51 protein-coding genes and 3 pseudogenes (1 of these 54 running past the window's edge) are annotated in these 56,486 nt (G+C 70.1%); 35 read left to right on the top strand and 19 right to left on the bottom strand.

The features are described from left to right. The 3 genes and pseudogenes from hemC to FN821_RS10330 form a co-directional block, all read left to right on the top strand. Positions 1 to 901, top strand: a pseudogene (hemC, locus tag FN821_RS14735) (hydroxymethylbilane synthase); its annotated part reaches 20 nt to the left of the window's first position; the annotation flags it as partial. Further along, complete coding sequence (locus tag FN821_RS14730) at positions 878 to 1,657, top strand: uroporphyrinogen-III synthase (protein WP_244944437.1); 780 nt, start codon at positions 878 to 880, stop codon at positions 1,655 to 1,657. The pseudogene hemC and the gene FN821_RS14730, both read left to right, overlap by 24 nt. A 6-nt stretch (positions 1,658 to 1,663) precedes the next feature. After that, positions 1,664 to 2,212, top strand: a complete 549-nt coding sequence (locus tag FN821_RS10330) for an AAA family ATPase (RefSeq protein WP_131172521.1) — start codon at positions 1,664 to 1,666, stop codon at positions 2,210 to 2,212. A gap of 70 nt (positions 2,213 to 2,282) precedes the next feature. Here FN821_RS10330 and FN821_RS10325 read toward each other — a convergent pair whose 3' ends face one another. Further along, a complete protein-coding gene (locus FN821_RS10325; RefSeq protein WP_131172522.1) occupies positions 2,283 to 3,101 on the bottom strand; it encodes a VldE C-terminal domain-containing protein in 819 nt (272 codons plus the stop codon). A gap of 267 nt (positions 3,102 to 3,368) precedes the next feature. Here FN821_RS10325 and hemB point away from each other — a divergent pair, with 267 nt between their 5' ends. The 3 genes from hemB (at position 3,369) to hemL (ending at position 7,377) form a co-directional block, all read left to right on the top strand. Next, entirely contained in the window at positions 3,369 to 4,349 is a 981-nt protein-coding gene (gene hemB, locus FN821_RS10320) for a porphobilinogen synthase (RefSeq protein ID WP_131172523.1), read from the top strand. A gap of 136 nt (positions 4,350 to 4,485) precedes the next feature. Then, the gene (locus FN821_RS10315) at positions 4,486 to 5,895 is read left to right on the top strand and encodes a trypsin-like peptidase domain-containing protein (protein WP_131172524.1); all 1,410 of its coding nucleotides are present in this window, start codon (positions 4,486 to 4,488) and stop codon (positions 5,893 to 5,895) included. Positions 5,896 to 6,042: 147 nt separating this feature from the next. Then, complete coding sequence (gene hemL, locus FN821_RS10310) at positions 6,043 to 7,377, top strand: glutamate-1-semialdehyde 2,1-aminomutase (RefSeq protein ID WP_131172525.1); 1,335 nt, start codon at positions 6,043 to 6,045, stop codon at positions 7,375 to 7,377. A 34-nt stretch (positions 7,378 to 7,411) separates the two neighbouring features. Here hemL and FN821_RS10305 read toward each other — a convergent pair whose 3' ends face one another. The 3 genes from FN821_RS10305 to FN821_RS10295 form a co-directional block, all read right to left on the bottom strand. Continuing rightward, positions 7,412 to 8,434, bottom strand: a complete 1,023-nt coding sequence (locus FN821_RS10305; RefSeq protein ID WP_131172526.1) for a hypothetical protein — start codon at positions 8,432 to 8,434, stop codon at positions 7,412 to 7,414. Between the two features lie 131 nt (positions 8,435 to 8,565). After that, entirely contained in the window at positions 8,566 to 9,969 is a 1,404-nt protein-coding gene (locus FN821_RS10300; RefSeq protein WP_241660210.1) for an MFS transporter, read from the bottom strand. A gap of 228 nt (positions 9,970 to 10,197) precedes the next feature. Further along, positions 10,198 to 11,133, bottom strand: coding sequence for a 4-hydroxy-3-methylbut-2-enyl diphosphate reductase (locus tag FN821_RS10295; protein ID WP_131172527.1), 936 nt, complete (start codon positions 11,131 to 11,133; stop codon positions 10,198 to 10,200). Positions 11,134 to 11,190: 57 nt separating this feature from the next. On the opposite strand from FN821_RS10295, the gene xseA reads away from it, so the two are divergent. Together xseA and FN821_RS10285 are read left to right on the top strand one after the other, a co-directional pair. Continuing rightward, on the top strand, positions 11,191 to 12,438 hold the full coding sequence (gene xseA / locus FN821_RS10290; RefSeq protein WP_131172528.1) for an exodeoxyribonuclease VII large subunit: 1,248 nt from the start codon (positions 11,191 to 11,193) through the stop codon (positions 12,436 to 12,438). Then, on the top strand, positions 12,435 to 12,647 hold the full coding sequence (locus FN821_RS10285; RefSeq protein WP_131172529.1) for an exodeoxyribonuclease VII small subunit: 213 nt from the start codon (positions 12,435 to 12,437) through the stop codon (positions 12,645 to 12,647). The genes xseA and FN821_RS10285 overlap by 4 nt, the downstream gene beginning before the upstream one ends. Positions 12,648 to 12,834: 187 nt before the next feature. Here FN821_RS10285 and FN821_RS10280 read toward each other — a convergent pair whose 3' ends face one another. Next, entirely contained in the window at positions 12,835 to 14,160 is a 1,326-nt protein-coding gene (locus FN821_RS10280) for an FAD-dependent oxidoreductase (RefSeq protein ID WP_131172530.1), read from the bottom strand. A gap of 28 nt (positions 14,161 to 14,188) precedes the next feature. Beyond that, complete coding sequence (locus tag FN821_RS10275) at positions 14,189 to 14,743, bottom strand: DUF4245 domain-containing protein (RefSeq protein WP_165489332.1); 555 nt, start codon at positions 14,741 to 14,743, stop codon at positions 14,189 to 14,191. 23 nt (positions 14,744 to 14,766) lie between these two features. On the opposite strand from FN821_RS10275, the gene FN821_RS10270 reads away from it, so the two are divergent. Beyond that, positions 14,767 to 15,405, top strand: a complete 639-nt coding sequence (locus FN821_RS10270; protein ID WP_131172532.1) for a polyamine aminopropyltransferase — start codon at positions 14,767 to 14,769, stop codon at positions 15,403 to 15,405. Here FN821_RS10270 and phoH2 read toward each other — a convergent pair. Beyond that, positions 15,402 to 16,721, bottom strand: a complete 1,320-nt coding sequence (gene phoH2 / locus FN821_RS10265; protein WP_241660215.1) for an RNA 5'-3' helicase PhoH2 — start codon at positions 16,719 to 16,721, stop codon at positions 15,402 to 15,404. The two genes, FN821_RS10270 and phoH2, sit on opposite strands and share 4 nt — an antisense overlap. A 349-nt stretch (positions 16,722 to 17,070) precedes the next feature. On the opposite strand from phoH2, the gene FN821_RS10260 reads away from it, so the two are divergent. Beyond that, positions 17,071 to 19,449 (top strand): glycoside hydrolase family 31 protein, encoded by a 2,379-nt coding sequence (locus FN821_RS10260; protein ID WP_131172534.1) that lies wholly within the window; start codon positions 17,071 to 17,073, stop codon positions 19,447 to 19,449. 443 nt (positions 19,450 to 19,892) lie between these two features. Next, on the top strand, positions 19,893 to 20,429 hold the full coding sequence (locus FN821_RS10255) for a hypothetical protein (RefSeq protein WP_131172535.1): 537 nt from the start codon (positions 19,893 to 19,895) through the stop codon (positions 20,427 to 20,429). A 16-nt stretch (positions 20,430 to 20,445) separates the two neighbouring features. Here the strand turns inward: FN821_RS10255 and FN821_RS10250 are convergent, their stop codons facing one another. From FN821_RS10250 to mca, 5 genes are all read right to left on the bottom strand, one after another. Continuing rightward, on the bottom strand, positions 20,446 to 21,252 hold the full coding sequence (locus FN821_RS10250; RefSeq protein ID WP_131172536.1) for an isoprenyl transferase: 807 nt from the start codon (positions 21,250 to 21,252) through the stop codon (positions 20,446 to 20,448). 106 nt (positions 21,253 to 21,358) lie between these two features. Then, a complete protein-coding gene (locus FN821_RS10245; protein WP_131172537.1) occupies positions 21,359 to 22,297 on the bottom strand; it encodes an NAD(P)-dependent oxidoreductase in 939 nt (312 codons plus the stop codon). 74 nt (positions 22,298 to 22,371) lie between these two features. Next, positions 22,372 to 24,474 carry a thioredoxin domain-containing protein gene (locus tag FN821_RS10240; protein ID WP_131172538.1) on the bottom strand — a complete coding sequence of 701 codons (2,103 nt, stop codon included), beginning with the start codon at positions 24,472 to 24,474 and terminating at the stop codon, positions 22,372 to 22,374. Between the two features lie 51 nt (positions 24,475 to 24,525). After that, positions 24,526 to 24,708: a hypothetical protein gene (locus FN821_RS10235; RefSeq protein ID WP_131172539.1), complete on the bottom strand. Its 183-nt coding sequence runs from the start codon at positions 24,706 to 24,708 to the stop codon at positions 24,526 to 24,528. Continuing rightward, on the bottom strand, positions 24,690 to 25,631 hold the full coding sequence (gene mca, locus FN821_RS10230) for a mycothiol conjugate amidase Mca (protein WP_421958052.1): 942 nt from the start codon (positions 25,629 to 25,631) through the stop codon (positions 24,690 to 24,692). Before mca ends, FN821_RS10235 begins: the two co-directional genes overlap by 19 nt. Before the next feature lie 68 nt (positions 25,632 to 25,699). Here mca and FN821_RS10225 point away from each other — a divergent pair, with 68 nt between their 5' ends. Both FN821_RS10225 and greA read left to right on the top strand, forming a co-directional pair. Continuing rightward, positions 25,700 to 26,116 (top strand): DUF4307 domain-containing protein, encoded by a 417-nt coding sequence (locus FN821_RS10225; protein ID WP_165489333.1) that lies wholly within the window; start codon positions 25,700 to 25,702, stop codon positions 26,114 to 26,116. A 9-nt stretch (positions 26,117 to 26,125) separates the two neighbouring features. Then, on the top strand, positions 26,126 to 26,635 hold the full coding sequence (gene greA / locus FN821_RS10220; protein ID WP_131172541.1) for a transcription elongation factor GreA: 510 nt from the start codon (positions 26,126 to 26,128) through the stop codon (positions 26,633 to 26,635). 206 nt (positions 26,636 to 26,841) lie between these two features. Here greA and FN821_RS10215 read toward each other — a convergent pair whose 3' ends face one another. Continuing rightward, complete coding sequence (locus FN821_RS10215) at positions 26,842 to 27,828, bottom strand: zinc ribbon domain-containing protein (RefSeq protein ID WP_131172542.1); 987 nt, start codon at positions 27,826 to 27,828, stop codon at positions 26,842 to 26,844. A gap of 350 nt (positions 27,829 to 28,178) precedes the next feature. On the opposite strand from FN821_RS10215, the pseudogene FN821_RS10210 reads away from it, so the two are divergent. The 6 genes and pseudogenes from FN821_RS10210 to FN821_RS10185 form a co-directional block, all read left to right on the top strand. After that, positions 28,179 to 28,853, top strand: a pseudogene (locus FN821_RS10210) (uracil-DNA glycosylase); the annotation flags it as partial. Between the two features lie 118 nt (positions 28,854 to 28,971). Beyond that, complete coding sequence (locus tag FN821_RS10205; protein ID WP_131172544.1) at positions 28,972 to 30,483, top strand: carboxyl transferase domain-containing protein; 1,512 nt, start codon at positions 28,972 to 28,974, stop codon at positions 30,481 to 30,483. 27 nt (positions 30,484 to 30,510) lie between these two features. Beyond that, the gene (locus FN821_RS10200) at positions 30,511 to 31,179 is read left to right on the top strand and encodes an HAD family hydrolase (protein ID WP_131172545.1); all 669 of its coding nucleotides are present in this window, start codon (positions 30,511 to 30,513) and stop codon (positions 31,177 to 31,179) included. A 150-nt stretch (positions 31,180 to 31,329) separates the two neighbouring features. After that, positions 31,330 to 32,604, top strand: a complete 1,275-nt coding sequence (locus FN821_RS10195; RefSeq protein WP_131172546.1) for a TerC family protein — start codon at positions 31,330 to 31,332, stop codon at positions 32,602 to 32,604. 90 nt (positions 32,605 to 32,694) lie between these two features. Beyond that, on the top strand, positions 32,695 to 33,618 hold the full coding sequence (locus FN821_RS10190; protein ID WP_131172547.1) for a proline dehydrogenase family protein: 924 nt from the start codon (positions 32,695 to 32,697) through the stop codon (positions 33,616 to 33,618). 110 nt (positions 33,619 to 33,728) lie between these two features. Beyond that, positions 33,729 to 34,475, top strand: coding sequence for a hypothetical protein (locus FN821_RS10185; protein WP_131172548.1), 747 nt, complete (start codon positions 33,729 to 33,731; stop codon positions 34,473 to 34,475). 84 nt (positions 34,476 to 34,559) lie between these two features. Here the strand turns inward: FN821_RS10185 and metB are convergent, their stop codons facing one another. Further along, positions 34,560 to 35,729 carry a cystathionine gamma-synthase gene (metB, locus tag FN821_RS10180; RefSeq protein ID WP_131172549.1) on the bottom strand — a complete coding sequence of 390 codons (1,170 nt, stop codon included), beginning with the start codon at positions 35,727 to 35,729 and terminating at the stop codon, positions 34,560 to 34,562. 106 nt (positions 35,730 to 35,835) lie between these two features. Between metB and FN821_RS10175 the strand changes: the two genes are divergently transcribed. Both FN821_RS10175 and FN821_RS10170 read left to right on the top strand, forming a co-directional pair. Beyond that, positions 35,836 to 36,267, top strand: a complete 432-nt coding sequence (locus FN821_RS10175) for a CBS domain-containing protein (protein WP_131172550.1) — start codon at positions 35,836 to 35,838, stop codon at positions 36,265 to 36,267. Between the two features lies 1 nt (position 36,268). Next, on the top strand, positions 36,269 to 36,550 hold the full coding sequence (locus FN821_RS10170; RefSeq protein ID WP_131172551.1) for an acylphosphatase: 282 nt from the start codon (positions 36,269 to 36,271) through the stop codon (positions 36,548 to 36,550). Positions 36,551 to 36,558: 8 nt separating this feature from the next. Here the strand turns inward: FN821_RS10170 and FN821_RS10165 are convergent, their stop codons facing one another. After that, positions 36,559 to 37,236: a P-loop NTPase family protein gene (locus tag FN821_RS10165; RefSeq protein WP_131172552.1), complete on the bottom strand. Its 678-nt coding sequence runs from the start codon at positions 37,234 to 37,236 to the stop codon at positions 36,559 to 36,561. A gap of 212 nt (positions 37,237 to 37,448) precedes the next feature. Between FN821_RS10165 and FN821_RS10160 the strand changes: the two genes are divergently transcribed. The 3 genes from FN821_RS10160 to FN821_RS10150 all read left to right on the top strand — a co-directional run bounded on the left by FN821_RS10160 (position 37,449) and on the right by FN821_RS10150 (position 40,924). After that, positions 37,449 to 38,189 (top strand): response regulator transcription factor, encoded by a 741-nt coding sequence (locus tag FN821_RS10160; RefSeq protein ID WP_131172553.1) that lies wholly within the window; start codon positions 37,449 to 37,451, stop codon positions 38,187 to 38,189. Further along, positions 38,186 to 39,808, top strand: coding sequence for a HAMP domain-containing sensor histidine kinase (locus FN821_RS10155; RefSeq protein WP_241660212.1), 1,623 nt, complete (start codon positions 38,186 to 38,188; stop codon positions 39,806 to 39,808). The genes FN821_RS10160 and FN821_RS10155 overlap by 4 nt, the downstream gene beginning before the upstream one ends. A gap of 69 nt (positions 39,809 to 39,877) precedes the next feature. After that, positions 39,878 to 40,924, top strand: coding sequence for an NAD(P)-dependent alcohol dehydrogenase (locus FN821_RS10150; protein ID WP_131172554.1), 1,047 nt, complete (start codon positions 39,878 to 39,880; stop codon positions 40,922 to 40,924). 154 nt (positions 40,925 to 41,078) lie between these two features. Here FN821_RS10150 and FN821_RS10145 read toward each other — a convergent pair whose 3' ends face one another. Then, a complete protein-coding gene (locus FN821_RS10145) occupies positions 41,079 to 41,567 on the bottom strand; it encodes a hypothetical protein (protein ID WP_131172555.1) in 489 nt (162 codons plus the stop codon). Positions 41,568 to 41,700: 133 nt separating this feature from the next. Here FN821_RS10145 and FN821_RS10140 point away from each other — a divergent pair, with 133 nt between their 5' ends. The 3 genes from FN821_RS10140 to deoC are packed head-to-tail and all read left to right on the top strand — an operon-like array spanning position 41,701 to position 44,984. Continuing rightward, positions 41,701 to 43,836 carry an ArnT family glycosyltransferase gene (locus FN821_RS10140; protein WP_131172556.1) on the top strand — a complete coding sequence of 712 codons (2,136 nt, stop codon included), beginning with the start codon at positions 41,701 to 41,703 and terminating at the stop codon, positions 43,834 to 43,836. 5 nt (positions 43,837 to 43,841) lie between these two features. Beyond that, entirely contained in the window at positions 43,842 to 44,264 is a 423-nt protein-coding gene (locus FN821_RS10135) for a GtrA family protein (RefSeq protein WP_131172557.1), read from the top strand. Positions 44,265 to 44,309: 45 nt separating this feature from the next. Continuing rightward, entirely contained in the window at positions 44,310 to 44,984 is a 675-nt protein-coding gene (gene deoC / locus FN821_RS10130; protein ID WP_131172558.1) for a deoxyribose-phosphate aldolase, read from the top strand. Positions 44,985 to 45,166: 182 nt separating this feature from the next. On the opposite strand, the gene ppdK is transcribed toward deoC, so the two are convergent. Beyond that, the gene (gene ppdK, locus FN821_RS10125; protein WP_131172559.1) at positions 45,167 to 47,812 is read right to left on the bottom strand and encodes a pyruvate, phosphate dikinase; all 2,646 of its coding nucleotides are present in this window, start codon (positions 47,810 to 47,812) and stop codon (positions 45,167 to 45,169) included. A 100-nt stretch (positions 47,813 to 47,912) separates the two neighbouring features. Here ppdK and FN821_RS10120 point away from each other — a divergent pair, with 100 nt between their 5' ends. From FN821_RS10120 to FN821_RS10105, 4 genes are read left to right on the top strand one after another with little or no spacing between them, the layout of a single operon-like run. Then, positions 47,913 to 48,941 (top strand): class I SAM-dependent methyltransferase, encoded by a 1,029-nt coding sequence (locus FN821_RS10120; protein WP_131172560.1) that lies wholly within the window; start codon positions 47,913 to 47,915, stop codon positions 48,939 to 48,941. 8 nt (positions 48,942 to 48,949) lie between these two features. Continuing rightward, positions 48,950 to 49,735 (top strand): YwiC-like family protein, encoded by a 786-nt coding sequence (locus FN821_RS10115; protein WP_131172561.1) that lies wholly within the window; start codon positions 48,950 to 48,952, stop codon positions 49,733 to 49,735. A 9-nt stretch (positions 49,736 to 49,744) separates the two neighbouring features. Beyond that, positions 49,745 to 51,028: a glycoside hydrolase family 1 protein gene (locus FN821_RS10110; RefSeq protein WP_131172562.1), complete on the top strand. Its 1,284-nt coding sequence runs from the start codon at positions 49,745 to 49,747 to the stop codon at positions 51,026 to 51,028. Positions 51,029 to 51,074: 46 nt separating this feature from the next. Continuing rightward, positions 51,075 to 52,442, top strand: a complete 1,368-nt coding sequence (locus FN821_RS10105; protein WP_131172563.1) for a glycoside-pentoside-hexuronide (GPH):cation symporter — start codon at positions 51,075 to 51,077, stop codon at positions 52,440 to 52,442. Here the strand turns inward: FN821_RS10105 and FN821_RS10100 are convergent. Both FN821_RS10100 and FN821_RS10095 read right to left on the bottom strand, forming a co-directional pair. Beyond that, entirely contained in the window at positions 52,439 to 53,512 is a 1,074-nt protein-coding gene (locus FN821_RS10100) for an IS630 family transposase (RefSeq protein WP_131172564.1), read from the bottom strand. The two genes, FN821_RS10105 and FN821_RS10100, sit on opposite strands and share 4 nt — an antisense overlap. A gap of 49 nt (positions 53,513 to 53,561) precedes the next feature. Next, a complete protein-coding gene (locus FN821_RS10095; RefSeq protein ID WP_131172565.1) occupies positions 53,562 to 54,023 on the bottom strand; it encodes a hypothetical protein in 462 nt (153 codons plus the stop codon). Here FN821_RS10095 and FN821_RS14725 point away from each other — a divergent pair. From FN821_RS14725 to FN821_RS10080, 4 genes and pseudogenes are all read left to right on the top strand, one after another. Further along, positions 53,934 to 54,224: pseudogene (locus FN821_RS14725) on the top strand (glycosyltransferase family 4 protein); the annotation flags it as partial. The gene FN821_RS10095 and the pseudogene FN821_RS14725 sit on opposite strands and share 90 nt — an antisense overlap. Beyond that, positions 54,225 to 54,812, top strand: coding sequence for a glycosyltransferase family 4 protein (locus tag FN821_RS10090; RefSeq protein WP_241660216.1), 588 nt, complete (start codon positions 54,225 to 54,227; stop codon positions 54,810 to 54,812). Further along, positions 54,803 to 55,549, top strand: coding sequence for a glycosyltransferase (locus FN821_RS10085; RefSeq protein ID WP_131172567.1), 747 nt, complete (start codon positions 54,803 to 54,805; stop codon positions 55,547 to 55,549). The genes FN821_RS10090 and FN821_RS10085 overlap by 10 nt, the downstream gene beginning before the upstream one ends. Before the next feature lie 70 nt (positions 55,550 to 55,619). Further along, positions 55,620 to 56,432, top strand: coding sequence for an IS110 family RNA-guided transposase (locus FN821_RS10080; RefSeq protein WP_241660213.1), 813 nt, complete (start codon positions 55,620 to 55,622; stop codon positions 56,430 to 56,432). Positions 56,433 to 56,486 lie beyond the last annotated feature (54 nt).

Raw genomic sequence — 56,486 nt, 5'->3', positions numbered from 1 at the left:
GCGCGGATCGCAGCTGGCCACCATCCAGTCGGGCACGGTCGCGGGCGCCCTACGCGCGCTCGGCCATGACGTCGAGCTGCGCGTCATCAAGACCGAGGGCGACGTGACGACTGGCTCGCTCGTGACCTCCGGCGGCACCGGGGTGTTCGCCGCGGCCCTGCGCGAGGCACTGCTCGCGGGCACCGTCGACATCGCCGTCCACTCGTTCAAGGACCTGCCGACCGCCCCCGTCACCGGGCTCGTCATCGGCGCGGTGCCGACCCGTGAGGACTGGCACGACGTGCTCTGCGCCCGCGACGGACTCACCCTGGCGCGCCTGCCCCGCGGGGCCCGCGTTGGCACGGGGTCGCCGCGCCGCTCGGCCCAACTCCGAGCCCTGCGGCCCGACCTGGTCCTGGTCGAGATCCGCGGCAACGTCGGCACCCGCCTGGCCCGCGCCCAGGGCCCGGACGCCGACCTGGACGCCGTCGTTCTCGCGGCTGCCGGGCTCGCCCGGCTCGGACTCTCGGACGCCGTGACCGACGTCCTGCACGCCCTGCTGCCCGCCCCGGCGCAAGGGGCGCTCGCCGTCGAGTGCCGGGCCGACGCCGCGGACGTGCTGGCCGCCCTCGCCGCGCTGGACGACCCCGACACCCGCTTCGCGGCCACCGCCGAACGGGCCGTCCTGGCCGAGCTGGGCGCGGGCTGCGCCGCCCCGGTCGGCGCCCTGTGCGAGCGTCGTGGCGGACGCGTCGGCCTCGCGGTCAAGGTGCTCAGCGCCGACGGCACCAAGGTCGCCGGCCGCACCGTCGAGGCCACCCCGGACGACGATCCCGAGGCTCTCGGACGCCGCGCCGCCCGGTCCCTGCTGTCGTCAGGCGCGGCCGAGGTGACCCCGCTGGGTGCGACCCGGGCCAGCCAACTGCCCGACTTCCACGACGATCAGGCCCTGTGGTCGCCGAGTGGGTCGACCGACCTCATCGGACGCCGCGTCCTGCTACCCCGCGCCGACGGCGCACTGGCGGACGCCCTCCGCGCGGCTGGCGCCGACGTCGACTGCGTCCCGCTGACGGAGACCGTGATCGAACGCTTCCCGCGCCTCCCACGGGACGCGAACTGGGTGATCTTCACGTCGCCGACCGCCGTCCAGGTGCTGCTCGACCAGGGCTACGACCCGGCCGCGCTGGGCAGGTCCGGTGTCGCCGCCGTCGGCTCGGCCACGCGTCGCGCCCTCGAGGACGCCGGCGTCCGGGTCGCCCTGAGTCCCACCGGGTCGATGACGGCCGAGTCGCTCGCGGCCATCTTCCCGTCGGGTCCAGGACGCGTCCTGCTGCCGTGCTCCGCGTTGGCCAAGCCGACGCTCGCCAAGGCCCTGCGCGCCAAGGACTGGACGGTCGTCTCCATCCCGACCTACACCACCCAGACGCTGTCGGACGCCCCGGCCGGCCTCCACGAGGCCTGGAGGCGCGGCTTCTACGACGCCGTGGCCCTCACCTCCGGATCGATCGCCCAGGCGGTGAGCACCCTCCTCGGCCCACCGCCCGAGCGGACGCGGATCGTGGCGTTCGGATCGCCGACCGCAGCGGCGGCTTCCGACCTGGGTCTGCGGGTGGACGCCGTCGCGCCCACCCAGGACGCCTCCGGCCTCGTCGCCGCCGTCATCGCGGCGCTGGGCTGAGAAGTCATGGCCAGGCTCATCCACCTCAACGGCCCCCCGGCGATCGGCAAGTCCACGCTCGCGGCCCGGTACGCCGACGAGCACCCGGGGACCCTGAACCTCGACATCGATCGGCTGCTCCCGCTCGTGGGCGGCTGGACGGATCCGGCCAACGACACCCATCTGTTGTTGCGTCCCGCGGCCCGGGCGATGGCGAGGGCGCACCTGGCCGGGGGCCACGACGTGGTGCTGCCGCAGTACCTCGCGCGACTGGACGAGATCGAGGCGTTCGCGGCCTCGGCTCGATCGGCCGGGGCCGACTTTCGCGAGATCGTCCTGCTGGCGGACGCCGACGAGTGCGTCGCGCGCTTCACCGACCGACCGGACGAGACCACGTGGGACCGCCACAACAGGACGATCGTCGACGAGCAGGGCGGCGACGTCTTCCTGCGCGGGATGCTCGCCAGCCTGCTCGCGATCCTGCCTCGGCGTCCGGACGCCGTCGTGCTCACCAGCGTCAGGGCCGATCCGGACGCGACCTACCGAGCTTTGCTCAGCCAACTCGACGGTCGCTGAGCCGTCCCGACGTCCGAGGACGCAAGAAGGGCCGCCTCCGAAGAGGCGGCCCTGCGTTCTTGATGAGCTCTCAGCTGTTCATCGAGATGTGGACGTGGTCCATGTGGTTCGCGGTGGCGCTGCCACGGTTCTCCATCTTGCGCCACGTGGGGTTGCCGGGCGTCCAGATGCGCTGCTCGAAGATGATGTGGTTGATGTTCAACTCGCTGGCGTGAGCGGCGGCGTACTTCGCGATCGTCCAGCCCAGCGCCGACTCGGCACCCTGGGTCAGCATGAAGTCGATGGCGAGGCCCTTTTGGTGGTTCGACAGGCTGTACGGCCGGTAGCCACCCACGGAGTTGATGCCGGGGAAGAGGGACGTGATGACGTAGTACGTCTTCACCGCGCCACCCTTGAGTCCGTACTTCGACGCCGAGCCAAAGGGGCTGCTGCCCGTCGCGACCTCGGCGACCGGGGCTGCGGGAACGGCGACGGCCGACGTCCCGGAGGTCTTGGTGACCGCAGCCTTCGCGGCGGCCGACTTCGCAGCAGCAGCCTTGTCAGCGGCAGCCTTCGCTGCAGCAGCCTTGTCAGCAGCAGCTTTGTCGGCGGCAGCCTTGTCAGCCGTACCGGCCTGGCCCGCAGCGGCAGCCGCGGCGGCCTGGTCGGCGGCGGCTTTCTCGGCGGCGTGCTGGACCGAAGACAGCTGCACGGCCTCGTTCAGGACGAACCGCTTGCCCTGCGTGATGGTGGTGAAAGCCAGCGCCTCGGACGGAACAGAGGTCAGGAGGTTGGCCGACGACGTCGGGCTCACGTCGGCGGCTGCCGCCGGCACCGCGACGGCGGTCGCCGTCGCCACGGCCAGCGCGCACACGGTCGCCGTGGTCGCCATGGCCGAGGTGGAGGGCATCAGCCGCGCGCTGCGGATCGGCTCGATCGCGCGGCGGGGAGGAACCGCATGACGGGGAGTGGTCAACCGAGCAGACGTCGGCGCATGTCCTGCGGCAACGCGGCGGGGCTTGGTCACGTGAAAACTCCAGCTGTCAAGAAGTTGAGAACAGGTAGAACGCTAGCTGAGAGATTCTCAGGACGCAACCTGAGCGGCTCTCAGCAACCGCCCTTCGAGACGGCTCGCGACTCGGCGTCCGACGGTAGGGTGAACTTGCAAAGGAGCCCCATGAAGCCACCCGTGAACCGACCCCGACGGCTGCGCACGACGGCCGCGATGCGGAACCTCGTCCGCGAAACGCGGGTCCATCCTGGCCAGTTGATCCTGCCCGTGTTCGTCGCCGAGGGCATCGACGCTCCGCGGCCGATCTCGTCGCTGCCCGGGGTCGTCCAGCACACGCTCGAGTCCGTCAAGGCCGAGGCCTGCCGCGTCGCCGAGGCGGGATTAGGCGGCATCATGCTGTTCGGCGTCCCCACCGACGACCACAAGGACGCCTCCGGCAGCGGCGGCGTCCGGGTCGACGGCATCTTGAACCGTGCCCTGCGCGCCGTGGCGGACGCCGTTGGCGACGCCACCGTGATCATGGCCGACACCTGCCTCGACGAGTACACCGACCACGGACACTGCGGCGTCCTCGATGCCCGCGGACGGGTCGACAACGACGCGACCCTGTCCCTGTACGCCGAGATGGCCGTCGCGCAGGCACGCGCCGGCGCCCACGTCGTCGGCCCCTCCGGAATGATGGACGGCCAGGTGGCCGTGATCCGCGCCGCCCTGGACGCCTCCGGGCACACCGACACCGCGATCCTCGCCTACGCGGCGAAGTACGCGTCCGCCTTCTTCGGACCCTTCCGCGAGGCCGTCGGCTCGTCCCTGCAGGGCGACCGCAAGACCTACCAGCAGGACCCGGCCAACCGCCGCGAGGGCCTCCGCGAGGCCCTGCTCGACATCGAGGAGGGCGCCGACCTGGTGATGGTCAAGCCCGCGGGCGCCTACCTCGACGTGATCTCGGACGTGGCCGCGGTCTCGCCGGTGCCCGTGGCCGCCTATCAGGTCTCCGGCGAGTACGCGATGGTGGAGGCCGCCGCCCACCGGGGCTGGATCGACCGCGACCGGGCCATCGACGAGACCGTGACGAGCATCGTCCGCGCCGGAGCCGACGTCGTCCTGACCTACTGGGCCTTGGAGTTGGCCGGACGCCTCCGCTGAGCCAGGGTCCCCCGCGGAGTCAGGGGCCGCTCGGGGGCACCCACAGCTACTTCACAGGCGCCGCCCATGGAACAGCCAGCGACGCTCGCTGAACTTGACCCGTTGGCGTCGAGGGACGCCGAGGACGGTGCAGGACATGGCTGAGCAGAACACCCCCGACTACGGCAGACCCGACGCCTTCGCCCGGCCCGGTCAGGCGCCGATCCCCGTGACGCCCCAGGTCCCGGCCCCGGTGGTGTCCTTCCCTGCTCCGGCCGCGGACGCTCGCCCCTACTCCTTCTCAGACTGGACGCCGCAGGCTGCGGTCCCCTCTGGCCCGGGTGACGCGGCGGCGTCCGACCAGGTCTGGCCCCCTAGCCTCGGCGGTGCGACGGCGGTAGGCGGACGCCGCCGGTCGCGGACAGGTCGGCTCGTCCTGGCCGGCCTCGGCGCCCTCACGGCGCTCGCGCTCGTGGCGGGGGCGTCCGGGATGATCACGGCGCGAATGACCTCGGCCGCCCCCCAGCAAACGCGACCCGCGGCGTCCGCCCCGGCCCAGAGCGGGCAGGCGACCCAGCCGGCGTCCGCACCGAAGACGACCGCCCCGGCGGCCGGAACCGGCACCGCCCAGAAGTCGACCCAGTCGACGCCCACCGACGCGCAGAGCAAGGGCGTCGTCCTGATCAACACGACCATGACCAACGGGACCGCAGCCGGCACCGGCATGGTGATCGACGCGTCGGGGCTGGTGCTGACCAACTACCACGTCGTCCAGGGCAGCACGGCGGTCAAGGTCACGATCGCCACGTCCGGACGCACGTACACGGCCACCGTCGTCGGCCATGACGCCACGAACGACGTCGCGCTGTTGCAGCTCGCGGACGCGTCCGGGCTGGACGTCGTGACGTTCGACCAGGACGCCGTCAGCGTCGGCGCCGCCGTCACGGCGGTGGGCAACGCCAACGGCCAGGAGTACCTGACGGCCGCCTCGGGTCAGATCACGGACACGTCCGCCACCGTCACTGTGTCGAACGACAGCGCCTCGGGCACCGAGACCCTCAAGGACGTCTACGAGACCAACGCGGCCGCGCAGCCCGGTGACTCCGGCGGACCCCTGTTCGACGCCCAGGCCGAGGTCACGGCGATGACCACCGCCGGCGAGCAGACGTACCGCGGCCCCCGGACGGCCCAGGCGCCGACCACCACCGCGACGTACGCCATCCCGATCGCACGGGCGCTGTCGATCGTGCAGCAGATTCGCTCGGGTCACGACGCCGGGAGCGTCCGGGTCGGGCCCAACGCCTACCTCGGAGTCATGGTCGCAACGCGCTCCACCGGATCTGCGGTCGTGTCTCAGGTGACCGCGGGCACCCCCGCGGCGAAGGCCGGGCTGACGGCCGGGTCCACCATCACAGCCATCGCTGGCACGAAGGTGGCTTCACAGGCCGACATCGCCGCAGCCCTCAGCGGCCACAAGCCCGGGCAGTCCGTCAAGGTCGCCTGGATGGACGCCGCAGGTGCGGCCCACACCGCCGACGTCACGCTGGCGGCCAGCCCCGTCAACTGACACCCGCGTTACAGCGCGCAGCGGACGAGGGTCGAGGCGAGCTTCCACAGGGCCGGCTGCGACGCGGGGCCCGCCAGGGCGTGGCCGATCGCGACACCGCGAGGTCCAGGCGTGGGACAATCGCTGTCCCCGCGACCAAGGAGTGAGATGCCCGGCCACCTGTCGATGGAAGAGGTCTTCGCTCGCGCCTGCGAGCTGATCCCCGGCGGCGTCTCCTCGCCGGTCCGCGCCTTCGGCTCGGTGGGCGGGACGCCGGTCTTCCTCGCCTCGGCGAAGGGCCCGCACGTCGTGGACATCACGGGGCGTGAGTACGTGGACCTGGTCTGCTCCTGGGGTCCGGCGCTGCTCGGGCACGCGCATCCCGAGGTGGTGCAGGCCGTCCAGGACGCCGCGACGCGCGGCCTCTCCTTCGGGGCTCCAACCACCGCCGAGGTCGAGTTGGCGGCAGCCGTGAAGGCACGCATTCCCTTCGTCGAGAAGGTGCGGTTCGTCTCGACGGGGACCGAGGCGACGATGACGGCGATCCGGCTCGCCCGCGGCGCCACCGGACGCCCGCGCATCGTCAAGTTCGCCGGCTGCTACCACGGCCACTCCGACTCCCTGCTCGCCGCCGCGGGCTCCGGCGTCGCGACCGCCGGGCTGCCAGGCTCGTCCGGCGTCACGGACGGGGCGGCGTCCGACACGATCGTCCTGCCCTACAACGATCCGGACGCGCTCCGCGCGGCCTTCGCCGCCGACGGCGAGCGGATCGCCTGCGTGATCACCGAGGCCTGCCCGGCCAACATGGGGCTGGTGCCGCCGGCGTCCGGCTTCAACGAGACCATCCGCGAGGTGACGCGCGAACACGGGGCGCTGATGATCTTCGACGAGGTGCTGACCGGCTTCCGCGTCGGACCGGCCGGGTACTGGGGACACGACAACAGCCCGGACGCCCCACGCTACGTCCCCGACATCGTGACGTTCGGCAAGGTGCTGGGCGGCGGGATGCCGCTGGCGGCCCTGGCGGCGCGCGCCGAGATCATGGACCTGCTGGCACCGCTGGGGCCGGTCTATCAGGCCGGCACCTTGTCGGGGAACCCGCTGGCCACGGCGGCGGGTATCGCGACGCTGCGCCTGGCGGACGCTTCCGTGTACGCGCGGGTCGACGAGGCGTCCGAGGTGCTGCAGACGGCCATCGGCGAGGCCCTGACAGGGGCGTCCGTGCCGCATGTCGTCCAGCGGGCGGGCAACCTCTTCTCGGTCTTCTTCGGGGAGGACGCCGCCGCCCGCGGCGTCCGGAACTACGCCGAGGCCCAGGCCCAGGACGTCTTCCGGTTCGCGCCGTTCTTCCACGCCATGCTGGACGCCGGCGTCACGCTGCCCCCGAGCGTTTTCGAGGCCTGGTTTCTGTCGTCGGCACACGATGACGCGGCGCTGTCGCGCATCCTGGACGCGTTACCCGCGGCCGCCCGGGCGGCCGCCTCGGCGCGACGCGCGTCCTGAGTCGCCGGTCACTCTCCGTCGAGTCCGTGCGCGCTCACCCCGCGCGCACCTCGACGCGTCCCGCCCGCCGGACGCCGGCGCCGGCGTCCGACCTTTCCCAGACCCACGGCGTCCCCGGATCGCTGACCCGCACTGCCGGGCGGGTGCCGCCCACCTGCAGGCGGAGCACCAGTACCGCCTCCTTGAACTGTCCCGCCAGTTCGACCGTCGTGCTGATGGACTGCGACTGTCCGAGAACCTCCACGACCGCGTTCAGGCGCAGCGGCTGCGAGCCCGACACCGAGATCCCGACCAGCGTGAGGCGGCTCGGGTTCTTCCGCGACCACAGCACCGCCGCCCCCACCTGCACGCCGCCGTCGGCCACGCTGTAGGACTGCTCAGTCACCCGCGCGATGCCGGACGCCCCGACCAAGCGGAAGGCCGACACCTGAGCGGATGCCGGAACCGTGCCGCGGTAGATGGTGGTCACGTCGTCGGCCAGCCACGACTTCAGCCGGTCGCGATAGTCGTCGGCGCAGTCGGCCTTCAGGGCTGACAAGGGGATCGTCGCCGCCAGCGTCATCGTCGACTGGGAGCGAAAGCCCCCGGCGGCCACGTCCGCGGACCCGTCGAGCGTGACCTGCACGGTGCGCGGCACGAATGGGTCGGCGCACTCCCAGAACGCGGTGAACGAGTGCTGCAGACGGTCGACCGACTGGGCGACCCGGTCGACGGCGTTGTCGACCCGTGCTGCGATGATCGCCCACTCCTCGGCCTCGGTGTCGGCGACCGTGTCTTCGACGAGGGCCACGATCTTCGAGACGACCGCGATGCTCTTGCCGACCATCGCGACGATGGCTCCGGGCTCCTTCTCGAGGGACAAGACTTGGCCGACCAACTCGATCACCTCGCCGACGGCACCGGCGATCTCGTACCGCTTCAGCCGCGCGTCCCGCGCCGCCTTCTTGCGGTACAGCTCCAAGGCCCGCTGCTCGACCTTGAGCTCACGCCGGGCCAGCGACAGGTCACGCAGGTGGTCCTTCAACTCGGCGATCAAGCCGTCGCACTGGCATCCCATGGCGTTCACCTCGTGGCAAGTCTGGCACCGCACGCGAGAGCGCGGGGCCGTGCCAATCAACCTCGAGCAGATCCGGACCCGGTGACCACCCGCGCCTACGCAGAGGCGGGCGCTGCGGCGTCCGACGTTGTTCAGATCTTCCGCGGCACCTCGTTGCCGGCCTGGCGGATGCCCTCGCGGAACTTGACCCGCGACAGCAGGACGCCGCCAACCACGAAGAAGATGATGAGGGCGACGATGGCGAACCGGTACGAGTGGGTGAGCTGGTAGACCAGCCCGAACGTCAGGGTGCCGAGCCAGGACGTGCCACGCTCCATCGCCTGGTAGAGCGAGAAGAACTCGGACTCGCGTCCGCGAGGCACGAGCTGGCTGTAGAGCGAGCGCGACAGCGCCTGCGTGCCGCCCATGACGAGACCGATGAGCCCGCCGAGCAGCAGGAACATGCCGAAGTTGCCCTTGGGCACGAAGAAGGCGACCAGCACGACGCCGAGCCAGATGGCGATGCCAACGATGACGGTGCGCGACGCACCCCAGGAGGCGGCCGCGCGGCCGAAGATCAGGGCGCCGAAGAACGCGATGATCTGGACCATCAGGAAGGTCATCATGACCTGGCTCTGCTCCATCATCAGCTCGCTGGTGCCGTAGATCGACGACTGTGAGATGACCGTCTGAATGCCGTCGTTGTAGAACAGGTAGGCCAGCAGGAACAGCATCGTCTGGGGCAGTCCGCGCAGTTCGCGGAAGGTGTCGGCCAGCTGTTTGAAGGCGCCGGTCACCGCGCCCGCTGTGGACGTACCCTCGGCGACCCGCACCTCGAGCGGACGCACGGGGAGTCCGCGCAGTCCGAGCACGGGGATCAGCGTGAACAGTCCCCACCACAGGCCGGCGGTCAGCAGACAGAGGCGGACGGCCATGCCCGTCGAGATGCCCAACTGCCCCTTGAGCGACAGCACCGCGAGGTTGAGCGCGAGCAGGATCGCGCCACCCACGTACCCCCAGGCCCAGCCGCGCGAGCTGATGCGATCGCGGTCGTCCGGCTTCGCGATGCGGCACAGGATGCCGTCGTAGATGACCAGCGAGCAGCCCATGGCCAGCGACGCGATCATCAGCAAGATGACGCCCAGCTGCCACATATCACCTTGCAGGAAGAACATCAGCGTGCCAGCGGCCGCGCCGACCCAGGCGAACAGGCCCATCAGCCACTGCGGACGCGGCGAGCGGTCGGCGATCGCGCCGACGAAGATCAGCAGGAACGCCGAGATCAGCGTCGTCACGGTCGTCACATAGGACGCCAGCGAGCCCGGGTCGATCGGAATGAACCCGAGCACCGGGATGGTCGTGAGGCACTGCTGCCCGTCCGGCAGGTTGGGGCACGCGGCCTCGGTCGCCATCGCGTTGAGGTACGGGCCGATCAGCACGGTCATCGTCGTGGTGATGAAGCCTGAGTTGGCCCAGTCGTACCAGAACCAGGCGCGCTGGTGCGGGGTGATCGGGGTCTTGGCGGACGCAGCGGACGGGCTGGCGGTCTGGGTCACAGGCGAAGGGTAGTAGCCGAAGGTGACGCTGGATAGACGACGCGAGGATCGGCCGACGCCACGTCTCGCCGGAGTTCAAGCCGGGTCGACGAGGCGTCCGTTCCAGGACGCCGACGGCGGACGGAACCGGCCATCCATGCCACGTCGTGACCCCTATCGGGGCGCAAACCCAACCGTGACGGGGTGCCGCGGGCGCGTGACCCGACCCGCCTCAGCGGTGCAACGTGGTCAGTCGCGGATCTCCCGCGGCAGCCCGAAGGAGGTCTTCTCCTCTATCAGCACGTCCTCGACCGCAGGCGGGAAGCCGTGGGCCTCGAGGAACGCGCACACGCCCTGGACCAGCGATTCCGGCACGGACGCCCCGCTCGTGATGCCGACCCGCGAGACGCCCGCCAGCCAGGCCGGATCGATCTCGGACGCGTTGTCGACGCGGCGCGCGTCCTTGGCGCCGGCTTCGCGCGCGACCTCGACGAGCCGCACGGAGTTGGACGAGTTGGCCGACCCGACGACGATCACCAGGTCAGCGCCCTCGGCAATGTGCTTGACGGCCGCCTGCCGGTTCTGGGTGGCGTAGCAGATGTCGTCGCGCGACCGGTCGGTCAGGAGCGGGAACTTCTTGCGGATCTTCGCGATGGTCTCTGCGGTCTCGTCCACGCTCAGGGTGGTTTGCGTCAAGAACGTCACCTTGGACGGATCCTTCACGACGAGCGTGTCGACGTCCTCGGGCTTCTCGACGACGGTGATGGCATCCGGCGCCTCGCCGGTGGTGCCCTCGACCTCTTCGTGACCGGCGTGCCCGATCAGCACGATGTCGACGCCCTGGGCTGCGAACTTCTTGGCCTCGGTGTGGACGCGCGTCACCAGCGGGCAGGTCGCGTCGATGGTGGTCAGCCGGCGGGCCGCGGCGTCCGCGTGGACGCTCGGCGCGACGCCGTGGGCCGAGAAGACCACCGTGGCGCCCTCGGGCACCTCGTCCAGTTCATCGACGAAGATGGCGCCCTTGGCCTCGAAGTCCTCCACGACGTGCTTGTTGTGGACGATCTGCTTGCGCACGTAAACGGGCGTCCCGTACTTCTGCAGCGCCAGTTCGACGGTCGTGACGGCCCGGTCGACGCCCGCGCAGTAGCCCCGGGGTGCCGCCAGCACCACACTCTTCTCGGTCATGCGGGCCAGTCTAGGTCGGCGGACGAACTGCCAGACGGACGCCCTAGGCTGGCGTCCGTGCCCCTGGAGTCCTCGCCCGAGCAGCCGCAGCCCCTGCGGGTGGTCGTCAATGCGCTCAAGGACTACGTGGAACGCACCGGCGCCATCTGGGTCGAAGGCCAGGTGATCCAGCTGACCCGCCGCGCCGGACAAGTCACCCAGTTCCTGACGCTGCGCGACAAACTGGCCGAGGTCAGCGTCAAGATCTCGACCACCACCGCCGTCCTGGACGCCGCCGGTCCGTTGGTCGAGGGCCAGGTCGTGACCGCCTGGGTGCGTCCGACGCTGTGGTCCCGGTCGGGGTCGCTGACGTTCGAGTGCCGCGACATCCGGCCGTCCGGAGAGGGGCGGCTGCTCGCCCACCTCGAACAGACGAAGCGCGCGCTGCAGGCCGAGGGACTGTTCGCATCCGAGCTGAAGAAGCCGCTGCCCTTCCTGCCGCGGCGCATCGGGCTCGTCACCGCCGAGGCGTCCGCGGCCGAGCGCGACGTGATCGAGAACGTGCGCCGCCGCTGGCCGGCCGCCGTGTTCGAGATCCGCTACGCCCTCATGCAGGGCGCCAACTGCGCGCTCGACGTTGCCGACGCCGTCGCCGTCCTCGACAAGCACCCCGAGGTCGACGTCATCGTCATCGCTCGCGGCGGCGGCTCGTTGGAAGACCTGCTGCCCTTCTCGGACGCCGGCCTCGCCCGCGCCGTCTTCGCCGCCCGGACGCCCGTCGTCTCGGCGATCGGCCACGAGACCGACACCCCGATCCTCGACCTGGTCGCGGACGTCCGGGCCTCCACCCCGACGGACGCCGCCAAGCGCGTCGTCCCGGACGCCGCGGCCGAGGCCGAGCGCGTGGCCCAGGCCCGCCTCCGGAGCGAGCAGGCGATCCTCGGACGCCTCGCCTCCGAGCAGCGCCAGCTGGACGCCCTCCGCTCGCGTCCGGTGCTGCGCGATCCGTCCGCGACCATCGACATCGCCGCCCAGCGGCTCCACGACCTGGCCGGACGCCTCGGCCGCGCCATCGGCGTCCGTCTGGACGGCGAAGCCGACACGCTGACCCACACGATCGCGCGCGTGCGGGCGTTGTCCCCCCAGGCGACGCTGCAGCGCGGTTACGCGATCCTGTCCACCGCCGACGGCGTGACGATCACGTCGGTCACCGACGTGATGCCCGACGAGACGATCGTGGCCCGCCTGCTCGACGGCGAGATCGCCGCGGCCGTCATCGATGTCGAGCCCGCCGACCAACCCTCAGATGAGAACGAGGAGCCATGAGCACACCCAAGCAAGCAACCGAGCTGTCCTACGAAGAGGCCCGCGACCAGCTCGTCGGGGTGGTCCGGGAGCTCGAATCGGGAAGCGTCCCGCTGTCCGAGGCGATGCGCCTGTGGGAGCGGGGCGAGGTCCTCGCCGCGATCTGCCAGCGCTGGCTGGACGGTGCGCGCGCGACCATCGAGCGCGCGAAGTCGGTGCAGGCGGGCTGACGTCGAGGTCCGACCCGGTCACCCCAGCCGCCTGGCTGGGATGCACCTCACCCAGGTGACCTGGAACCCCGAAGGCTGAGTGAAGCTGGCCGCACAGCCGGATGACTTTGCAGAACGAGGTGGCTGAACGGGATGGATGCGCTGGAGACGAGCGACGGTGTGCGCTCCCCCTGGTGTCGGTCCCTGGTCACTCCCCGCGAGCGATGGCCAGGAGCTCGGCCGGATCGGACAGCTTGATCCGCTCGCGGCCCTCGGCAGCACCGAGCGCCTGCTCGGCCTGCTCGACCCGACGCCAGCCGTCGATCCCGATGGGCCGGACGCCCCTCGCCTGCAGCACCCCGTCGATCGAGCCCGCGTGGCGGTCGAGGTCGGCGAGGATCCGCTCGGCGACCGCGGCGCCGTCGCGGTTCTGGGTGCCGAATCCGCCGACCCAGCCGTTCGCGATCCAACCGGCGGCGTACTCGCCCGGCTGGACGGTTCCCGTGGAATCGACCACGCGATGGTCGACGGTCGGGATGGTGCCGGTGCGGGCGTCGAAGGGGACGCGGTCCAGCGGCAGCCCGCGTGCTCCGGTCGCCCGCAGCAGCAACTGCGCCGGAATCATGTCCTCGGACCCGGCCGAGACGAGGCGTCCGGCCTTGTCGAGATGGGTCTTCTCGATCCGCAGGCCATCGAGGGCCTCGCGCCCGCGTAGCTCCAGTGCGCGGGTCCAGAAGCGAATCCGCAGCCGCGCCCGCGCCCCGTGGACCTCGCGCTCGGCGGCGGCGCGCCAGATGGGCAGCGCGTCCTGGGCCTTCTGCGAGAGGTGCGCCTCGTCCACGTTCAGCGCGGCCTTGTCGAACCGGACGGCCACGTCCGGCAGGTTCAGCAACTCGGCCAGATCGCGAGACTTGAGCTGGCAGTCTCCGGGACCGCGCCGCACCAGGATCGACACCTCCCGCACCCGATGGCTCGTCAGGTGCTCCAGGACGTCGCGCGGCATGTCGGTGTCTGCGAACTCGGCCGGCTTCTTGAGCAGCAAGCGGGCGAGGTCGATCGCGACGTCACCCAGGCCCACGATCGCGACGCTGGTGACCCCGGTCAGGTCGAAGCCAGGCACCCCCGGGGCGCCCGTGCACCATTCGGCAAAGGATCGCCCCGAGCGGACGCCGGCCAGGCTCTCCCCCGGGATGTCGAGCAGCCGATCCGCTGCGGCCCCGGTCGCGTAGACCACGGCGTCGAACGACGACAGCAGGTCGTCGCGCTGCAGGTCCCGGTTGAAGTCCACCGCCCCCAGGAACCGGACGCCGGGGTCGTCGAAGACCGCCGCGCGCTTCTCGATGAGCTGGCGACCGGCGGCGTGATCAGGGGCGACGCCGTACCGGATCAGCCCGAACGGCACCGGACGCCGGTCGAAGATGTCCATCCTGACGCGCCCCGGGGCGCGCTCCAGCAGTTCGGCCGCCGTTGCCAGGCCCGCCGCACCCCCACCGACGATCGCGATGCGGTAGCTGGGCCTCGACTCCTCACTCATGGTCGTCAAAGGTACCGGTCGGCGACGGTTACGCCTGCCCCGACCACGTCAGGGTCGTGGCGAAGGCCTCGATCGCCGGATAGCCGGTGTCGGCGCTGACGATGGTCACGCGGCCGTCCGAGATCAGCGCGAGCGCGCGCGTCCTGCCGTCGTCGGAGACGTAGCGCGTCCAGGTTCGCTCGCCCAGCGACGACGTTCCGTCCGGACGCCCCCGGCGCGTGACGTCGCTGATCAGGACCTCGGGGGCGGCGTCCGACTGATCGACGGCGACGTAGACGCGATCGGGCGAGAGGTAGCCCAGCCCGGCGGTGTTGCCGGCCGCGTACGCGCCGGACACGCCCGGCTTGCCCAGGGGCGTCCAGCGGGCGCGGGTGCAGACCCAGCCCTCGGGCAGCTTGCTGGGGACCGCGATCGGGAACTGCGCCGCCTGGGCCGCGGCGATGACGGGGGCCGGGTCGACCTTCGCGACCGGGGCGTCCGGGACGCGCTGGAACCAGGCCACCGCCAGCAGGGCGGGGGCCAGGACGACGACGATGGCGACGATCATGTGGATGACCGGCGGGTTGGGTCGGGTTCTGGCCATGGCCGCCATGATTCCATGGAGCCGTGGAGACTCTCGAAACCATCGCCCGTGCCGGTACGCCGCAAGGCGAGGTCGCGCTGCGTCGCCGCGGGGACGCGATCGAGTTGATCGTCAACGGCGTCTTCGCCATGGACTCCCGGGAGGTCACGTCCGAGATCGCCTTGGCGGACGCCGCACCGCTCGGCCGCGTCCTCGTCGGCGGCCTGGGGCTGGGCTACACGGCTGCCCGCCTGCTCGACCGGGGCACGCTCCACCTGGACGTTGTCGAACTGGCTGAGCCGCTGATCGCCTGGGCGCGGGCCGGCGTGACCGAGCAGCTGGGCCGGGTGGCGTCCGATCAGCGAGTGAGGCTCCACGCCGGCGACATCGCCGACTGGATCCGCTCGCAGCCCGGCCCCTGGGACGGCATCCTGCTCGACGTCGACAACGGCCCCAGCTTCCTCATCCACGACCACAACGAGCGCGTCTACTCGGCCGAGTTGCTGGCGACGTTCCTGGCGCGACTCGCGCCGGGAGGCGTCCTGCTGATCTGGTGCGAGGAGCCCTCGCCGGAGCTGCTGGCGACCCTGTCCCGCCTGGTCGCCGAGGCGTCCGAGATCATCGTTCCGATCGAGCGCGAGGGGCGCCGCTTCGACTACGCGCTGTACCGCGCGTCCGTCTAGAAGCCCGATTCCTCGAGCAGGTCCGTGACCAGCGCCGCGATCGGCGACCGCTCCGGACGCGTCAGCGTGACGTGGGCGAACAGGGGGTTGCCCTTGAGCCGCTCGACGACCGCGGCGACGCCGTCGTGGCGTCCGACCCTCAGGTTGTCACGCTGAGCGACGTCGTGGGTCAGCACGACCTTGGAGTTCTGGCCGATGCGCGACAAGACGGTGAGCAGGACGTTGCGCTCCAGCGACTGCGCCTCGTCGACGATCACGTACGCGTTGTGCAGCGAGCGGCCCCGGATATGCGTCAAGGGCAGCACCTCGAGCAGGCCCCGGCCGTCGATCTCGTCCAGGACGTGCTTGTGCACGATCGAGCCCAGCGTGTCGTAGACGGCCTGGCCCCACGGCGACATCTTTTGCTCGGCATCGCCGGGCAGGAAGCCCAACTCTTGGCCGCCGACGGCGTACAACGGGCGGAACACGATGACCCGGTCGTGGGCGCCGCGTTCCATGACGCATTCCAGACCGGACGCCAGCGCCAGGGCCGACTTGCCCGTCCCCGCCCGGCCGCCCAACGACACGATGCCGACCGACGGGTCCAGCAGCAGGTCCAAGGCCACCCGCTGCTCGGCCGAACGGCCGTGCAGTCCGAAGACGTCCCGATCGGACTTGATGAGCCGCAGGACGCCGTCGGGATGGAGCCGCGTGAGCGCGCTCGACCCGCCGCCGCGGACGATGACGCCGGTGTGGCAGGGCAGGTCGTCGGTCAGCTCGGACGCCAGCGAGTGGTCGGCGTAGAGCCCGTCGATCTCGTGCGGTGCCAGGTCGATCTCGGCCATCCCGGACCAGCCGGTGTCGGGCGCCTGCTCGTGCTTGTACTCCTCGGCCGGCAGCCCGACGGACGCCGCCTTGACGCGGAGCGGCAGGTCCTTGCTGACCAGCACGACCTGGCGACCCTCGGCGCGGTAGTTCAGCGCCACCGCCAGGATGCGGGAGTCGTTGTCGCCGAGCCGGAAGCCGGGCGGCAGCACCTCCGGGTCGGTGTGGTTCAGCTCGACCCGCACCGAGCCCTCTAGCTCGTTGACCGGGACGGGCTGGTCGAGGCGTCCGAACCGCACGCGCAGATCGTCCAGGTAGCGCAGCACGACGCGCGCGGCGTGTCCGAGCTCCGCGTGGTGCCGCTTCGCCTCCAACTCGTTGATGACGACCAAGGGCAGGACGACCTCGTGTTCGGCGAAGTGCCGCAACGCGTGCGGATCCGACAGCAGGACGGACGTGTCGATCACGTACACCTTCTGATCGGTCGCCGCGGACGAATCCGCCCTTGACAAGCCGAATTGGTCGACGTCGACCCGCGCGGTCGGCGATGCGGTGTGGTGGGAGGTCTGGTCGGTGTCGAGCACGTCGGTCCTTCGTTGCCAGGGCCGAGGCGAATCGGCCTCACTGTCGAACACTCCTGGACGCCGACGCTTCGGCGTCCCTGTCCTCACGGTAAGCAGCGACGCGGCGTCGACTTCACGCGCCACGCCGGGCGTTTCGCGTCGTTCGCCCATCCGTTACCCGGACGCCGCCGAGCCTGCCGCTGATTGGTTACGTTGCCCGGACCGAGGCCTGCCAGGCAGCCGGACGCCGCCGCGGCGGCCCTGCCGGGCGGCCGAGGTCCGGCCTAGGATCACCTTCATGGCCATCGATCCTCGTCTGACCCTGACCACCAGCCCACTGGCGCCCGCGGCGTCCGTCATCACAGGCGATCGCTACCGGATCACGGTGCTGACCGACCGACTGATCAGGCTGGAGTACTCCGAGACCGGCGCCTTCGAGGACCGCGCGACCCAGGTGGTGGTGAACCGCGACTTCCCCACGCCGGACTTCACCGTGACGGCGAAGGGGGACGGCCTGCTGCTGCGGACCGCCGGGCTGACGCTCGAGTACGACGGCGGCGTGTTCAGCACCGGAGGGCTGAGGGTCACCCCGATCGGCGGCAAGAGCTATCACCAGATCTGGCGGTACAACGAGCCGCCGCACCCCCACTCGAAGGTGCCGCTGAACCTGGGCGGCACCGCCCGCACCTTGGACGAGGTGGACGGGCCATGCGCCCTGGAACCCGGGATCGCCGCCACGGTCGGCGTTGCGCCGCTGGATGACAGCCACTCCCTGGCGCTCACCGACGACGGCTGGGTGGCTCGCCGGACCAACGACATTGACCTCTACCTCTTCGCGTACGGCACCGACTACGCGGGCGCCCTGCGCGACTTCTACCGGCTCACCGGCCCGACGCCCCTGCTGCCCCGCTACGCGCTGGGCAACTGGTGGAGCCGCTATCACGCGTACTCGGCGGAGAGCTACGCGGCCCTGCTCGACCAGTTCGAGGCCGAGAACCTGCCGTTCTCGGTGGCCGTCATCGACATGGACTGGCACCCGGTCGACATCGATCCCAAGTATGGCTCGGGCTGGACGGGCTACACCTGGAACCCCGACCTCTTCCCCAACCCCAACGCGTTCCTGGACGACCTGCACCGGCGCGGCCTGGCGGTCACGTTGAACGTTCATCCGGCCGACGGCGTCCGCGGCCACGAGGACGCCTACCCCGCCATCGCGGCCCGCCGCGGCGTGGACGTGGCGTCCGAGGAGCCCGTGATCTTCGACATCGGCGACCCCGACTTCATCGCCCCGTACCTCGAGGAGGTGCACCACCCCTTGGAGGACGCCGGCGTCGACTTCTGGTGGATCGACTGGCAGCAGGGGCTCGCCTCCCGCGAGCCCGGACTCGACCCGCTGTGGGCGCTCAACCACTTCCACTACCTCGACAACGCGCGCGGCGGGAAGCGTCCGCTGGTGCTGTCGCGCTACGCGGGTCCGGGCTCGCACCGCTACCCCATCGGGTTCTCCGGCGACACGGTTACCAGCTGGGAGTCGCTCGACTTCCAGCCGTACTTCACGTCGACGGCCGCGAACATCGGCTACGGCTGGTGGAGCCACGACATCGGCGGCCACATGTGGGGCGTCCGCGACTCCGAGCTGACGGCGCGCTGGTTCCAGCTGGGCGTGTTCTCGCCGATCAACCGGTTGCACTCGACGTCCAGCACCTTCGCCACCAAGGAGCCGTGGCGCTTCGACAAGGTCAACGGCTCGGTCATGGCCGAGTTCCTCCGGCTGCGCCATCGCCTGCTGCCGTACCTGTACACCATGAACGAGCGCGCACACACGGCCGGCGAGCCGCTGGTGCGGCCGCTCTATTACGTGGACGCCCGCCGCGAGACCTTCTACGAGTCGCGGAACGCCTTCCTGTTCGGCACCGAGTTCCTGGTCGCCGCGATCACCACGGCGGCCGACCCGCGCACGCGGTACGCGTCCGTGGAGACCTGGCTGCCCGAGGGCCGTTGGATCGACTTCTTCAGCGGCCTGGCCTACGAGGGCGGACGCCGCGTCCGGCTGCACCGTCCGATCGAGACCCTGCCGGTGCTCGCCAAGGCGGGGGCCATCGTCCCCTTGAGCGGCCCGGACGCCCTCGGCGTCGAGAACCCCGCGTCCTTCGAGGTCAGCGTCTTCGCCGGCGCCGACGGCGCCTTCGAGCTGTACGAGGACGACGATGCGCTCCAGCCACGGTCCGTCCGGACGCGGCTGTCGTGGTCGGACGCCGACCGCACCTTCACCATCCACCCGGCCGAGGGTGCGCTGGATGTCGTCCCGACCACCCGCTCGTACGCCGTGCGGTTCGTCGGCGCCGGCGTCCGATCAGTCGAGGGCTTCGCGTCGACGTTCGACGAGGCGTCCGGCAGCGTGCTCGTCGAGCTGGGCCCGGTCGCCACGGCGACGGGCGCCGCCGTGCGCCTGGGAGGGAGGCAGGATTCGGGCAACCGGGAACTCGACCGCATCAAGGCCTTCCTCCTCACGGCCGACATCGACGTCGTCGCCAAGGAACGGCTCTGGGACGCCCTGGCGGCCGAGCCGTCCTTCGAGCGTCGCATGATGGTGCTGGAAGGCTTCGACTTGGACGCCCCGGTGCGGGGCGTGGTCGCCGAGATCCTGTTGGCCTCTCCGGAGCCTGTCCGCGCCTGATAACGGCAGCCCGGGGCCGCGAGCCGGTCCCGGGCTGCTCACGTTCAGGGCGATCAGGGGGGTCCCTGCCTCGGGTACCGCAGGGGGGAGATGGCGTGGGCGACGCCGGTGGCTTGTGGCGCGGGCGAAACCCGTTGTCATGCCGTGGGCGCAGCCCATTGCTCTGACCTGAACGAAACCGGTGGTTAAAGCGTTGATCCGCCAGCCGCAGGGGACGGCTGGCGGATCTTGCGCACGGCGCGGGCTATGGAGGAAGCCTCACGCACCAACGTCGGCTCGGGACCAGCGAGCCTGTGGATTCACCGCACTCACAACCTAACAACCCCTCCAGGGGTTTCCTAGTCCGAACTCCCCCATCGGCACTAAGGGCGGATGGGATTGGTACTTAAGTACCGGTTCCCCGCCCCCGCACCTTCGCCGAGAGCATCGGAGATACTAGTCACGTGCGTTTTCGTAATCACCACGCGGGCTGCTGCGGCTTCAACCCGACCCGTCCGGACGGGTCGGAGTGGACGCACGTCCTGACCCTGCACGACGGCAGCACCGTCCACGCGGACACGCCCGAAGAAATCATCGAAGAGCTGGTCCCGGGCTTCACCAGCCTGGACGAGCAAGGACGCCTGCGCGCACGGGTCCGGCTCTCCGAGCGGGTCGCGGCTGCCAGCCAAGAGGTGCGGATCAACGCCGCGATCGCCCAGGGCATCCTCGACCCTGCCGACCCCGACAGCGCCGCCCTGATCGACGTCCTCCGTGCTGATAAGGGGCAAAGCATGCTGCTTGAGACCGAGGACGATCCTGGCGTCCAGGCCGCCTGGCAGCCCGAGCCGACGCTGGTGCTGCTGGCCACCCGCTACGCGCCGCACACCGACTACCCGCCCGTGACGGGCAACGTCAGCTACATCGACCCCTCAACGGACGCCGCGCTGCTGGCGTCGCTGAACCGCGCCCAGATCTTCGACTACTGGACGAGCGCGACGTGAGCGGCGGCGTCCGACCTCAGCGACCGTAGCGGCGCTCGCGGTCGGAGTAGGCGCGCAGGGCGCGCAGAAAGTCCACCCGGCGAAAGTCGGGCCACAGCGCCTCGCAGAAGTAGAACTCGCTGTGCGCCGATTGCCACATCAGGAAGCCAGACACGCGCTGCTCGCCGGAGGTTCTGATCACGAGGTCCGGGTCGGGCTGACCGGCGGTGTAAAGGTGGCCCGCGATGTCGCCCATCTCGAGGGTGTCGGCGACCTCGGCGAGCGTCCGGCCCTTGCGGGCCTCGCCCTGCAACAGCGAACGGACGGCGTCCCGAAGCTCGGTGCGGCCGCCGTAGGCGACCGCGATGTTGACGTGCAGCCCGGTGGCCTCGGCCGAGGACGACTCCGCGCGACGCAGGCTGGCGGCGACGGCGTCCGGCAGCAGGTCAAGGTCGCCGACGATCTGGACGCGCCACCGTCCGGACGCGGCGAGGTCGCCGGCCAGCCGGTCGATGACGTCCAGCAGCGGGGCCACCTCAGCGGTCGCGCGCGACAGGTTGTCGGTGGACAGCACCCACAGGGTGACCACCTTGATGCCCACCTCGTCGCACCAGACGACGAACTGCTTGAGCTTGTCGGCGCCGGCCTGGTAGCCGACCGTGAGCTCGCTGCCCGGCGCGTTGAGCCGCGCCCAGCGGCGGTTGCCGTCGGCCATGACGGCGACGTGCTTGGGGAGCCGCTGGGGGTCGATGTCGCCGAGCAGGCGCGTCTCGTACGTGGAGTACAACAGGCCGGACGGCCGCAGCCGATCCGCCCAGTCCCGGACGTTGTCTCTCCACGCCATAGCGGGAGCCTAGCGACGCTCAAGGCGTCCGTCTGTGCGCTACGGCGAGGAAGATCCCGCTGTCAGCGCGGGGATGGTCCGGGGTCGGACGCCGCGGGCGGCGGCGTCACACCTTGGCCAGTAACTCCAACGGCTCGCCCGCGAGCAGGTGCCCGATGTTCACGCGCACCGCGGTCTCGACACCCAGCGGACGCCCGCCCGCCGCGTGCGGCGTCAGGATCGTGTTCGGAGCGTCCCACAGGGGCGAGTCCGCCGGAAGTGGCTCGGTCTCGAACACGTCGAGGGCGGCGCCGCCGAGGCGTCCAGCGCTGAGAGCGTCGACCAGGGCAGCCTCGTCGATGCAGGTGCCGCGTCCGACGTTGACCACCAGCGATGTCGGCTTGAGCAGCGCCAGCCGCTGGGCGTTCAGCGCGTGCTTGGTGCTGGGCGTGTTCGGCAGGACCATCACGAGGACGTCCGTCTCGGGCAGGAGCCGAGGCAGCTCGTCGGCCGTGAAGCAGTCGTAGCCACCCCGGACGCCGGCGGTGGACGCCACCCCCCGGACCCGGGCGCCCAGGTCGGTCAACACCCGCGCCAGGTTGGTGCCGATGGAGCCGAACCCCCAGATCAACACCTCGGTGTCGATGATCGAACCGAGGCGCTCGGCGGTGTGCAGCGGTCGGAACCCGGGTCCGTCCCAGAGATGCTGGGACTGCTTGGCGAGGTAGTGGGGCAGGTTGGTCGTCAGCGCCAACGTGAGCGCCACGGCATGCTCGGTGACGGTCTGGTCGTGGAAGCCGCGGCCGACCGTGATCTGCACCCGCTCGGGCAGCCCGGCGGCGAGCAGCGCGTCTGGGCCGGCCGTCATCGCCTGGACCCAGCGCAGGTTCGGCATCTCGGTGGCGAACTGGTGCAGGTTCTGCGCCGCAAAGCCCCAGACGACCGCTGCGTCGGCGTCCAGCAGGTCGTCGGGGACCGGCGCGGCGGGGTCGTAGAGCGCAACCTCGACGCCGTCGGGCACCGGATCGAGCGTGAAGGGCGCGTCGGACGGGATCAGCAGCTTCATGCCTTCAACGTAGCCGCATGACGAGCCGCGAGGTCACCCACGGCCGGTTCCGAAAGGGCCAGACTCCGCCTGGATCAGCTGCGCTGCCAGAGCGCCGCGCGGATCTCCTTCACGCTCGACGCCGGCGGCAGGCAGGTCTCGCCGCGGCACACGTACACCGTGCCGCCGGTCGCGACGTCGTCGTGCTCGTCGTACTCCTCGGACGCCGCCCCGAGCGGCTTGGTGAGCGGGTACTCGCCCGGCTGCCGGACGCCGCGGCCCTCGAACCAGTGCGCGAAGCCCTGCTGGCCGGTGCGTCCGCGGACGATGGCGGCCCCGATCGGTGCCATCCGCCACGCCGCCTGGGTGGCCGGGGTGATCGCCGCCTCCGAGTCGTCCACGACGGCCACGACGGCGGGCCGCAGCCCGCGGCGTCCCTCGTCGGCGACGAGCAGATCACCCAGCGCGGACGCCGCGAAGCGCGGGTTGCGCTCGACCGATCCCCACGTGGTGGACGCCGCGGCATCCGCCCGCTCGATGAAATCCTGCCGGTCGGCGAGCAGCCCGACGAGCCGCAGCGCTTCGATCAGCGCCGATGTGCCCGACGGCGTCGGGTTGTCGGCGATCTCGCGGGGCCGCTCGTAGAGGTCGGACGCCGCCGCCGCATCGAAGAAGCCGCCATCGGGGGCCGCGAACAGGGGCAGCGCGGCGTCCAGCAGCGTCACCGCGCGGCCCAGCCAGGCCGGGTCGCCCGTCGCGCCGGCGAGGTGCACGAAGCCGGACGCGACGGCGCCGTAGTCCTCCGCGAAGCCCGCGACCGGTGCCGCCTCGCCTCCCCGAGAGACCCGACGCAGGACGCCGTCCGTCCAGTGGATCGACCACAGCGCCTCGCCCGCGGCCCTGGCCAGCTCGAGCCAGGACTCCTCGCCGAAGACCTCGGCCGCCCACACCAGCGAGGCGATGAGCCAGCCGTTCCAGGACGCGACCACCTTGTCGTCGCGCGCGGGGAAGAAGCGGCGATCGCGGACGGCCAGGAGCCGCTCGGCGATCCGGGTCAGGCGCTCGGCGTCCGGCACGCCGACCAGTTGCAGGGTCGACAGCCCGTGCTCGAACGTGCCCCGCTCGGTGACGTGGAAGACCTTGGCCGCCCAGGCGGCGTCCTCTTCACCCAGCGCCTCGGTGAGCAGCTCGGGCGACCAGCAGTAGAAGATGCCCTCGTGGTGCGCGCCGGACAGGTCCAGGCTGTCGGCGTCCATGCTGGCGGCGAACGCGCCCGACTCGAGCAGCATGTCGGTCGTCAGCCACGTGACGATGCCCCGGACGGCGCGCTCGAACAGCCAGCGCAGGACCGGCGAGTGCGTCGGCGTCCGCCGCCAGCCGCGGGCGTAGGCGCCGAGCAGCAGCGCGTTGTCGTACAGCATCTTCTCGAAGTGCGGCACCACCCAGGACGCGTCCACGGAGTAGCGGTGGAAGCCGCCCCCGATCTGATCGTGGATGCCGCCGCGGGCCATGTGTTCCAGGGCTCGCTGCGCCATGTCGAGCGTGCCCGTCTCGCCCTTGATCAGCAGGGCGTCGATGAGCCGCGGCGCCGGGAACTTCGGCTGCATGCCCCAGCCGGCGTTCACGGGATCGAAGCCCTGGGTCACGGCCTCCAGCGCCTGCCAGACGCCGGGGGCAGCGTCCGCGGACGGCACCTCGTTGATCTCGGCGAGTTGGGCGACGATGCCGGACGCCGACGCGAGCACCTCGTCGCGGCGCGAGTCCCAGGCGTCCGCGAGGGCGGTCAGCACCTGCGGGAAGGACGGCATCCCATGGCGCGGCTCGGGCGGGAAGTAGGTGCCGGCGAAGAAGGGCTTGCCGTCCGGCGTGGCGAACACCGACATCGGCCAGCCGCCCTGGCCCGTGAGGGCAGCAGTGGCGCGCATGTAGACCGCGTCCACGTCCGGACGCTCCTCGCGGTCGACCTTGATCGCGACGAAGTGCTCGTTGATCAGGGCCGCAGTGCCGGCGTCCGAGAACGACTCGTCCGCCATGACGTGGCACCAGTGGCAGGCCGAGTAGCCGACCGAGATGAAGACGGGCACATCCCGTCGGGACGCCTCGGCGAACGCCTCGTCGCACCACGGCCACCAGTCGACAGGGTTGTCGGCATGCTGCTGCAGGTACGGGCTGGAGGCGGACGCCAGACGGTTCGACATGCCGGCCAGCCTACCCAGGCGAGCAGACGACGGCCGGACGCCGTCCCCGGGTTACTCCCCCGGGCCGGCGAACGGGCTGGACTGGACAGCCCTGGGGTCGACGGGGACGTCGATCTTGCGCATGTGGCGACGCATGCTGAGGTAGAGCAGGTAGCACACGAGCAACAACACGCCCGTGAGCAGCAACGGCAGCCAACCCGGCGCGACCAGGTCCTTCAGATCGAGTAGAACCACGTGTCGAGCCTATCCACGAAGTGGGTGTCGAGCCCAGCGAAGAGGTCGTCCTCCGGAAGGGTGACCGGAACCATCGACTTCACGAGCTGGTAGTCCTCGGTCGGCCAGCCCAGCTTCTGGATCGCTAGCGGCACCGCGAACCAGAAGCCGTCGGGGTCGATCTGGGTGGCGTGGGCGCGCAAGGCGTCGTCACGCACATGGAAGTACTCGGCGCACGGCACGAAGGTGGTGAGCCGCTGCGTGAGGTGGTCGTCCATGCGGCTGAGCCGCTCGGCGTACACCCGCTCGTGGCCGTTCTCGTGCAGCACCTCGTCCAGCTTCTCGAAGCGCCGACGGTGGAACGTCATGTGGTAATAGACCTTGACCACCTGCCAGGGCTCGCCGTGCTCGGGCCACTTCGTCGGGTCGGCCGCATCCCGGACTGCGGCCATGGTGATCTTGTGGGTCATGATGTGGTCGGGGTGCGGGTAGCCGCCGTTCTCGTCGTACGTCGTCACCACGTGCGGGCGAAACTCGCGCAGCACCTTGACGAGGCGTCCGGCTGCCTCGTTGACGTCCTGGACGGCGAAACAGCCGTCCGGCAAGGGCGGCAGCGGGTCGCCCTCGGGCAGACCCGAGTCGACAAACCCCAGCCAGACCTGCTCGACGCCGAGGATCTCTCGGGCGCGGTCCATCTCGCGGGCCCGCAGGAAGGCGATGTTCTCCTGATTGCCGGGGGTGTCCATCTTCGGATTGAGGATGTCGCCGCGCTCGCCGCCGGTGCACGTGGCCACCATGACCCGGACGCCCTGGCTCACGTAGAGCGCCGTCGTGGCCGCCCCCTTGCTGGACTCGTCGTCCGGGTGTGCGTGCACGTGCAGCAGCCGCAGCTGCCGGCCCGCGGCGTCCACCCTCATCTGTTGGCAATCAGGCATGCCGCCCATTGTCCGCGACCGGGGGCGGCGTCCGGCACGGCGTCCGGCATCAGGGCAGCCGATGCCACAATGGACGGGTGACGAACCTGTCGGACGCCGACGCCGACGCCGCGCGCATCGCGCGGCGCTATCCGCCCGCCCGGACGCCGCGCTGGCTGTGGCTGCCCGTCGCGATCGTCGCCGGGTCGTTGCTCGTGGTGTGGACGGTGTGGTCGGGGCTGCACCACGCCAACCCCCCTGCGGCGGCGCACATCGTCAGCTTCAAGGTCGTCTCGGACACCCAGATCGACGCGCTGGTCACTGTTCAGCGCACGGACGTGCGCTCGCGGGTGGAGTGCCAGGCCAGCTCGCAGGCGATCAGCTACGACACTGTCGGCCAACTGCCCTTCACCTGGGAGCCCAACGGCGAGGAGCTTCAGACCGACTGGATCAGCGTCAAGACGTTCAAGAAGCCCGTCACCGTGCAAATCGACTGGTGCAAGGTCGTCGGATAGCCTGACGCGATGACCGAGACGAACACCGACGCCATCTGGCTGACGCAGGACGCCTTCGACAAGCTGTCTGCCGAACTGGAGTACCTCAAGGGCGAGGGCCGTCGACTGATCTCGGCAAAGATCGGCCAGGCCCGCAGCGAGGGCGACCTCTCGGAGAACGGCGGCTACCACGCCGCCCGCGAGGAGCAGGGCCACGCCGAGGCACGGATCCGGCAGCTCGAGGTCATGCTGCGTAACGCCCAGGTCGGCGAGTCGCCGACCCAGGTGGACGCCGTCACGCCGGGCGTGGAGGTCACGGTCTGCTACGACGACGATCCGGACGACACCGACACCTTCATCCTCGGCTCACGCGAGCTGCTCGCCTTGTCCGACGACGACCGCATCGACGTCTACTCGCCCCAGTCGCCCCTGGGCGCCGCGGTGCTGGGCAAGGCCGTCGGCGAGTCGGCGTCCTACGTCGGGCCGACGGGCGCCGAGTTCTTCGTGACGGTGCTGGAGATCAAGCCCCATCTCGGCTGAGGTCGACCCGCCAGTCAACGATGGGGGCGTGCGTTGGCCCACCGTGGCTCAACCGTTTGGCCGATGGGGTCTCCGTTGGCTGAGCTTGTCGAAGCCCCTTGTCAGGTGGGGTCTCTGTCGCCCCTGGGGCATTCGTTGGCTGAGCTTGTGCAAGCCTCTGCCGATGCGACTTCGACAGGCTCAGCCTGGCGATCAGTCAGTGCTCGCTAGCGCGGCGTGCCGCACTCGGGGCAGAACTTCGCTCCCGCTGGCAGGGCCTTGCCGCAGCCAGCACAGGCCGCGGCCAACGGCGTCCCACACTCGGCGCAGAACTTGCCGGTCTGACCCGAGGCGCCGCAGCCGGTGCACGAGGAGGCCGCAGCGGCGTGCCGCGGGGCCGTCTCGTGACCGTCGACCGAGGCGTCCTTGATGAAGGCCACGCCCATCACGATCTCGACGTCGAGGCGTCCGGACCCGTTGCCGACCACCCACTCGTCCACGGCACCGACGCCCTCGCCCGGCCAGTTGATGCGTCCCATGCTGGCGGCGCCCCGAACGGTCACGTTCGCGCCCTCGGTCAGGTTCACGGTCAGGACGCCGGATTCGCACTTCACCCGCGAGCGGCCCTCGGCCAAGGGCCCCTCCACGAGTGCCGGACCGACCTGGACCAGCACGTCGGACGCCTGCCGGACGCCCTTCAGGGTCGCCCCGCCCGCGCTGACCCGGATGCGTCCGAGCATCGGGACGCCCTCGCTGGTCAGCCCGGACGCCGTCACTTCGGCGTCCACGATGAGCCGCGGATGGACGTGCACGACCAGTTCCGTGCCGAGGCCGAGGTTCTTCAGGTCGTCCAGAGAGCGGGGCAGCTTCAGCAGGCTGAAGTTCTCCAGCGGCGTGCCCTGGCCCTCGGAGGTGATCTCGAGCACGCTGCCGGACCGGCGCAGCGTGTGCGGTCCGGACACCGAAGCGCTCGCCACGGACGCATCCCCGACGATACGGACACGGCGTCCGACGGCCCGCACGCTGACGCGCTCGGCGCCGCGGCCCTGCGATCCAGCGGCCTTGGGCTCGGCCGGGGGCGGCTCGGGCGCGGGCTCGGGCTGGGGTGCCGGATCGGGACGCGTCGGATCCTCGGCGTGCCCGCCGGGGCGGGTCTCCTCGCGCGCGAACGCGCGCCAAGCGTCGGATGAGCCGTTCTGGGGGTCAGTCGTCATGCCGACAGCCTAGGCACGATGGCCAACGGCGTGGACAGTCCAACAGCGACCTTCGTGAACCCGTTCACAGCCCCTGAGCTTGTCGAAGGGCCTCGACCAACTCCACGACCTTCTCTGTGACCGCGGCGGCCCCTATTCGCCGTGCCGGTAGACGACGGTGGCATTGCTGGCGGAATAGGTATCGCTGAGCGAGACTTTTCCCGCCAGGAATCGGCCGATCCTCGTCCAGTCACCGACCAACGCGCGCGATCTCGACGCATCTCCGTCGCACCGACCGCCCCTGTTGGCCCGCCGCAGTTCCTCCATCGACCCCGCTCAGCCACCCTGCCCGCCCGCGCTACGGTTCACGGGTGACTCCCCGACCACTCACCGACCTCATGGCCCCCGACTGGGCCGAGGCGCTGGCCCCCGTCGAGGGCGACATTCGTCGGATGGGCGACTTCCTGCGCGCCGAGCTCGCCGCCGGGCACCGCTACCTGCCCGAGGGCGACAACGTGCTGCGGGCGTTCTCGCGGCCGCTCGCCGACGTCCGTGTCCTGATCGTGGGCCAGGACCCGTACCCCAACCCCGGGCATCCCGTCGGGCTGTCGTTCTCGGTCGCCCCCCACATCCGGCCGCTCCCGGCGTCCTTGACCAACATCTACAAGGAGCTTGCCGCCGACCTTGGCATTACACCTGCGGCGTCCGGCGACCTCACGCCCTGGTTCAACCAAGGCGTGCTGCTGCTCAACCGGGTGCTGACGGTTCGGGCGGGTCAATCCAACTCCCACAAGGGCAAAGGCTGGGAGCCCGTGACCGCGCGCGCCATCGAGGCCCTCGTCGAACGCGGCGGGCCTCTGGTGGCGATCCTGTGGGGACGCGACGCCCAGAGCCTCGCCCCGGCCTTGCAGGGCGTCGAGATCATCGCTTCGGCGCACCCGTCCCCGATGGCCGCCGACCGCGGCTTCTTCGGGTCGCGTCCGTTCTCGCGCGCCGATGCCGCACTCGTCCGCGCGGGCGCAGAGCCCATCGATTGGGACCTCAACGAGCCCGGACGCCCGCCGAGCGGCACATCTGTCTCAAACGTGGGTCCGAGCGGTGATCCTGGTCTGACGCCGTCGGCGCGAGCGACGTAGCGTCGAGCCAGGCCCACGAAGGAGTGACATGGCCCCGATTTCGCTGGACGCCTTGCTGAGCGTGGTCCTGGACGCCGGCTCGCTGACTCCCTGGACGACCCAAGACCCGGTCGTCGGCATCGAGGACGCCTACGCCACCGAGTTGGCCGCGGCCCGCGCCAAGACCGGACGACGCGAGTCGGTCGTCGTCGGCAAGGGCACGATCAACGGACGCCGGGTCGCCGTGGTCGCGGGCGACCCGGCATTCCTCGCCGGCTCGATCGGGGTGGCCGCCGCCGAGCGACTGGTCCAGGGCCTCGAGCGCGCCACCCGCGAGCAGCTCCCCATCATCGCCTTCCCGGTCGGGGGCGGCACTCGCATGCAGGAGGGCTCGATCGCCTTCCTGCAGATGGCGAAGATCACCCAGGCCGTCATGCAGCACAAGGAGGCGAACCTCCCCTACCTCGTCTACCTGCGGCATCCGACGATGGGCGGGGTGTTCGCGTCCTGGGGCTCGTTGGGTCACGTCCAGCTGGCCGAGCCGGGGGCGATGGTCGGCTTCCTCGGACCACGCGTCTACGAGGCTCTCTACGGGCAGGCCTTCCCGGACGGCGTCCAGTTGGCCGAGAACCTGCAGCGCCGCGGCATCGTGGACGCCGTCGTGCCGCATGCCGAGTTGGCGGGCGTCCTGCACACGATCCTGAACGTGGCGATGGCCCGGCGTGAGCGCGGCCTGACCTCGGCCGATCGGACGCCGACGCCGCCGCTCCCCCAGCCACCCCTGGCGGACGTCCCGGCCTGGACGTCGGTCCAGATCACCCGGCGTGCGGATCGGCCCGGCGTGCGGGACCTGCTCGCGCGCACGGCGTCCGACGTGACGATGCTGAACGGGACGGGCGACGGCGACTCGCATCCGGGCTCGGTGCTGGCCCTGGCCCGGTTCGGTGGCGCGCCCTGCGTCGTTCTGGGCCAGTGCCGCCAGGGCCAGACTCTGGACCATCCCCTCGACCCGGCCGCCCTACGCGAGGCACGTCGGGGCATCCGACTGGCCCGCGAGCTGCGCCTTCCTCTCGTGACCGTGATCGACACCCCCGGCGCGGCCCTGAGCCGATCGGCCGAGGAGCGCGGCCTCGCCGGCGAGATCGCGCGCACCCTCGCCGACCTGTTGACGCTGCAGACCCCGACGATCAGCGTCCTGCTCGGCCAGGGCACCGGCGGGATCGCCTTGGCGCTGGCGCCGTGCGACCGCGTGATCGCGTCCGAGCATGCTTGGCTCGCGCCGCTGCCCCCCGAGGGCGCGTCCGCGATCGTGCACCGGGACACCGCGCACGCGTCCGAGATGGCGGCCACCCAGGGCGTCCGCGCCGCCGACCTGCTCACCAACGGCATCGTCGACCGCGTCGTGCCCGAGCCGCCGGACGCCGCGGCGGACGCCGACGCCTTCTGCTCCGGCATCGCCGCCGCGCTCACGTCCGAGTTGGTGGCGCTCATGCTCGTCCCCCGCAAAGAGCGGCTGCGGCGCCGCGCAGCGCGCCTCCGCGGACTCGGCCTGCCTGGCTGACGGCCCGACTCGGCGATAATGGCGGCCATGCCCACACCGATCGCCGTCGTGTTCGACCTGGACGGAACCCTGACCGACACCGAGGTGACCTGGGAGGAGGTGCGCCGCGGCATCGCTGTCAGCGAAGGCCACGAGTACCCCGCGCGCGCCACCACCGACATGATGGGCATGAGCACGCCCGAGTGGGCACGGTACTGCCGCGAGTCCCTGGGCTATCCGGGCACGGACGCGGAGATCGCCCGCCGGGTCATCGCCGGTGTGGCGGACGCCTATCACGCCGGACGCGTCCGCCTGCTGCCCGGGGCCGCGGACGCCGTCCGCCGCATGGCGGCCCGCGGACCGATCGCCGTGGCGTCCTCGTCTCCCCCGGAGTTGATCGACGCCGGACTGGACGCCCTCGGCGTCGGCGACCTGGTGACCGTTCGGGTGTCCTCGGAGAGCGTCGGGGCCGGCAAGCCCAGCCCCGAGGTGTACCTGGAGGCCTGCCGCAGGCTCGGCGTCCGACCGCAGGACGCCGTCGCCATCGAGGACTCCACCAACGGGCTGCTCTCGGCGTTGGCCGCCGGCATGCTGACCGTCGCCGTGCCGCTCGAACCCCACGTCCCGCGACCGGAGGTATTGGTCCGGGCGGACGCCGTCGTGGCCTCGCTGGACGAGCTGACGGCCGAGTTCTTGATCGCCCTCGGCGCCCGCTGAGGATCGCCGAACGCATCACCCCTTGTCAACGTGCGGACGCCCACGTCCGACTAGGGCATTGGACACGCCCACAAGGCTCCTGAGAGGGTCGACCGCGGCGCTTCCGGACCACCGATGTCGGACGCCGATCCCCCAACGGAAGGTGACTTCATGGTGACGCCCACGATCTGGCTGGTGACGGTCGTGCTGATTCTCGGCCTGATGGCGTTCGACTACGTGTTCCACGTTCGAGCCGCCCACACGCCGACGATCCGCGAAGCCGCTCGCTGGACGTCGATCTACGTGAGCCTGGCCGTCGCCTTCGGGATCGCCGTCTGGGTCTTCGGCGGCTCGAAGATGGGCCTGGAATACTTCGCCGGCTACATCACCGAGCTCAGCCTGAGCGTGGACAACCTGTTCGTGTTCCTGATCATCATGGCCAGCTTCAAGGTGCCCAGGGCCTATCAGCAGAAGGTGCTGCAGTTCGGCATCGTGTTCTCGCTGATCGCTCGGAGCGCCTTCATCTTCTTGGGCGTCGCGCTGATCAACACCTTCTCGTGGGTGTTCTACCTGTTCGGCCTGATCCTGATCCTCACCGCCGGCAACCTGCTGAAGCCCGAGGACGACAACGAGGAGGACGAGGCCAACAACATCGTCATCCGCACGGCCAAGAAGCTGTTCCACACCACCCCGCACTACGACGGCGACCGCCTGTTCACCCAGGAGGCGGGCAAGCGCGTGATGACGCCGATGCTGCTCGTGATGATCGCCATCGGCGGGACCGACGTGATGTTCGCGCTGGACTCCATCCCGGCGATCTTCGGCCTGACCCAAGACCCCTACATCGTCTTCACCGCCGTCGCGTTCTCGCTGATGGGGCTGCGCCAGCTGTACTTCCTCATCGACGGCCTGCTCGACCGGCTGATCTACCTCAAGTACGGCCTGGCCGTGATCCTGGGCTTCATCGGCGTCAAGCTGATCCTGCACGCCCTGCACGAGAACACGCTGCCCTTCATCAACGGCGGCCGGCACGTCGCGGTCGTCGAGATCACGACCCAGTTGTCGCTGGCCGTGATCGTCGTGTCGTTGGCGGTCACGGTCGTCTTCTCGCTGCTGTCGCCCAAGGGCAAGGTGCTGACCACGTTCAAGAACGCCAAGCGCCACGCGGTGCAGTACTTGGACCTGGCGTACGAAACCGATCCGGCCACCCGGGAGGCCAACTACGCCCGCCTGATGAAGGAGGAGGCAGAGTTGGCGGCCGTCCCGGAGAAATACGACGCGCTGCTGAAGGGCGAGCAGCAGCTGCTCGACCTGCTGGACGAGGCCCATCGCGTCCACGGCGACTTCGTCGAAAACGCGCCCGACGACTACCCCAACGCCCCGAGCCCGAGCGAGCGACTCGACACCGCGCGCTACCGGCCGGTGGCCGACGAGGTCAACGAGTGAAGTGAAGGGTTAGCAGCCCTGACGCGATTCCTCTCGTCGCACTCAGCCTGAGCCGGGAATATGCTCGGCGCAGGCGAAGGGAGCGATGAAATGCTCAGGACTGCGATGCTCGCCATCTCTCGAAACGAGACGGTGCGGCGCGGCATGGTGGGCTTCGGCCCGACGAAGAAAGTCGTGGATCGATTCGTCGCCGGCGAGACCCTGGACGACTGCATCACGGCCGTCGGACGCCTCACAGCGTCCGGCCTGCTGGCCACCGTCGACCACCTGGGCGAGGACACGACGACCCGCGACCAGGCGGACGCGACGGCGGCGTCCTACCTCGATCTGTTGGGACGCCTCGCCGAGGCCGGCCTGACGGCGTCCGTCGAGGTTTCGGTGAAGCTGACCGCGCTGGGACTGGCCCTGCCCGGCGGACGCGAGATCGCGACGGCCAACGCCGAACGCATCTGCGCCGCGGCGCGCGCCGCGGGCACCACGGTGACCGTCGATATGGAGGACCACACGGTCACCGACGCCACCCTGGCCGTCGTGGACCACCTGCGCGAGACCTACCCCGAGACGGGGACGGTCCTGCAGGCCTACCTCCATCGGACGCCGGACGACTGCGCGCGGTATGCGGTGCCCGGGATGCGCATCCGTCTGTGCAAGGGCGCGTACAACGAGCCCGCGTCCGTGGCGCACCGCGCGAAAGCCGACGTGGACGCCGCCTATCTCGACTGTCTGCGCATCCTCATGAAAGGCGATGGCTATCCGATGGTGGCGTCGCACGATCCGCGGATGATCGAGGCGGCCCTGGCCTACGCCGACGTCGCGGGGCGGGCGTCCGACACGTTCGAACTGCAGATGCTGTACGGCATCCGGGCCGACGAACAGGCGCGGCTGGCAGCGCTGGGCCATCGCGTCCGCGTTTACGTGCCTTACGGCGTCGACTGGTACGGCTACTTCACGCGCCGCCTGGCGGAGCGTCCCGCGAACATGCTGTTCTTCGGACGCGCGCTGCTGGGTCGCTGACACCCAACCTGGGCGGGTCGAAGACCCAAAGCTCAGCGTCCGCGCTTGGCTCAGCGGTGCGGCCCTGGCAGCATCGACGACAGCCGTCCACCGACCCTCAGGAACGAACCATGGGACTGTTCGACATCTTCCGCCCGCAGGGCCTGGGCTCGTCCGACGTGGCGAGCGCCCGGACGGCTCTCCAGGAGGCCCGCGGCGCCGAGGGCTCGACGGACGCGATGACGGCCACCATCCAGCGCATCCTCGCCCTGGGGCTGGACGGGCGCGGCTTCTACAAGGGGGCTGCGGCCGTGGCCGATCGGGCGCTGGCGTCGTCCGGCGGTGACGTCGAGGCGGCGATCGGGTCGCTCTCGCGCGGAGGCGTCCGGGCGGCCGCCGGCGGCGGGTTCGTGACCAGCCTCGGCGGCTTCGTGACCATGCCCGTGGCCATCCCCGTCAACGTCCTCGAGTTCTACATCACGGCCACCCGGACGGTCGGCGCGATCGCCAAGCTGCGGGGCTACGACATCACTGACCCCACGGTGCGCACGGCCGTGCTGCTGACGCTGGCCGGGTCGAAGTCCACCGTCATTCTGAGCAAGGCTGGCGTCACCATGGGCGGAGGCGTCCTGGGCGGGCTCGCCAAGAGTCGGTTGCCCGAGGCGGCTGTCATGATGATCAACAAGGCGGTCGGCTTCCGGCTGCTGCGCGCACTCGGGCAGAAGACCCTTGCCCGCTTCGGGCGGGCCGTGCCGCTGCTCGGCGGTGCCGTGGGCGCCTTCGCAGACGGCGCCATGATGTCCAAGATCGCGCAGCAGGCCCGCGAGGAGTTCCCTCGCTACGTCTCCGAGAAGCCGCGCGACTGGGGTGTCCGCTAACCGGCGAGACTCTCGGTCGTTGGCTGAGCTCGTCGAAGCCCCGTCAAGACCACCTGGAGAGGCTCAGCGAACAACCGGGAGCTTTTAGCCGCTGAGGCTCCGGGCCGTCCGGTCGAGTCCGCGTACGAGGTCGGCGACCAGATCGGCGGCGTCCTCGATGCCGACACTGAGGCGCAGCATGCCGGCCGTGATGCCGGCGGCGTCCTGCACGGCGGGCGGCATGGCGACGTGCGTCATGGACGCCGGGTGCGCCACCAACGACTCCACGCCGCCGAGCGACTCGGCGAGGCTGAAGCAAGTCAGCCCGTCCAGGAAGGCCCGGACGCCGTCGGTTCCGCCGCGCAGGTCTAGCGTGACGATTCCGCCTGGCCCAGACTGCTGGACGGCCGCCAGCGCGTGGTCGGGGTGCGACGCCAGACCCGGGTAGTGCACCGCCACCAGGGCGGGGTGACCGGCCACGGCGTCCGCGATCGCCGAGGCGTTCGCGACGTGCTTGGCCATGCGTAACTCGAGGGTGCGCAGCCCCCGCAGCGTCAGGTACGAGTCGAGGGCGCCACCGGTGACGCCAAGGCTGTTCGACCACCAGTCGACTTGCTCGGCGAGCTCCGGGGTCGAAGCGACGACCGCGCCGCCGATCACGTCGCTGTGGCCGTTGAGGTACTTGGTCGTGGAGTGCACGACGACGTCCGCCCCGAGCGCCAGGGGCCGCTGCAGAATCGGCGAGCAGAAGGTGTTGTCCACGACGACGAGCCCTCCGGACGCGTGCGCCGCGTCAGAGATCGCCTTGATGTCGGTCAGCCGCAGCAGCGGGTTGGAGGGCGTCTCGATCCAGACCAGATCGGGCGCTGCGGCGGCGACGCGCGCGGCGGCGTCCGGGCCGGTCAGATCGCAGATCCGCAGGTCGAATTGGCCCTTGCGGGCGAGGGCGTCGAAGAGGCGCCATGAGCCGCCGTAGCAGTCGTGAGGGACGACCACGGTCGCCCCGGCGGGCACGAAGGCATGCAGGCACGTCGCGACGGCGCCCATGCCCGAGGCTGTGACGACAGCGCCCGCTCCCCCTTCGAGGTCGGCCAGCGCGCCGGCGAGGATGGCACGGGTCGGGTTCCCGGAGCGGCTGTAGTCGAACGCCCGCTTGCCGTCGATCCCGGCGAAGGCGTAGTTCGTCGACAGGTAGATCGGCGGCACCACGGACGCGTGCGCCGTGTCGGCCTCGATGCCTGCGCGGACGGCCCTCGTGGTCGGGCTGATCTCCATCTGGTCCCCTTTCGGGCGTCAGCATAGGCGGGCGGCTCGGGCAATCCGCATCGTCACCAGCGTGGACGCTCTTGAGAGACGTCAGGGTGTGGGTTAAGTTGCGCCCATGAAGATCGAAGACGTCATCCGTTCCAAGGGCGACACCAATGTCGTCACCATTGCGCCGACCGCCACGGTGTCCGAGCTGGTGCAGACGCTGACCGGTAAGCGCATCGGCGCCCTCGTCGTCTCCGCGGACGGCGAGCACATCGACGGCATCGTCAGCGAGCGCGACATCGTCCGCGGCCTGGCCGACCTGGGCCGTAACGTCATGGACGCGACCGTTGCCGATCTGATGACCGCTGACGTCTACACCGCCGAGCCGACGGGCACCGTCGAGGACGCCGCGCACTCGATGACGGTGCACCGCATCCGGCACATGCCCGTGCTGGTGGACGGCCACATGGTCGGCCTGGTCTCGATCGGCGACGTGGTGAAGCACCGCATCGATCAGCTGACCGACGAGCGCGACCACCTGATCGGCTACCTGCAGTCCTGACATGAGACGCGTCGCGGTCTGGGTCGACGGAGTCGTCCAGGGCGTCGGCTTCCGCTGGTGGGGCCAGACCGTGGCGCGCGAGCTTGGCCTCACGGGCACCATCCGCAACCTGGCGGACGGCCGCGTCGAGGTGCACGCCCAGGGCGACGAGGCGTCCGTCGGACGGTTCGTGCACTGGCTGACGGCCGCCGAACCGGGCCTGCGGCGTCCGGGACGCATCGACGACTTCGGAATCGCGGACGAGGACGTCCGCCCCGACCAACGGTCCTTCGACGTGCGCTGAGGAGCGCCCTAGCCGGTAACGGGCGTTAGCTGGGTCGGCAGGCAGCGGTCGGTCAGGGCCGTCCCAGTCAGCCCCTCGAAGCGGCTCGCGCACCAGGCCATGACCCGGTCCGCACCGGTGAACGTCGGGTCGAGCGCCACCGTCACGTAGTAGGGCGCATCGCCGTTGCGCTTGCCCGCCCCGAAGGTCCGGCTGTCCAGCAAGACCAGCCGGGTGTCCGCCAGCTGCGACGCCAGGGCCACGTGCTCGGCCAGGATGTCGCCGGCGTAGAACTTGTGCGAGCCGGTCGTCGTCACCTGGGCAGGGTCGACGATCCCGACGTACTTGGACGCCAGCTGCGCGGCCCACTGCCCATCGATCGCCACCGCCTGTGCGGACGCTGCAATCTTGTTGTTGAGGACGGTCAGCGCCTCCGCGTCGCTGCGAGGCAGGACCTGCGGATCCCCGCTCACCGCTCCCGGAGCAGGGCTCGTGACCCGGGGCGCCAGGACGCTGGCGACCGTGGTGGGCGTCTGCGCGGAGCGCTTGGGTGACTGGCTCGCCGCCGCCTCCATCGCGGACACCTCCGGCCCCACCGACCGACCCGGACCAAAGGTCACGAACCAGCCGAAGAACAGGACCGCCACGAGAGCAGAGGCGAGTCCGGCCAGCAGGGGACGGTGATCACCGCCAGTGCGCTGCGTCATGCCATCACCCCCGTGATCTCGTGCGACCCGACGGGTCTTCCGCCAGCACGGTGAGCTGGCACTCTCGCCATTCTGTAGCAGGGGGGAGGGGAGGCAACCCCCCTGGCGGCTTTCTCAGGTCTTTCATAACCTCGTCGAAGGCACCGACCCTCACAGGGAACGCACAGGAAATCACTAGCTTGGGCCCACCTGCGGTTGGCAGAGTCATCCCCATGAGCACCATCAACCGCAGTCAGGGCGAAGCCCTCACCCGTCCGGACGGCACCCCGATCCGCGTCCTCGCCGTGGACGACGAGCAGAGCCTGACCGAGCTGCTGAGCATGGCCATGCGCTACGAGGGCTGGGAAGTCTCGACCGCCGGCTCAGGGTTGACCGCGGTCCAGGCCGCCCGCGACGTCCGCCCGGACGCCATCGTCCTCGACATGATGCTCCCCGACTTCGACGGCCTCGAGGTCATGCGCCGCATTCGCGCCGAGCAGCCGGACGTCCCGGTGATCTTCCTCACCGCCAAGGACGCCGTCGATGATCGCGTCGGCGGCCTGACCGCCGGCGGCGACGACTACGTGACCAAGCCGTTCTCTCTGGAGGAACTCATCGCCCGCCTCCGTGGCTTGCTCCGTCGATCGGGCGCCACGACGGTGCGGCCGGGCTCGCAGCTGGTGGTGGGCGACCTGATCCTGGACGAGGACTCCCACGAGGTGACCCGCGCCGGCGAGGAGGTCGCGCTGACGGCGACCGAGTACGAGCTGCTGCGCTTCCTCATGCGTAACCCGCGTCGCGTCCTGAGCAAGGCGCAGATCCTCGATCGCGTCTGGAACTACGACTTCGGCGGGCAGGCCAACGTCGTCGAGCTCTACATCAGCTACCTGCGCAAGAAGATCGACGCCGGACGCGAGCCCATGATCCACACGCTGCGCGGCGCCGGCTACATGCTGAAGCCGGCCGGGGCATGACCGCTTCGCGTCCGGACGCCTTCCTGCCCGCCCCCACGGGCGAGCCCGTGCTGGTCGCACCCGTCCCCGTCGTCTCCTCGGACGCCGCTGGCTCCGGAGCCTTCCGACCGGGCGGCGCCACGGTCGCGCCGTCGGCGTCCCCCCTGGCCAAGCCGATGGGACGCGGCACGCTCAGCCGTCAGCTGGTGCTGCGGGTCACGCTGCTGGTCGCCCTCGTCGCCGTGGCGCTGAGCGGCCTGACGGCCGTGGCGGCCTACAGCATCCTGCAAGGCCAGATCGACCAGACCCTTCAGTCCAGGTCCGGCGTCCCGGACAGCCGGCACGGAACGGTGCCGGACGGCAAGACCAACCTCCCCGATCGGGGGCCCGGCGATACCGGGCAGCAGATCGGAATGCTGCTGTACTACTCGCTCACCGACTACGGACGCGTCCTCACCGGCACCTCCGAGAGCGACAACCTCACCGCCGACGAGAACGCCCTGTTGAAGGCGTTGCCGGTGTCGAACACGCCCGTGACGGTTCAGCTGCCGAATCACGGCGCCTACCGCGTCCTGGTTCGCCCCTTGAGCGCCGTGGACTTGTCGACGGGGGCGTCTGTCACCGGCACCCAGGTGGTCGGCCTGCCGATGAGCCAGGCGATCCGTCCGCTGCGCGACCTCCTGCTGGCCGCCGCCGCGCTGACCCTCGCCGCGATCGCGCTGGCCTACGTGGCCGCCCGCCGCGTGGTCGGCAGCAGCCTCCAGCCCTTGCAGCGGCTCGCCAACACCGCCCACCAGGTGTCGCAGCTGGAGCTGCACTCGGGGGAGGTCGAGGTGCCCGTCCGCGTGCCCGGACCCGACACGGATCCGCGCTCCGAGGTCGGCCAGGTCGGCCTGGCGTTCAACCACATGCTCGACAACGTGGAGGGGGCGCTGAGCGCCCGGCAGCGCTCGGAGATGAAGGTCCGCCAGTTCGTCGCGGACGCCTCGCACGAGCTGCGGAACCCCCTGGCGTCCATCCGCGGCTACGCCGAGCTGACTCGCCGCGAGCGCGCCGACGTGCCCCCGAACACCGCCCACGCGCTCAGCCGCATCGAGTCGGAGTCGGCGCGCATGTCGTCCTTGGTCGAGGACCTCCTGCTGCTCGCGCGCCTCGACTCGGGCCCGAACCTCACGATGACCCCGACTCACCTCAACGAGATCGTGGCCAACGCCGTGTCGGACGCCCAGGTCGCCGGCCCGGACCACGAGTGGGAGCTGTCGCTGCCGGCGTCCGACGTCGTCGCCGTCGGCGACCCGTTCCGCCTGCTGCAGGTGATCTCGAACCTCCTCGCCAACGCCCGGACGCACACGCCGGCCGGGACGCTGGTCAGCACGTCGCTGTCGGCCGAGGGCGGCTTCGCCGTCGTCCGCGTCGCGGACAACGGCCCCGGCATCCCGGCCAGCATCCGCGACAAGGTCTTCGAGCGGTTCACCCGAGCGGACGCCTCGCGCGTCCGGTCCGGACAGGGCCAGTCCACGGGGCTGGGTCTGGCCATCGTCGCCGCCGTGGTGGCCGCCCACCGCGGCACGGCGTCCGTGGACTCGAACGACCACGGCACGACGTTCACGATCCGGATTCCCTTGGCAGTCGCTGGCTGACACATCGGGGGAAGCGGCACTGCTCGGCATAGAGTTGGTGGATCACAACCTTTCGACCAAGGAGTCCCCATGCCTGACGTGCTCGCCTACGCCATCGACTCCCCCACCGGATCGTTCAGCAAGACGACCATCACCCGCCGCGAGCCCGGCCCGACCGAGGTCTTCTTCGACGTCCTCTACGCCGGGATCTGTCACTCCGACATCCACACCGCCCGCGGCGAGTGGGGCCCGGCGCGCTACCCGCTGGTCCCCGGCCACGAGTTGGCCGGGGTCGTGCGCCAGGTCGGATCCGAGGTGACCAAGTTCGCAGTCGGCGACCACGTCGGCGTCGGCTGCTTCGTGGACTCCTGCGGCACCTGTGAGATGTGCGAGGCCGACAACGAGCACTTCTGCGACGGCGAGGGCGGCACCATCTGGACCTACAACGCCATCGGTCGCGACGGCGTCCCCACGGCGGGCGGCTACAGCCAGGGCATCACGGTCGAGCAGGACTACGTGTGCCGCATCCCGGACGCGATCGACCTCACCGTCGCTGCTCCCCTGCTGTGCGCCGGCATCACCCTCTACTCGCCACTGAAGCGCTGGGGCGCAGGTCCGGGCAAGCGGGTCGCCATCGTCGGCATGGGCGGGCTCGGACACGTCGGCGTCCAGATCGCGAAGGCGATGGGCGCGGACGTCGCGGTGATCTCGCACACCAAGTCGAAAGAGGCAGACGGACGCCGCTTCGGCGCGTCCGAGTACTACGCGACCTCCGACGAGGGCGCACTGTCGAAGCTGCGGCGCAGCTTCGATCTCATGGTGACGACCGTGTCGGACGACTCGAACCTCGCCGAGTTGCTGGACTGCCTGAAGGTCGGCGGGACGCTCGTCAACGTCGGCCTGCCCGAGCACCCGTCCACGCTGCGCCTCAACGTGCTCACGAGCGGCAACCGCGCCCTCGCCGGATCGCAGATCGGCGGCATCGCCGAGACCCAGGAGATGCTCGACTTCTGCGCCGCGCACGGGGTGGCACCGCAGGTCGAGATCATCTCGGGCGAGGAGATCAACGGGGCGTACGACAAGGTGGTGGGCTCGCAGGTCCGCTACCGCTACGTGATCGACACCTCGACGTTCTAGGCAACGCCCACTGCGCGTGGAAGCCGGCGCCGTGGGCGTCCAGGCTCGTCACCGCGGCGTTGCATCCGTGCCTTGCGTTGGCTGAGCTTGTCGAAGTACCTTCGGGCGCGACGGCGAGCCAGCTCACTCAGCGCCGGGTCGGTCCCGCCAGGACTCAGCTGATGATGCCGTGCCTGGTGTTCCAGTCGCGGGCGCCGTTGTTGGCGTCGACCATGCCCCAGATCCAGAACCCGAGGCAGCCGACGAGCGGGAGCACCATCCAGAAGGTGGCCCAGCAGACGAAGTAACCGACCATGATGCCGATGCCCTTGCCGACGTCGCCGTTGATGATGGAGCCGAGTCCAGGCAGGAAGAAGGACGCCAGCACCGACAGTCCTGGGTTCTTGGGGGCGACGACCATCGGCTGTCCATAGGGCAGGTGCGGCGACGCCACGTACATCGGGAGCTGCTCGCGGGGCTGCTCGTAGTGCTGCGGGTACTGCGGCTGACCGCCGTAGGTGGGCTGGCCTCCGTACTGCGGCTGCGCCGCGGCCTGCGGATACACGGGCGGCTGCGCGGCCTGCGGGTAGACGGGCGGCTGCGGCTGCGGCTGCTGGTCCGGGCGCGAATAGTTCGGCTGGCTCCAGGGCTGCTGATCGGTCATCGAAATCCCCCTCACGTCGAGACCAGCGTAGAGGGTGCCTGCGACACGTTCGCCGACGCTCGTCGTCCGGCCTCACAGCGGCACCACAGGAGCGCCCAGCGGCCACCACAGCCACGCGCGATTGCCTGGGGCCATGACCGCAACGCCGATCCCCGTGTACGACCCGCTGACCGACCTCGCACGGGACGCAGCTCCGCCGGTGGCACCGCCTGATGCTCCGGACGCCCGCCCCGAGCGGCGGCCCGCGGCGGCGTCCAGACCCCTCAGCCCCGCGCTGCAGCGCGGATCGCTCATCGCCCTGCTGGTGGCGACGGCCGCGCTGTATCTGTGGAACCTGGGGGCATCCGGCTACGCGAACTCGTTCTACAGCGCCGCCGCGCAGGCCGGCTCGCAGGACTGGAAAGCCTGGTTCTTCGCCTCCCTCGACTCGGGCAACGCCATCACGGTCGACAAGCCGCCGGCGTCGCTGTGGGTGATGGGCCTCTCGGTTCGGCTGTTCGGCCTGAGCTCCTGGTCGATCCTGGTGCCACAAGCCCTGATGGGCGTCGCAACCGTGTGGTTCGTGTACGCCACGGTGAAGCGGACGCTCACCCGCGGCACGTTGGCCACGACCCTGGCGCCGTCACCACAGCTCGCCCACTGGGCGGCCCTCGCCGGCGGCGCCGTCACGGCGCTCACGCCGGCGGCGGTGCTGATGTTCCGCTTCAACAATCCGGACGCCCTGCTGGTGCTCCTGCTGACCGTCGCCACCTACGCGACGGTCCGGGCGGCAGAGAACGGGTCCCGCCGCTGGCTGGTCGGCGCCGGCGTCGCGGTGGGCTTCGCTTTCTTGACCAAGATGTTGCAGGCGTTTGTGATCCTGCCGGCGCTGGTCGTGGCCTACGCCATCGCCGCCCCCGTGGCCTGGAAGCGCAAACTGCTCGATCTGCTCGCGGCGTTCGTCGCCGTCATCGTCTCGTCGGCCTGGTACGTCGTGATCTTCCAACTGACCCCGGCGTCCGAACGGCCCTACATGGCCGGCAGCCAGACGAACTCGTTCCTCGAACTGGTCTTCGGCTACAACGGACTCGGGCGCATCACGGGTAGCGAGGTCGGATCGGTGGGCCAGCGCGGCCCCAGTTCGGGCACCGGCAGCCTCTTGCGCCTCTTCACGACCGTCTCGGGCGGCATGGTGAGCTGGCTGATCCCGGCGGCCCTGATCCTGGCGGTGACCGCCGCCGCGCTCTTGATCGGACGCCGACGCTCGGCGTCCGCCGGGGACCAGAGCGGGCTGACGCGCCTGCCGAACCGCCTGGTCCTCGGCTCGCTGGTGGCTTTCACCGGCACGCTCGTCATCACCGGGCTGGTCTTCAGCCTGATGGAAGGCATCTACCACGACTACTACACCGTCGCGCTAGCGCCGGCCATCGGGGGCACCCTGGCGATCGGCGGTGCCGTCGCCTGGGTCTACCGCGATCGTCTGGTCGCGACCCTGGGGCTGGCCGCGGCGTCCGTGGCGACCGGGGTCTGGGCCTACTTCCTCACGTCCCGCGCCGGCGGGGTCTACCTCGTGCTCGGGATCGCCGCCGCCGTCGTCGGCGTCGTCGCCGGGCTGGCCCTGCTGATGGCCGACAAGCTGCCGCGCCTGATCGCGTCCGGCACGCTGGCGATCGCGCTGGCCGCCGGCCTCGCCGGCCCCCTCGCCTACTCGCTCAACACCGCGGCGACCCCGCACACGGGTTCCATCGTGACGGCCGGTCCGGTGAGCGGCGGTATGGGCGCCCCTGGCCAGGCCGGACGCCAGCGCGGCGGTCAGCCGCCCACCGGCCAGCCCCCCGCGGGTGCTCCTGGGCAGCCTGGGAGGGCTCCGGGCGGCACTCAGGCCAACGCAGGGCCCGGTGGAGCGGGCGGTGCCGGCGGGATGGGTGGGCTGCTGAACGGGGCGTCCGTCTCGGACGATCTCAAGGCGCTTCTCCTGACGGACGCCGACAGCTACACCTGGGTCGGCGCGTCCGTGGGCTCGCAGAATGCGGCGTCCTATCAGCTGGCGACCAACAAGGCCGTCATGGCGATCGGCGGGTTCAACGGCTCGGACCCGTCCCCCACCCTCGCCGAGTTCAAGGCACTTGTGGCTGCCAAGAAGATCCACTACTACCTCGGTGGCGGCGGCTTCGGCGGGCAGAACGGCGGCTCGCAGTCGGCGTCCGAGATCGCGAGCTGGGTCGCGTCGACCTTCACCGCGCAGACGGTCGGCGGCACGACGGTCTACGACCTCACGCAGGCGGGCTGAGGGTCATGACCGGACGCCCGACCCCGGGGCTGCTGCGCCAGTTGGGCAGCTTCGGGGTGATCGGGGTGGCGAGCACGCTGGCCTACTACGTGCTCTTCGTGCTGCTGCGGAACCCCGTCGGACCCCAGGTCGCCAACCTGGTCGCGCTGCTGGTGACGGCCGTCGCGAACACGGCCGCGAACCGCAGGCTCACGTTCGGCGTGCGGGGCGGCGCGGGCGCGGTCCGCCATCAGCTCGGTGGGCTCGCGGCCTTCGTCGTTGCCCTCGCTCTCACGTCCGGCACCTTGTGGGTGCTGCACGCGCTGTCCCCCGATCCCAACCGTTGGGTGGAGCTGGGGGTGCTGTTCGTCGCGAACGCGGTGGCGACCCTGCTGAGGTTCCTCGCCCTGCGCCGGGTGATCGCTCCGGAGGCGTCCGCCAAGGCCTAGGCTGGCCCTTCAACGTCGAGGCTCATTCGTCCGAAGGGATCTTCCATGGCACTCACCCGCGCCGAGCTAGCTCGCTACGTCGATCACACCCTGTTGTCGCCGACGGCGTCGATCGAGGACGTCAAGGCGCTGCTGGACGAGGCGTCCGACCTGCGCACCTACTCGATCTGCGTGAGCCCGTCGATGCTGCCGCTGCCCTGGCCCACGGGTGCGGTCAAGGTCGCGACCGTGTGCGGCTTCCCCTCAGGCAAGCACACGGCCGAGGTGAAGGCCTTCGAGGCCGCGCAGTCGGTCGCGTCCGGCGCTGACGAGGTCGACATGGTCATCGACATCGGACGCCTCAAGGCCGGCGATGCTGCCCACACCGAGGCCGAGATCCGGGCGGTGCGCGAGGCGACGCCTGGCGCAGTGCTCAAGGTCATCATCGAGTCGGCTGCGCTGACCGACGACGAGATCGTGGCGGCCTGCCGGGCCGCCGAGGCTGCTGGCGCCGACTTCGTCAAGACGTCGACGGGCTATCACCCCGCGGGGGGCGCTTCGGCCCACGCGGTCGCGCTGATGGCGGGCACCGTGGGCGGACGCCTCGGCGTGAAGGCGTCCGGCGGCATCCGGACCCACGAGGCCGCGCTGGCGATGATCGCTGCGGGCGCAACCAGGCTAGGACTCTCCGGCACGCGTGCCGTCCTAGACGGTGCAGGCGTCGCGGACGGGGACTACTGACCGCGGCTCAGCGGCTTTGCCTCGGCGCTTGATCTTCTCCGGCCCAGGATTCTTGCGCGCCAGGAGGCAGTCCTGGCACTTCAGGGTTCTGATGGCCCCCACGGCAGCGTTCACGTTGACGCGCAACATAGCGATGGCCCGGCCCCAAAGGGGACCGGGCCATCGGCGTCCTGCTGCAGAAGTCAGCCGTGGTTGATGGTGCTCTGCAGCGCCGACTGAGCCGCCGCGAGGCGGGCCACCGGAACGCGGAACGGCGAGCAGGACACGTAGTTCAGCCCGATGCTCTGGCAGAACTCGATGGACGACGGGTCGCCACCGTGCTCGCCACAGATGCCGAGCTTGATGTCCGGACGCGCGCCCTTGCCGAGCTCGACGGCCGTCTTCATGAGGCGTCCGACGCCGACGGTGTCGAGCCGGGCGAAGGGATCGTTCTCGTAGATCTTCTTGTCGTAGTAGGCGTCCAGGAACTTGCCAGCGTCGTCGCGGCTGAAGCCGAACGTCATCTGGGTCAGGTCGTTGGTGCCGAACGAGAAGAACTGGGCGTCCTTGGCGATCTCGTCCGCGGTCAGCGCCGCGCGCGGGATCTCGATCATCGTGCCGACGAGGTACTCGAGCGCGACGCCGGACTCGGCGATGATCGCGTCGGCCGTCGAGGTGATGATCTGCTTGACGAAGTTGAACTCCTTCACCTCGCCCACGAGCGGGATCATGATCTCGGGAACGAGCTTCCACTCCGGGTGACGCTTCTGGACGTTGATCGCGGCCTCGATGATCGCGCGCGTCTGCATGGCGCCGATCTCGGGGTACGTCACGTCGAGCCGGCAGCCGCGGTGACCCATCATCGGGTTGAACTCGTGCAGGGAGTCGATGACACCCTTCAGCTCCTCGACCGAGATGTTCATCTCGGACGCGAGCGCGACGATGTCGTCCTCCTCGTGCGGCAGGAACTCGTGGAGCGGCGGGTCCAGGAGGCGGATGGTGACCGGGTAGCCCTCCATGGCCTCGTAGATGCCCTCGAAGTCGCCGCGCTGCATCGGCAGGAGCTTGGCCAGGGCGGCCTCGCGCTGCTCGACGGTCTTGGAGACGATCATCTCGCGGATGGCCGCGATGCGATCGGTCTCGAAGAACATGTGCTCGGTGCGGCACAGGCCGATGCCCTCGGCACCGAACGCGCGGGCAGCCGCGGCGTCCACCGGGGTGTCGGCGTTCGTGCGGACCTTCATCGTGCGGTACTCGTCGGCCCAGCCGATGATCCGTCCGAAGTAGCCACCGATCTCGGCCGGGACGGTCTTGATCGCCTGGCCGTAGACGTTGCCAGTCGAGCCGTCCAGGGAGATCCAGTCGCCCTCGACGAACGTGTGCTCGCCGAGGCTGAAGGACTTGCCGTCCGCCCCGAACTTGATGTCGCCGAGACCCGACACGCAGCAGGTGCCCATGCCGCGGGCCACGACGGCGGCGTGCGACGTCATGCCGCCGCGCGCGGTCAGGATGCCCTTGGAGTGGTGCATGCCCTCGATGTCCTCGGGCGTGGTCTCCAGGCGGACCAGGACGACGTCCTTGCCAGCCTTGCCCCACTCAGCGGCTTGCTCGGCCGTGAAGGAGACCTGGCCGCAGGCGGCGCCCGGGGACGCCGGCAGGCCCTTGCCGATCGGTTGGGCGGCCTTGAGCTCGGCGACGTCGAACTGCGGGTGCAGCAGGGCGTCGATCTGCTTGGGATCGATCATCGTCACGGCCTTCTCGGTCGTGATCATGCCCTCGTCGACGAGGTCGCAGGCGATCTTGAAGGCGGCCGCGGCCGTCCGCTTGCCGTTGCGGGTCTGGAGCATGAAGAGCTTGCCCTCTTCGATGGTGAACTCCATGTCCTGCATGTCGCGGTAGTGCTGCTCGAGGCGTCCGACGATCTCGACGAACTGGTTGTACACCTCGGGATTGCGCTCCTTGAGGTGATCGATCGTCTCGGGCGTCCGGATGCCGGCCACGACGTCCTCGCCCTGGGCGTTCATCAGGAACTCGCCATACAGGCCCTTGTCGCCGGTGGCGGGGTTGCGGCTGAACGCCACGCCCGTGCCGGACGTGTCACCCAGGTTGCCGAACACCATCGACTGCACGTTGACGGCGGTGCCCCAGTCGGACGGGATGTCGTTCATGCGGCGGTAGTAGATGGCGCGGGGGTTGTCCCACGAGCGGAACACCGCGCGGATGGCGCCGAACAGCTGCTCGATCGGGTCGGACGGGAAGTCGGAGCCGATCTTGTTGCGATACTCAGCCTTGAACTGCTCGGCGAGCTGCTTGAGGTCGTCAGCGTCCAGGTCGAGGTCGGCGGTGACGCCGCGAGCGTGCTTCATCTCGTCGATGAGCTCCTCGAAGTACGCCTTGCCGGTCTCCATGACGACGTCGGAGTACATCTGGATGAAGCGGCGGTAGGAGTCGTAGACGAAGCGGGGGTTGCCCGTCTTCTTCGCGAACGCCTCGACGACCGCCTCGTTCATCCCGAGGTTGAGGATGGTGTCCATCATGCCGGGCATGGATGCGCGCGACCCGGACCGCACCGACACCAGCAGCGGGTTCTCGGGATCGCCGAACTTCTTGCCCGTGATCTTCTCGAGCTTGCCGATGTAGGTGAGGATCTCGGCGCGAATGTCGTCGCTGATCTTCTCGCCGTCGGCGTAGTACCGCGTGCACGCCTCGGTCGTGATGGTGAAGCCCTGCGGAACCGGCATCCCCAGGCCGGTCATCTCCGCAAGGTTCGCCCCCTTGCCGCCGAGGAGGTTGCGCATCGACGCGTCGCCCTCGCTGAACTCGTAGACGTACTTGTGCTGATCAGTCATCGGTGATGATCTCCTTGGTTCAACAGTGAAAGCCGTGTCCTACCGTAGTCCTTCCTGCGCTCGCCAGAGGCATCGGCCCCGTCCGTGGGAGCATGGCCGCATGACTTTGGACGCCGTCGCGCGGCTCATCCTCGACGAGGCAGGCGACCTGCGCGGCCGCGTGCTCGTCCTGGACGATCGCGGCGGCGCGCTGACCCAAGCCGTGGTCGACGCCCCCGACGGCGCCGTCCGCGCCTGGTGCGACGACATCCGGGACGCCGACGCGCTGCCCGTCGGGTCCGGGCTGAGCTCGCCCACCGACCCGGCCGTGCGGTCGGCGGAGCTCGTGCTCGCCCGACTGCCGACGTCGCTCGGGGCGCTTGAGGATCTGTGCCAGCTCGCCGCGGCGTCCGCCTCCCCGGAGTTGCGGTTCGTCGCCGGCGGGCGCGTCAAACACATGATGACGAGCCAGAACGACGTGCTACGCCGCTACTTCGCCGACGTGCGGGCCAGCCGGGGCCGCGACAAGTGCCGCGTGCTGGAGGCGTCCGGACGCCTCGACGTCACGCCGACTTGGCCCCGGTCGCGACACCTCCCCGCGCTCGACCTCACCGTCTGGGCGCACGGCCGGGTCTTCAACACCAACAGACTGGACGCCGGAACGGCCCTGCTCGTGGACGCCTTAGAGCGATCCCTGCCGCGGGCTTCGGCCGGCTCAGCCAGCGGAGCGGGGAGGGCCCTCGATCTGGGCTGCGGCTCGGGCATCGTGGCGACCTGGCTGGCTCGCCGAGGGTGGGCGACCACGGCGTCCGACGTGTCCTGGGCGGCGGTCGACTCGACCCGGCTCACGGCCGAGGCGAACGACCAGCAGGTGACCGTGGTCCAACGCGACGGGCTCGGCTGGGCCGCCGAGGCGTCCCTGGAGCTGATCGTCACCAACCCGCCCTTCCACGACGGCGCGGCCAAGGACTCGACCCCGACGCTGGACGCCATCGCGGACGCCGGCCGCGTGCTCCGTCCGGGCGGCGAGTTCTGGTGCGTCTTCAACAGCCACCTGCCCTACCTCCGCACCCTGGCCGAGTCGGTCGGTCCGACCAGCATCGTCGCCCGAGACCGGCACTACACGGTGACTCGATCGGTCCATCGTTAGGGGGCGGGATGGCGAGACGGCGGGGCGGCTGGATCCCCCAGCAGCATGGCGCGTGGGCCATGTTGGTGGTCCCGTACCTTGTCGGGCTGCTGTTGCGCGTCCGCGACGGCGTCAGCTGGGAGCTGTTCCTGCTGCCCCTGGCCTTCTTCTGGCTGATCGGGTACTTCACGTTCAACGCCGCCTCCGGCTGGCTCAAGGCCGCCCCCGCCCGTCGCGGCGAGTATCACCGGGCGCTCGTGGTCTACACCCTGATCACCGTGGCCGTAGGGCTGGCGACCCTGGCGCTGGCCGACAAGCGGATCGTCGGCTGGGCGCCCGTGTTCGGCGTGCTGATCGTCCCGGCCTCCGCCCTCGCGGCCCAGCGCCGCGAGCGCGCGACGATCGGCGGCGCTCTGACGACCCTGGCGGCGTCCGTGCTCACGGTGGTGGTCCGCTTCCCCGATCCCGGCGGCCTGCTGGCATGGACGCCGCAGGTCCGGTTCACCGTCGCGACCGCCGCGCTCGTGTTCGCCTACTTCTTCGGCACCGTGCTGTACGTCAAGACCAACATCCGCGAGCGGGGCAGCCGGGCGTTCTACGCGGCGTCCGTGGGCTGGCACGCGCTGGTCGCGGCGGGGGCCGGGGTGCTCGCGACGCGGGGAGCCGCCAGTTCGTGGTGGGCCGCCCTCTTCGTCCTGCTGACGGCCCGCGCGGGGGCGGTGCCGCGCCTTCGGCGTCCGGCCACCCCGAGGCAGATCGGGCTGGCGGAAGTCGTCTTCTGCGCGGCCATCCTGCTCATCGTGGCGTTCGCCTAGGCTCGCGCTATGGCTCCCAACCCGGCGTTCTCCCTCGGCGGCTGCGAACTGGGCGTGGCGACTGCCGCCACGCAGATCGAGGGCGGGCGCGCCGACACGATCTGGCACCGCTGGGCGGCGACGGGGGCCGCCGTCGACGGCTCGACGCCCGAGGTCGCCGCCGACCACTGGAACCGCATCGAGGCGGACGCCGACCTGATGGCGTCCCTCGGCATCAAGCACTACCGGCTGGGCCTGGAGTGGGCGCGGATCGAGCCGGCGGACGGACACTTCGACGAGGCTGCGCTCGGGCACTACCGGCGCGAACTGCGGCTGCTGCGTGACCGGGGCATCAAACCCCTGGTGACCCTGCATCACTTCAACGATCCGGGCTGGTTCTCCGAGAGCGGCGGGTTCGCGGTCGAGGGGTCGCACGAGGCGTTCGTCCGCTACGTCGACCGGGTGGTGAGCGAGTTCGCGGGGCTGGCCGACGAATGGATCACCATCAACGAGCCCAACGTGTTCGCGTACTACGGCTACCGCCAGGGCACCTGGCCGCCCGGACGCCGCTCCACGCGCGACATGCTCGCGGCGTTGACCGGCATGGCGCGGGCGCACATCGCCGCCTACGAGCGCATCCATGCCCTGCAGCCGCACGCGAAGGTCGGCGTCGCCAACCACCTGCGCGTCTTCGATCCAGCGCACGTACGGAACCCGCTCGACCGGGCCGCCGCGGCGTCCACCGAATACCTCTTCCAAGGGGCGATCACCCGAGCGCTCTGCCGCGGACGCTTCCTGGCGCCGCTGGTGCAACCGCGGGGCGTCCGGCCGGGGACCTACTACGACTTCCTCGGCATCAACTACTACAGCCGCGATCTCGCGTCCGGGCCGAACCTGAAGACGGCGTCCAAGGTCGCGGTCAACGACCTGGGCTGGCAGATCTACCCGCGCGGGCTCGCCGACCTGGCCCGGCGCTACTCGGCCCTCTACCCCGGTCCCATCTACATCACCGAGAACGGCACGGCGGACGCCTCGGACGCCTTCCGCTCGAGGTACCTCTACGACCACCTCAAGGCGGTCGCAGACTCGGGCCTGCCCATCGAGCGCTACTACCACTGGACGTTCACCGACAACTGGGAGTGGGCCGAAGGGCAAACCGCCCGCTTCGGATTGGTCGAGCTCGACTTCGCCACCCAGGAGCGGCGGGTGCGCCCGTCCGGACGTTTCTTCGCCGACGTCATCGCCCACGCCGGGGTGACCTCGGACGCCTACCAACGCTGGGTGGCGCCGTCGCGGTACCGCCTCAACGGTTGACGTCCGCATCCGCGATCGGACGGCCGCTCGGCGGTACCTTGCTCGCATGACCGCAACGCCCTCCGTCCTCCGCAATCGCTGGAGCTTCGCGATCGGCACGATCGGCCGCGACATGGTGTACGGCCTGGTCAGCATGTTCCTGATCGTGTTCATCACCGACGCGGTCCACGTGTCCAACTGGACGCTCGGGCTGTTGATGGGGCTCATCCTGGCCGTCCGCCTCCTGGACGCCGTGGGCGACTTCGCCATCGGGGCGCTGGTCGACAACACCCGCACGCGCTGGGGCCCGTACAAGCCGTGGATCGCGATCGGCATGCTCGTGTCGGCGTCGGCCACGGTGCTGCTGTTCACCGACTTCGGGCTACGCGAGGGCGCCTTCGTCCTCGCGTTCACGCTGCTGTACATCGTCTGGAGTTTCTCGTTCTCGGCGAACGACATCCCTTATTGGTCGTTCGTCCAGGCGCTAACGACGAACCAGAAGGAGCGCGAACGGATCAGTTCTCTCGCCAAGATCTTCGCGACCATCGGCCTCTTCTCCGTCGTGGTGGGCATCATGCCCGTGACGGCGGCCCTGGGCGGAGGCGTCCGGGCCTGGACGCTGTTCGCGGTCGGCGTCGTGGTCGTGATGATCCTGGGCCAGCTGGTGACCCTCGTCGGTGTCGACCAGCGACAGCTGATCGTCCCCGAGCGTCACGTCCGGCCGCGCGAGGTGTTCGACGCCGTCCGCAAGAACGACCAGCTGCTCTGGACGGCCATCTCGATGGTCCTGTTCCAGACCGGCTATGTGACCACCACGACCTTCGGCCCGTACTTCTTCAAGTACATCTACGGGGACGCCGCGATGTACACGCCGTTCGGCGCCATCTTGGGCGTCGGGATGGTGCTGGGCTTCCTGTTGTTCCCCCTGGCGCGCCGACGCTTCAGCCGGAAGCAGCTCTACACCGGCTCGATGGCGGTGATCGTGGCCGGGTATCTGATCTTCTTCTTCGCGCCCATGAACATGATCGTGCTCTCGGTGTGCGGACTGATGCTCTTCATCGGCGACTCGTTCATCGTGATCCTGATGATCGGCTTCATCACCGACTGCGTGGACTACGGCCAGTGGAAACTCGGCGTCCGCAGCGGAGCCGTCACCTTCGCCGTCCAGCCCTTCATCAACAAGGTGGGGGGCGCCCTGTCGACCGCGATCGTCGGCATCACCCTCATCTTCACCGGGGTCAACGGCGCCAGCGGGCCGGCTGACGTGTCACCCGGCGGCGTGTGGGGCGTCAAGCTGATGATGCTGCAGTTCCCGGCGGTGCTGATCGTCATCAGCTACCTGATCTACCGGCGCAAGTTCGTCATCGACGAGCGCCTGCACGCCCAAATCGTGTCAGAGTTGCGCGACCGGGGGCAGCTGCAGGAGCAGGGCTAGTGCGGCGTTTCTGAGGTTGTTGAGCGTTTGGCTTTCTTGAGGATCTGGTCGGCGGTCTTGGTCCAGATGAAGGGGTGGCAGCGGTCGTTCCAGCCGGTGATGAAGGCGCGGATCTTGGCGTTGAGGTCTTTGACCGAGCGGAAGGTGCCGCGGTGGATGGTTTGGCGTTCGATGATGCCGAACCAGACCTCGACCAGGTTCATCCAGGAGGCGTGGGTCGGGGTGAAGTGGCAGTGCACGCGCGGGTGTGCCTCCAGCCAGGCCTTCACGTTCGGGTGCTTGTGAGCGGCGTAGTTGTCCATGACGAGGTGCAGCTCGGTGTCGGGGTAGGCACGGGCCACTTGTTTGAGGAACGCCAGGAACTCGGTGTTGCGGTGCCGCGGCTTGACCGCGCCGGTCACTCTGCCGGTGGCGATCTCCAGGGCGGCGAACAACGTCGAGGTGCCGTGCCGGACGTAATCGTGGGTCCGTTTCTCGCACGAGCCTTCCCGCATCGGTAACAACGGGGCGGTCCGGTCCAACGCCTGAATCTGGGACTTCTCGTCCACGCACAGCACGATCGCGTTCTCCGGCGGATTCAGGTACAACCCGACCACGTCGTTCACCTTGCCGACCAGCTCCGGATCCGTCGAGAACCGGAACGTCTCCGACCTCCACGGCTGTACCCCGTACTCCCGCCACGCGGTCGCGACCGTGGAGTTCCCGATCCCCAGATGCTTGCCCAAGAGCCGGCTCGACCAGTGCGTCACTCCGTACTTCTTCGGCGGCGGCTTCAACGTCGCCGACACGATCTTGCGGTGATCGATCCTGCGTGGCCGACCCGAGCGGGCCTGATCCGCCAAGCCCATCAGCCCGGACTGCGTATACCGGCGGCGCCACGCCAGCACCGTGTTCCGGGCCACCCCGACCCGCTCCGCGATCGTCTCGTTCGCCAGCCCCTCCGCGGCCAGCAACACGATCCGCGACCGCTGCACCAACCCAGCCCGCTCCGCCGTCGACCGAACGATCCGGGACAACTGCTCCAGATCACCCTCACGCAACACCAAGGCAGGAGCAGGACGATTCGCCATGCCCCATCATCCCAAACACCAACCCATCAATGACTAACGACACGCCGCACTAGACGCACAGCGACGTCGGAGTCGCGGTGGTGAAGGCCCTCTTGTCGGCTTTGATGGTGACCGACCCGCCGCTGGCGGTGAACGCGCTGGCCGGGAAGGTGACCGTCAGCAGATTGTTAACCGGTCCGGTGATCGAGGAACTTCCAGTCGCTGTATACACAGCCCCAGCACCGTTATTCCCCGTACCGACGAGGAAACGGATCGATGGCTGACCGTTACACAGTTGGTCCGCCCAGCTGATGGTGATCTGAGTCTCGGTCACCGTGTAGGCCAGTGTTGAAAGGAACGACGCACAAGGCAGGCACAAAGCCGCGAGCGCCGGAGCCGCAGCCACGAAGGCGAGGACAGGCACCGACCAGGCCGCGCCGGACGCCAGCGTGCGGACGTCGACCTGCGCACGTCGCTGACGTCTCTGCGGGACGCCGTCCGCCGGCTCCGCCCGGCCATCGTCCACACGCACCTGTCGTACGCCGACGTGGCCGCAGCCCTGGCCACGGTCGGGCTGCCGATGGCCCTGGTGACGACGGAGCACGGCATCGCCGCGGACGACCTCGTCTACCACGGCACGAAGACCCGCAGTTCGGCCAAGGCTCTGCTGCACACCGCTCGGCTGCGGCGCTTCGACGCGGTGATCGCGGTGTCGGACGCGACGCGCACCGCGATGGCGGCCAAGTGGCATCCTCGGCAACCGATCACGGTGATCCCCAACGGGGTTGACCCCCTCGATGCCGCCGCCCCGTCCGAGCCGGGGTTGAGGTTCGCGTCCATCGCGCGCCTGGCGCCCGAGAAGCGCCTGGGCGACCTGCTGCGCGCGTTCGGCCAGCTGCGCGCGACCCACCCGGCGGCGACCCTGACCGTCGCCGGCACGGGACCGCTCGATGGTCAGCTTCGCCAGGACGCCGCCCGGCTGGGCATCGCGGACGCCGTCAGCTTCCCCGGCTACGTCCAAGCTCCGGCCGTGCTGTCGGAGACGGACGTCCTCGTGCAGCTCTCGGTGTGGGAGAACTGCTCCTATTCGCTGCTGGACGCCGTCGCCCACGGCCGCGGGGTCGTCGCGTCGGGGGTCGGCGGCAACCCCGAGATCTTGCCACCACAGTGTCTCGCCGACCCGGACGACCCGTCCGCGGTGGCCGCGGCGATGGCTGAGCAGGGGCTCCAGCCGGATCGCCGACCGGTCCTCAAGCCAGGCTGGCCCACGGTCGCCACCATGACCGCCCGCATCGCCGAGGTGTACGCGCCATGGCGCTGATCACGTTCGCGTCCAATAACGGCGACATCGGCGGCGGCGAGGAGATGCTGCTGGCCCTTGCGCTGGCTGCCCGCGAGCTCGGCCACGATGTCACCGTCGTCGCCCCGGCCACCCCCGACGGGGTGGTTCGCCGAGCGCGCAGCTCCGGCTTCCGGACGATCGCCATCAAGGGCCAGGGGCGGCGCGCCTACCTGGCCAACCTCCGAGCCTGGGAGGCCGCCGAGCGGCAGGGCCTGCTGTGGCGCAACGGGCTCGTGCCGGGAGTGGCTACCGCCGGACGCCGTAACCGCGTCCTGCACCTTCATCAACCACCCCAGTCTCGAGCCCAGTGGGCTGCGTCCTTTGCGGCGAGGGCCGGTTGCCTCGCCGTGCTTTGTCCCTCTCATGACATGGCGACGCGTCTGAAGAACTCGTGGGCTTTTTCCCAGATGGAGCCGACGGTCTTGTGGAACCGGGTTCACGACTTTCCGCTCCCGGTCATCGACCCCGCCCCGGGCCTACCCCACCGAATCGGGTTTCTGGGCAGGACGACGGAGGCGAAGGGCATCGTGGTTCTCGCCGAAGCTCTTGAGATGCTGAACTCTCGAGATCTGGGCGGCGTCAGGTTAGTGATCGGCGGCGATACCCGCTTTGCTGACTCCGATGAGCAGATTCGCGTTGATCGGGCGCTCGCCAAAGTCGAACCACTAGACGGTATGTGTGACCCCGATAGGGGTTGTCGGCCGGGGCCTCCTTGACGTAACGATGCGTGGGTTGCCAGTCAGGTTTTGTCTGGCCTTGCCGACATGCGTCTGTTAGGGGGCCCCGGTGTTCAGTGAGCGTACGAGTGTTGGTCTGGATGTGCACGCCCGCAGCGTGGTGGCGGCGGCGTTGGACACGGTGACCGGTGAGGTGGTGGAGGCGCGCCTGTCGCCCGATTATCGGGAGGTGCTGGGCTGGCTGGCCGGGCTCCCCGGGGACGTCGCTGTCGCCTATGAGGCGGGCCCGACCGGGTTCGGGTTGTACCGGGCGATCACCCAAGCGCAGGTCAGGTGTGTGGTGGCGGCCCCGTCGAAGTTGCAGCGTCCCCCGGGCGACCGGGTGAAGACCGACCGGCGTGACGCCCTGCATCTTGCTCGTCTGTTGCGCATGGATCAGATCGTGGCGGTCACCGTTCCGAGCGTGGAACAGGAAGCGGCCAGGGACCTGGTCCGTGCCCGGGAAGACTGCCGCGGGGATCTGATGCGGGCCCGGCATCGGTTGTCGAAGCTGTTGCTGCGACACGGGCTGGTGTATTCCGGCGGGGCGGCGTGGACCGGGGTCCATGACCGTTGGCTCCAACAGCAGCGTTTCGACAACGCCCAAACCAAGGCCACCTTCGACGCCTACTACGACGATCTGTTGTCCACGACGGCCCTGCGAGCCAGGTTGGATACCCAGATCGAGGCGTTGGCGGCTGACAGCGAGTTCACCGGTGTGGTCCGTCGGCTCGGATGCCTGCGCGGGGTCGCGACGTTGACCGCGTTCGGGCTCGCTGTCGAGATCGGCGACTGGACACGGTTCACGGGGAACACGATCGGGGCGTTCGTCGGGTTGACCCCGGAAGTTGTCAAGTCAAATGAGACGTCTCAAGCCTTCTGAGGTTGGTAGTTCGGGATTCGTTTCGCGGGGTCGTTGATGGTGACGCGTTCGGGG

It is taken from the genome of Propioniciclava tarda (assembly GCF_900182665.1).
GTDB lineage: Bacteria > Actinomycetota > Actinomycetes > Propionibacteriales > Propionibacteriaceae > Propioniciclava > Propioniciclava tarda.
This window is presented reverse-complemented; position numbering and strand designations above follow the sequence as displayed.

Excerpts from the sequence above, each read along its gene's own strand:
- FN821_RS10150 (WP_131172554.1), top strand. The coding sequence starts at position 39,878 with ATGCCTGACGTGCTCGCCTACGCCATCGACTCCCCCACCGGATCGTTC.
- FN821_RS10105 (WP_131172563.1), top strand. The coding sequence starts at position 51,075 with ATGACCGCAACGCCCTCCGTCCTCCGCAATCGCTGGAGCTTCGCGATC.
- ppdK (WP_131172559.1), bottom strand. The coding sequence starts at position 47,812 with ATGACTGATCAGCACAAGTACGTCTACGAGTTCAGCGAGGGCGACGCG.
- FN821_RS10185 (WP_131172548.1), top strand. The coding sequence starts at position 33,729 with ATGGGACTGTTCGACATCTTCCGCCCGCAGGGCCTGGGCTCGTCCGAC.
- FN821_RS10275 (WP_165489332.1), bottom strand. The coding sequence starts at position 14,743 with ATGGCCAGAACCCGACCCAACCCGCCGGTCATCCACATGATCGTCGCC.
- FN821_RS10280 (WP_131172530.1), bottom strand. The coding sequence starts at position 14,160 with ATGAGTGAGGAGTCGAGGCCCAGCTACCGCATCGCGATCGTCGGTGGG.
- hemL (WP_131172525.1), top strand. The coding sequence starts at position 6,043 with ATGCCCGGCCACCTGTCGATGGAAGAGGTCTTCGCTCGCGCCTGCGAG.
- FN821_RS10190 (WP_131172547.1), top strand. The coding sequence starts at position 32,695 with ATGCTCAGGACTGCGATGCTCGCCATCTCTCGAAACGAGACGGTGCGG.
- FN821_RS10195 (WP_131172546.1), top strand. The coding sequence starts at position 31,330 with ATGGTGACGCCCACGATCTGGCTGGTGACGGTCGTGCTGATTCTCGGC.
- FN821_RS10090 (WP_241660216.1), top strand. The coding sequence starts at position 54,225 with ATGGCGGCCAAGTGGCATCCTCGGCAACCGATCACGGTGATCCCCAAC.
- FN821_RS10145 (WP_131172555.1), bottom strand. The coding sequence starts at position 41,567 with ATGACCGATCAGCAGCCCTGGAGCCAGCCGAACTATTCGCGCCCGGAC.
- FN821_RS10260 (WP_131172534.1), top strand. The coding sequence starts at position 17,071 with ATGGCCATCGATCCTCGTCTGACCCTGACCACCAGCCCACTGGCGCCC.
- FN821_RS10285 (WP_131172529.1), top strand. The coding sequence starts at position 12,435 with ATGAGCACACCCAAGCAAGCAACCGAGCTGTCCTACGAAGAGGCCCGC.
- FN821_RS10200 (WP_131172545.1), top strand. The coding sequence starts at position 30,511 with ATGCCCACACCGATCGCCGTCGTGTTCGACCTGGACGGAACCCTGACC.
- FN821_RS10155 (WP_241660212.1), top strand. The coding sequence starts at position 38,186 with ATGACCGCTTCGCGTCCGGACGCCTTCCTGCCCGCCCCCACGGGCGAG.
- FN821_RS10215 (WP_131172542.1), bottom strand. The coding sequence starts at position 27,828 with ATGACGACTGACCCCCAGAACGGCTCATCCGACGCTTGGCGCGCGTTC.
- FN821_RS10160 (WP_131172553.1), top strand. The coding sequence starts at position 37,449 with ATGAGCACCATCAACCGCAGTCAGGGCGAAGCCCTCACCCGTCCGGAC.
- FN821_RS10295 (WP_131172527.1), bottom strand. The coding sequence starts at position 11,133 with ATGACCGAGAAGAGTGTGGTGCTGGCGGCACCCCGGGGCTACTGCGCG.
- mca (WP_421958052.1), bottom strand. The coding sequence starts at position 25,631 with ATGGGCGGCATGCCTGATTGCCAACAGATGAGGGTGGACGCCGCGGGC.
- FN821_RS10330 (WP_131172521.1), top strand. The coding sequence starts at position 1,664 with ATGGCCAGGCTCATCCACCTCAACGGCCCCCCGGCGATCGGCAAGTCC.
- metB (WP_131172549.1), bottom strand. The coding sequence starts at position 35,729 with ATGGAGATCAGCCCGACCACGAGGGCCGTCCGCGCAGGCATCGAGGCC.
- FN821_RS10205 (WP_131172544.1), top strand. The coding sequence starts at position 28,972 with ATGGCCCCGATTTCGCTGGACGCCTTGCTGAGCGTGGTCCTGGACGCC.
- FN821_RS10120 (WP_131172560.1), top strand. The coding sequence starts at position 47,913 with ATGACTTTGGACGCCGTCGCGCGGCTCATCCTCGACGAGGCAGGCGAC.
- FN821_RS10115 (WP_131172561.1), top strand. The coding sequence starts at position 48,950 with ATGGCGAGACGGCGGGGCGGCTGGATCCCCCAGCAGCATGGCGCGTGG.
- FN821_RS10175 (WP_131172550.1), top strand. The coding sequence starts at position 35,836 with ATGAAGATCGAAGACGTCATCCGTTCCAAGGGCGACACCAATGTCGTC.
- FN821_RS10165 (WP_131172552.1), bottom strand. The coding sequence starts at position 37,236 with ATGACGCAGCGCACTGGCGGTGATCACCGTCCCCTGCTGGCCGGACTC.
- greA (WP_131172541.1), top strand. The coding sequence starts at position 26,126 with ATGACCGAGACGAACACCGACGCCATCTGGCTGACGCAGGACGCCTTC.
- deoC (WP_131172558.1), top strand. The coding sequence starts at position 44,310 with ATGGCACTCACCCGCGCCGAGCTAGCTCGCTACGTCGATCACACCCTG.
- FN821_RS10250 (WP_131172536.1), bottom strand. The coding sequence starts at position 21,252 with ATGGCGTGGAGAGACAACGTCCGGGACTGGGCGGATCGGCTGCGGCCG.
- FN821_RS10305 (WP_131172526.1), bottom strand. The coding sequence starts at position 8,434 with ATGGGATGCCAGTGCGACGGCTTGATCGCCGAGTTGAAGGACCACCTG.
- hemB (WP_131172523.1), top strand. The coding sequence starts at position 3,369 with ATGAAGCCACCCGTGAACCGACCCCGACGGCTGCGCACGACGGCCGCG.
- FN821_RS10245 (WP_131172537.1), bottom strand. The coding sequence starts at position 22,297 with ATGAAGCTGCTGATCCCGTCCGACGCGCCCTTCACGCTCGATCCGGTG.
- FN821_RS10110 (WP_131172562.1), top strand. The coding sequence starts at position 49,745 with ATGGCTCCCAACCCGGCGTTCTCCCTCGGCGGCTGCGAACTGGGCGTG.
- FN821_RS10100 (WP_131172564.1), bottom strand. The coding sequence starts at position 53,512 with ATGGCGAATCGTCCTGCTCCTGCCTTGGTGTTGCGTGAGGGTGATCTG.
- FN821_RS10170 (WP_131172551.1), top strand. The coding sequence starts at position 36,269 with ATGAGACGCGTCGCGGTCTGGGTCGACGGAGTCGTCCAGGGCGTCGGC.
- FN821_RS10315 (WP_131172524.1), top strand. The coding sequence starts at position 4,486 with ATGGCTGAGCAGAACACCCCCGACTACGGCAGACCCGACGCCTTCGCC.
- FN821_RS10325 (WP_131172522.1), bottom strand. The coding sequence starts at position 3,101 with ATGCCCTCCACCTCGGCCATGGCGACCACGGCGACCGTGTGCGCGCTG.
- FN821_RS10140 (WP_131172556.1), top strand. The coding sequence starts at position 41,701 with ATGACCGCAACGCCGATCCCCGTGTACGACCCGCTGACCGACCTCGCA.
- FN821_RS10240 (WP_131172538.1), bottom strand. The coding sequence starts at position 24,474 with ATGTCGAACCGTCTGGCGTCCGCCTCCAGCCCGTACCTGCAGCAGCAT.
- FN821_RS10135 (WP_131172557.1), top strand. The coding sequence starts at position 43,842 with ATGACCGGACGCCCGACCCCGGGGCTGCTGCGCCAGTTGGGCAGCTTC.
- FN821_RS10085 (WP_131172567.1), top strand. The coding sequence starts at position 54,803 with ATGGCGCTGATCACGTTCGCGTCCAATAACGGCGACATCGGCGGCGGC.